The following is a 57,671-nucleotide window of genomic DNA, read 5'->3' on the forward strand; positions in this document are numbered from 1 at the left end:
GTAACTTCGGGAATGACGAAGGGGTAACTTCGGAAATAACGAGGTGTAACTTCAGAAATAACGAGGGTGTAACTTCGTAAATGACGGAGAGTGTAACTTCGGGAATGACGGAGGGTGTAACTTCGTAAATGACGGAGGGTGTAACTTCTGAAATGACGAAGGGTGTAACTTCTGAAATGACGAGGGTGTAACTTCTGAAATGACGAAGGGTGTAACTTCGGGAATGACGGAGGGGTAACTTCGGGAATGACTGCGGCGAAACTACGAGGATGGATTATGGTTATGACGGCGTATGTAATACGTGGGAAAGGGAGTTTTATCGCTTTAGATACTGGTCCCCCTTAATCCCTTAGAATTTGTGGTTCATACTTAAAATATCGTCTTTAAACATAGTTTCCGCAACGATAAGCTCTAAATCTGTCGAGTGATTTTTATGCCAATACCAAAATTTAGGGGCTGGCTCTCCATTGGGTTTGGAATGATAGCAAACAACTTTATGTTTCCCGTGCTTATCTATCCCATACACTATCAGATCAGATAGCAATCCTCCTTTTAGTGATGTCAGGTCTTTCATCGCCTGATACACAGCTTCCTCAACGGATAGGCCAATCTTCATATATTGTACAACAGCAAAGGCAGTGTTTGCTCTTAAAGCCATTTCCCCTGTATTTGTACATGCGGCAGCACCCCACTGATTATCCGCATAGAAGCCTGCACCACATATAGGGGAATCCCCCACGCGTCCGGGATATTTAAGTGGCCAACCGGATGTACTCGTTCCAACTGCAATATTTTCTTTGTGGTCTTTTGCCATATATATTGTTGTATCTTTAAACAGATGTCCATGCGCCCCTAATATCGCCTTTTTACACCACTGAGCTAATGCGACTTTGTCTGATAAAACTGAGGGATCTTCATTAACATAGGATTTAAAAAGTTCGCGCCATTGATCTTCTGATTTTCTTAATCGTGGTGAGCGCTGAGGAATATTTTTTTCTCTGGCATATCGCTCGGCTCCTTCAGCAACTAACATACAATGTGGTGAATCGTGCAATATAGCAGCCGCAATTTTTATGGCATTAACATATTTTTTAATGCCAGCAACCGCACCAAAATCAATGTTTTCACCATCCATAATTGCTGCATCAAGTGTCACATCGCCGCCAATATCCGCTAGGCCTCCCAGTCCGACAATTTTGGAATGAGGGTCTTCCTCAACCATAGATATTCCTGCAACGATTGAGTTTATAGCTGTATTGTTATTGTTTAGCAATTCGACTGCTTGGTCGACTCCCGCCTTTCCATCTTCGTTGGCTAATAAAAACATATTACCTCCACTTTTATTCTAGAGACTCGTATAGATGTTTATATCTTATTTTATAATTGTATTCATTTATTCAGTAGAATATAGCTGAATATAGCAGACACCCACTCAAATCTTATTTCTATTTGAGTGGGTGTCTGCAGTTTTTTCATTAATCAGATAAACAGTGTGATGGGGAAATAGCTGACGAAATGACTCAATATTCGCGGCAACTCCCTCTCCGATTTACTACCCAAAATAAAAATGCTTGACCATTCTCGCAGTGTATAGTTTGATCTACCTTCATACTCAGGTAATACCATGTGTATTAATAAATATCTATTTGAAAAGAGTAATTAACACTATAGATAGTAGCGCTAAACCTGAATATAAAGATCGTAGTCACAGCTCGTAATCAGTTTTCTAATTAATTAGGTAATATATGTTTTTCGTAAAATTTCTAGAGAGTATTTTTGCCAACAGCCTTAAAGATAAGCCGGGGCCATCTTTCGCTTACGCTTATCTTTTGTCTTGGATTGTTGTTAATTACGAATACCCACTAATGCTTTTATCAACAAAAGGTGAACTGGCAGTTAAAATTACTGCACTAAAAACCATAGAAGCGGCCCCAAGTTATTGGATACCCATTATTTTAGCCTTAGCTGTTGTTATTTTTAAGCCCTTACTAAACAATATAGGGTTACTTTCACGCGAAGGTTTTGACAAATTAACTCAAATCATATTAACAAAACTAAATATAAAATCTTACCGAACGGAAGAAGAGTTTCAAGCCATTGTTACAGCCAAAGAGGTTATAGTAACTGAAAACAGCAAACTCAGAGGCGAGTTATCAATAACCACGCAGGCAAAAGAAGACTTAGTTAAAGAGGTAAGATATTCAAAAGCAGAGTTTGATAATCTCACATCTGAAAACTCCAATACAAAAACAGAATTTGACTTACTAGCGATCAAGTATAAGGAAATTGGCGCGGAACTTGCCATCCTAAAAGAAGAACACAATAAGGTTACTGAAAAATTCAGAAGCGTAACTGTTCATATTGCGAAAATCACAAAGCAAAAGGAGCAACTCGAAATTGAAATCAAAGAGTACAGTAAAAAGATTATCCAATTATCAGGAGACCTGAATGATAAAGAGCAGCAATTAGATTTTCTATCGGAAGATGTCGATAAATACACCAGCCTCACAAATACTACCAATAAAGAAAACTCTAAACTTCACAGCTCTCTTATAGATAACAGGCAACGGATTGCTTCCCTCAAAGCTGACTTGCAGAGACTAAATCAAGAGAAAGCAGCTTTTAAAATAAGTCCTAAGAAAACATTAAGTAAAGCTAATGTAGTACGAATACAGCAATTATTGAATGCCAATCCCCGTATGGAAGATATAGAGTTAATTCAGCTATTAAATGATGAAACATTTGCCTTAAGCGCGTGATTTAACCAAACGGATTATTTTAATAAAGGGAGTCATAATAAAATTAAATACTCATCACGCCCTGAGCCGGCGCCAATATCTAAAATACGTGCATTAGGATTATTGATAATGGCAGGTAATAATTGATGTCAACTTTGATGTACCTGATCAAATGATGTTGATAGGTATTGCTGGGCTAGTGCTTCTGCATTTTCATTATAAAATTTGGCTGTCACTTACATCATGCTAAATGTACTTACGTTCACAAAATCATTCATCCATGTGAATAAGATAACAGTGCCAAATTAAAGAGTTGTTGTCAAAACATAACCAATGAAAACTTATTTAATATCAATTGATTATTTGCAATAATATTTATAAATTCTTTGTTCTCGGCTATTAAGTGATTTAAAAATGCTATTTTGCCAAGAAGGCAGCCTTGGTATCATTATTTGTCTGACAACTTGCTACACAATTAATAACAATTTTTAGCTGTTCTTAATTTAGGTTGCGTCTAGCTAATCTTTCCTTTCGCATTATGATTAGTTCCTTATTTTTTAGTTTTTCTTTCATTTCCACAAGCCAAGCCAAATAGATTAACGGCCCTCCTCCTATGATCATAAATATGACTGTTGCTGTTATACCCATAGCACCGGAGTAGACACCAACGAAAATAAAAAGTAGTAATATGCTTGTCGTTTCTTTCATTATATATTCTCTTGTGAGTTTGATAACCAAGACAAAGCATCATTATGATTGTCAAAGAAGTTAGATTGAGTATTACTAAATGTTATATGTGAAACTTCAAGAAGGTGTTCTTGAACAGAGTTTTTTACAATTACCGCTTCAAATTTTTGATTGTTTTTTTCTGACCATATATTTAATTTTTTCATTCCATTTAGCATTTCTGGCGGCCCTAACTCCCAATGTGTTAAATCGATTATGGATGACCAACTTTTATGTTTCAGTTTTTCAGCTTGAACTTTAAATTCTTTCAAACATGAAATAGCCGTTTCTATATTCCATGCATCATAGGCCTTTACGGTGAGAACTTGATTATGAATGGTTATTGAATAGCTACCATGTTGAGATAAAGCCTTTCTATTATCCGTAGCTTCGATTGTGTTTGTTAGTAAAATGCTCATCGCTAAATTGCAGAACTATATCATTCGATTAAATAGGATAAGTATTGTAGATTGTATTAATCTGGGAATATGTTCCTTGCCGAACACTTTAGGGAAAATCATGACAAGTACACGTTCTTCAAATACTTTGTTACAGGATATACCACCGCAGTTGCTTAATTATTTTGAAGAGGAAGATTTCAAAACAACAACACTGAAAAAAGTTAAACTAACGACCGGCTTTTTTAATTTTTCAGGGCTTATTTACCTAAAAAAAGGTCGATTTTCTTTTTCTCTGCCCCAGCGGAATTTGGATACTTTATATAGTTTTATTATTGAACAGAACGGTTGGTTTGGTGGCTTAACATTGATGCAATTACCTCACCCGTTTTTATTGATAAATGAAATTGAGCCTGTTGAATTATTGTATATACCTAAAGACCGATTAACAAAAATTGCTGATGCACATCCCTTAATATATAAATGGTTGCTTAATATTGCGGCTCACAATATCCCTCAATGGCTGCAAGTACCCATAATTGCCTTATCGAATAAAAATATTAGAGTACTTTATTGTTTGGCAACTTTACTGCCTTTGAATAAACGTGATTTTAGCCTTATTGAAATTGATGCAAGCCAGCAAAAAATTAGCGATATCTGCGGCTTGTCTAGACCAAGAGTTAATCAAGTATTGAAAAAACTTGAGCAGCAAGAGTTGATTAAAGTGCAACATAAAAAAATCATAATTCAAAGCACTACGGCTTTATTTAAACTGTTAGATGAAGCTAACTTGTGTTTTTATGATCCTCGTGAATAACCTATTTTGTAAACAAGAGACGTTATTAATCGCATAGAGAACGTGATCCTTTCGCGACGGTATTTTGAGTCTGCTATTACTTCCATTCTGACAAAAAGAAAGTACACAATAATTGTAATTTATCAATAACTTGAATTAAAACCCAAACCATAAATACCCTATAAGTTAAAGTTTAGTGGTTTTAAGAGAATGGATTCCCGATCAGTAACTTCGGGAATGACGGAAGGCGTAACTTCGGAAATGACGAAGGATGTAACTTCGGGAATGACGAAGGGGTAACTACGAGAATGACGAAGCTAGTTATGATGCTATGAGTTTATCAGAGCAGCCATTGATGCCGAGGATAATACCTCAAGCCGGCCACAACATTTCGCTGGTTGGGGACCGTTAACTTAGCCCTCGGCAGTTATTTTGGCGACGATGACATGATGATGATCAGTCTTGAAGCGACTAATACCAATTCCATTAAATTATTGCCCACTTGTGCTGGTTAAAATACGTCATGTCAGTGTTGCTCTCAATCCCAATAGCCAGCTATTGCTCAATCGAGCGCCTTGCCCTGATTTATTTTTCCTATGCACAACAAGATCACAAACTTAATGAAAATGGTATAATCTAGGTGATAAAACCTAGACCCCAGCGTCACAATCACTGATTGCGACAGGTCGCAGTAACCAAATGAAGTTTACTACTTTGCGGTGGTGTTATTTACTTATCACAAAAAGTTTAAGGACATTAAGCGGTTAGGATACGATCTAACGCTAAATAACGTCTTAAACGGAGTGATATGCTATTGACCAACATATTAAGTGCGGCGGTCACTAAAATTAAGATCAAGGCGACATCAAAAAATAGTGCTTCAAAGGCTGAATCAATATAAAAACCGATCGTGGTGACCCCAAGCATCCCTAAAATGGCACTTTCACGCAATATGACTTCAAAGCGATAGAAAATCAGGCTGATAAAGCTTGGATATATCTGTGGCTGGAGCTCATAAGCCCACAAATTTAAACCGTTAGGTCGATCGACTCGCAGCGGGACTGTATCGGCACGATGTGCCAACAAATAACCAATAATTGCGCCATTATGCAGGGCCAATGCCAATATTGCCGGGAGCATTGACGGGCCAATGATTAGCATAATCACAAAAGCCAGGATAATTTCTGGCGTCGAACGCATGACGATTAATAAACCGTGCCCCAAGATATAACCACGACCAATAATTGCTCTAGAGGCCAGCGGCCAAGTTAACAGCGCTATCACGCCGCAACACAGCAACGCACTAACACTAAGTAATAAGCTAGCCCCAATCCCTGGTAGAATTTGACCTGATACTAAATCGCCAAACCACTGACTTAAGTGACTTAGATTAAGCGTAGGCTCAAGCAATGGCTGTGGCACAATATCTTGAGTGATAAAACGCACTAGGTATTTAAACTCAAGCTGTGACTGCCAAGGTAAATAGACGATGGCCGCAATGAGGTAGAGCAATACTAGGCGGATATTAAGCCACCATTTTAACGTCGCTATCATGGCAAAGAACAACAATAACAACCCCGCTGCTTCGTTATATTGTCCTTGCGAAAATGCAGTTTCAAGATAATAACCCAAGGTTGGCAGCCCGATGAATCCTAATATCGCGGCACTGCGCAGTCCACATTCGAAACGGTAGCGAGTATATTGTGCAATCGCAGCCCAACAGGGAATAATACCGGTATAAAGCCAAACACTGAGGCTAGTGTCATTAATCCAATGGCGACGATCCAGTGGGCTTTGCTCCAGAATATCGCTATAAACTCGGGCAAATATTCCCGTGTAGGGTATGGCAATCGCCAAGACACCGGTAATAGAAGATAATCCGAACATTTGTAAAAATATCAACGCCCAAAATAACTCGTGAATTGAGCGAATAAAGGCACAAAAATGGCTAATCAATGGCAGATGATGTAACGGTGCCAGAAAAATCCCAAGCGTCGCGGCGATGCTAATTCCGACCACCGCAAAAAAAACCGTGGTTAGTAGTGCTTCGGCTAAATAGTCGATTTGACTAAGATCTGGACTAATAAACCCGGCTAAAATTGCTAACAACTCATCCATTGGATCCGTTGCACTGATTTCAATGTCCGCCATCAATAACGTGATAATACCCAAGCTTGCGATAAACAAGCTGATGAGTCGATACTTTCGTGCAGTGGTGTCAACAGTGATCATAACGTGGTTATTCACTGTGTTCTATGCGGTGATATATCAGTTCCAATTGCTCGGAACTTACCTCAGTAGCCGGTGTATCAAAGGCGATAGCCCCGTCCTTTATGCCAATAATCCGATCAAACTGATTGAGGGCCATTTCTTTATTATGCAGCGCAACAACAACTGTTTGATGTTGCTCCTTAATCGCCTTTAATAGTTCAACGCTTTGTTTTGGGTCTAAGCCTGAGAATGGTTCATCACCGATAAATATTGGCAGTCGCTGATAGAGTGCCCTGCCGATGGCACATCGTTGCTGCTGCCCTCCCGATAACTTATCAATTGATTTAAAAAGTAATCCAGTGAGTCCTAACCGTCGGGTTAGCTGTTCAACTCGGGTTTTATGCTCCGGAAATGGTCGGATCAAATTAATGACATTATAAAAAAAACCATGTTGGTTGAGTATTCCCATGTAAATATTATGGTAAACACTCAGCGTGTCGACCAGCATCGATTTTTGCGGGCAATAGGCAACATCGACACTGCGGCACTGATACAGGTAATTTAGCAGGGTTGACTTACCACTGCCACTGGTCCCGACAATGGCGACCTTCTCACCCTGTTTAATCATTAAACTGAGATTAGAAAATATTGGCTGATTTTTAAATCCAATGGCTTGATTGGATAGTTTAAACACTGTCGGACAATCTTGTGTCATAGCAACTTAATGGCTTTTGCAATAACCTTAATCGGTTCGTAATCATCATTAGTAGCTGGGACAAATTTTTGCCGTGGAAAACTTGCTAGTAATGATGGCTCCGACATATCGAGTAACGCCTTTTGCACTCGCTGACTAAAATCTGGTGAAAACTGTTGGTCGACATCGCCACGGATAGTCCATTGATAATCAGGATAAGTTGGGGTGGTCCAAATTACCTTGATTTTTGAGAGATCGATTTTTCCCGCGTTAAGCTCGTTATGCCAAACCTTGTAATTAACAGCCCCTATTTGCCATGCACCCGACTGAACTTGCGCAATAGTTCGGCTGTGATCACCACTAAAGCCTACCCGTTTAAACACTTTATTGGGTGATTTGCCAAACGTTTGTCGGATGAAATGCTCTGGCATTAAGCGACCAGAGGTCGAGCCTTTCGATCCAAAGGTAAAAGTAAATTTCGCGATATCTTTATTGAGTTGTGCTTGCTCGGTCAGCCCCGTTGAATGATGGGCGATAAAATAGGTTTTAAAGAATTGATCTTCAGAACCTTGAGCAATAGCTCGAGAACCTTCAACCAGATATCGCGCTTTGACTCCTGACAAGCCACCAAACCAAGCGAGCTGAACCTGATTGTTGCGAAAAGCACTAATCGCAGCACTGTAAGACTTAACGGGGACGTATTTAACATCGACTCCTAATTGCTCAGTCAGGTACAACGCCACTTTGTCAAAGCGACTGCGCAGACGGCTTTCATCTTCATCGGGGATCGCAGTAAACGTAAAGGTTTGAGCATTAATTGAACTAACGAATAACAGACAGCACAGTAATAAATATTTCATAATAAACGACGGAGAATGCGGGGCTGGTGATTATAGCTGAACTGGTTAGACGATGGTAACAAAAAGCCTCCAGGTTCGAGGCTTTTTGTTAGATATATACCCGTTACCATTAACAATGATCGACGGAACTCCGTTTAATTTGTTGCTTTGCATTTCTGCAATATTGGTTTCAATGCGTTGCTTGATCTGTAAAAACAAATATCTAGGACACTCGCTTATAAAGCAACCCAAAAGAAAACAATAACACCAGCTAACTATTCACTCAAAATAACCTCAAATTTTTCTAGTGAATATTAATCGGTACTAAACCTCTAAAAAAATACGAGGATTAGTGCTTTTAGACATGACAAAACAATCAGGCTTGATGTGTTGGTATAAAAGAAGGGGTCTGCTGAGCGTTGAGTTATTAAGCCAATAGTTTATCACAGCAAGTGAAATTGGTTCGTCGCTTTAACCCTTGGTGTTCACAGTACTCGGTCAATACATCGCTATGTCCCACCGCGCCATGAAAGAGTTTTCTAAAACCTTTGCTTAGTGTCAGCCAGTTTTCAGGGCTTATATTAAGCCGAGTTAGCAAGGTAGGTTGATTTTCTTTAATGTAACCTGCTTTATCTTCACGAAGACAACGCCCTGTCAGTTCAATTAGTTCAAGATAGTCTTTTAATTCAAACGGTATACCTGTTGGCATTTCTTTTCTAGGGTTGCCCACAAAGGGAAGTAGCCTTGTGGGTTGTTTCCCTTTTTTTGCTGATATTACCCGTTGTTTTACGCTAGTGTACTCTGATGTTTCAGGGGTTTTAGCTATCTTGGCTCTTACTGGGTTTAAATCAACATACGCCATACAAGCAGCAAGAGCAGCTTCGTCTAATAAGGCTTGTGATTTAAAGCGCCCTTCCCAAAAATGACCTGTGCAGTTATCTTCAAGGTTGGCTTGTATAGCAATACTTTGGTTTAGTAGACGCATAAACCAGCTAATATCCATTAAGCGATTGCGATACACGGCAACCGTTTCCAGTAAAGAAGTCATAAGGTAATCGGGGATTTCTTCTCCACGACAATACTGCTGTGTTATTAATGTGCCTTTGAATAATTGATGCCAACGTTGAAGTACCTCACTTGTTGTCCACGATTTTGCAGTTGCTTCATCAACAAAAAGTACTATATGCGTGTGATTACTCATAACAGCGTAAGCGCATACATCAATTGAAAAAATTTGACTTAGGCTGAGTAATTTATCTTCTACCCACCCTCGCCTATGGTCAAAATTCTGCCCGGTATTTTTATCTTCACCACATAAAAAGGCGCGGCGAACACAACGAGAAATACAATGATAATAAGGTGTATCAGCTAAGCTAATTAATTGCTTTCTTGCAGTAGTCATAACAAAACCTCTCGAAAAATGCTTATTTACTAACTTTAGTTGAGAGGTTTATATTATTCAAATTTGAGCGACTGTCCTTGTTGATTTGACGAAGGTATAACTTCAGAAATAACGAAGGTATAACTTCAGAAATAACGAGAGTGTAACTTCGAAAATGACGAAGGTGTAACTCCGGAAATGACGAAGGTGTAACTTCGGAAATAACGGAGGGCGTAACTCCGGAAATGATGAATATATTAAGAGGGCTGTCTGCTATTTTACTAATTAAAATAACATTCTAATCAAAAAAACCAAATTAATGATGAGATTAGCATTGTTATTCTCATCATTTTTTCATTGCATAAACTCTGCGAGCGCCAGCTGGTAAGCTGAAAACTCGGCGATGTTATTATGACCTGCGCCAATAATAACATTCACTTCAGGCTTGGTGGCAAAGTAAGTAACTAAGTTATGACCGTATTTAGGCGCAATCACCTCATCTTGCTCAGCAATAATAACTAGACTATCGGCGTTAATATCTTCGACCTTACGCCATGATTCAAATTTGTCTTTGAGCAAAAAGGATAAGGGGAACATCCAGTAAATGTCTTGGGCAACATTGAGAATACTGTCAAAAGGGGTGACTAAAATCATCTTTTTAATCGCTCTAACTGCGCTTAGATTAACCGCAACACCAGAGCCTAAACTACGCCCTATAACGCTGATTGTTTGATAATCACTGGTTAGTTGGTCGTATATTGCCAGCGCATCTTGAGTAAGTGCTTGCTCACTCGGCGATCCGGTACTGGCGCCATAACCGCGATAATTAATCAGATAAACCGTGTGATGAGGAAATAGCTGAAGAAATGGCTCAATATTCGCGCTAACGTCTTCAGCATTACCGCCAAAATATAATAAAGCATGGCTTGTCTCTGGGTTTAGTTGCCACGCTTGTATTGTTTGTTCATTCACATGAAAAACAATTTCGTCTTGCTGTGCTGTCGGACTATTTAACGTAGAACTATTTACCGTAGGACTATTTACCGGTGGGAAATACAACATCTTGCGCTGAGCAAAATATAAAAACGTTACTGTTATCAAATAAAGTACCAGTAAAAACTTGCCAAAATCTAACATTAACGCCTGCCTATGTTGAAGGTAAAAGTGTGCAGCTAAAGCTAGCAGCTAATTATTATATGTTTAACTTGAGCGTTAAAGCTACAAGCAGTTTAGCGCACGCCATGCATACCACGCTTTAACAGTGGCGATATCAATAAAACCACCACGCCGCTACCAAGACCAATCCACATTAAAAATTCAAATAGCTGGCTATAGATAACAACAGCCTCACTAACACTAGCAACCTCTCCGCCTTGGGTATCAATGGCAGCCATTTTTCCTAAGCGCATCGCAAGGGTTTCAGACAGCGCCGTTGCTAAAAACCACACGCCCATGGAGAGCCCTACGACACGATGTATGGCCAGCTTAGTTACCGCTGAAAGCCCTACCGGCGAAATACACAGTTCACCGGTAGTATGAATGAGATACGCCAGCACTAACCACCATAAGCTGATTTTTCCTGCCTCATTAGGAAATTTTGCGCCTAACACTAAGACAGCAAAACCTATGCCTGCCAGCATAATGCCTAGACCAAATTTAACGGCAATATTGGGGTTTAGCTGAAACTTTTCTAACCATACCCATAAGGCCGCAAAAGGTAAGGCTAACACTATGATAAAACCTGCATTGAGCGAGCCAAACTGACCGGCTGATATTTCAATACCGGCGATAGTTCTATCAACTACCCTATCAGCATATAAGGTCATAGAGCCAGCGGCTTGCTCAAACAGCGCCCAAAAGACAATGGTAGAAGCAATTAACACCATGAGTACCAGCATTTGTTGAAACTCTGCTCTGCTGCCTTTTAACAGCGCAAACGTGATTAGCCCGCCCCCGGCAACAATCAGTAAAACCTGCTGGGCAGCAAACACCACCGGCTCATGTTGGATCATTAACCAAAACACCGACAAACTTAATATCGCTGTTAAATATATTAGGTATTCACGGCTGATCAAGCCCCACACTTTCTCGGCTAAAAGTTCCGGGTGTGGCGGCTCAGCCAAGCCACGTAAATATTTCAGTCCCTTAGTGAAAGTAACTAAGCCAAACAGCATGCCAATGCCTGCGGCGCCAAAGCCATAGCCCCAGCCGAAAGTTTCTCCTAAGTACACACAGATAATTGTCGCGGCAAAAGCGCCAAGGTTGATGCCCATATAAAAAATAGTAAAGCCAGAGTCACGACGGGGATCATCCTTACTATATAATTGACCCACGATAGTGGAGATATTGGGCTTTAAAAAACCAACGCCAACGACAATAAACGATAGCGCCAGATAAAAAACATTCAGCGCCGCTAGGTCTTGTACTTTAATCGTTTGGGTTAATTGCGTACCCGCACTGAGTACAACGCCAGTATTAAGGGTAAGATCTGCAGTTAAAATAGTTCCGGCCACATATTGCACCGCTTGGTGACCTTCTACTGCCATAAGGAGATGGCCGATGCTGAGTAAAATACCCCCGAAGATCACCGATTTTTTCATGCCTAGGTAGCGATCGGCTAACATGCCACCGATAACAGGTAAGGTGTAAACTAAACCCGCATAGGCGCCTAATACTGCCAAGCCTTCTCCGTCTGAAAATAAATGGTATTTGGTCAAATATAATAGCAGCAAATACTTCATACCATAGAATGAAAATCGCTCCCATAATTCAGTGGCGAAACAAACATACAAGCCTTTTGGGTGACCAAATAATTCATCAGTATTTATCTGTTTATCCGTATCAGCGATGTCTGTTTTATTCATATATAGCCTGTATTTCGACAAAGAAAACCATAGAAGAAGTATAGGGTGAGTATTACCGTTACGCTAAGCAGGCTGGTTATTTGTTTAATAAGTTTAATGGCTATTAGACAATGGATTTCCGATCAGTAACCTCGGAAATGACGGAGGGGGTAACCTCGGAAATGACGGTGGAGGTAACATCGGAAATGACGGAGGGGGTAACCTCAAAAATAACGAGGGGGTAACTTCGAAATTGATGAGGACGTAACTCCAGAAATGACTGCCGCTAAACCACGGGTATGACTAGGATGGGAATAAGTGGCTGACAAGTTAGGGTGAAATCGTGGACATCAATACTTTAACAACAAAACTAGAGCCAATGTTTGCAGATGTATTATTAGAGCCGACTAAACTGCCTTATGGTGCTTTGTAAAATATTATAGATAATTGTAAAATAATTGTTAATTATTTAAATGTAATTTAAGATACGATGATTTTTTTCTTTGGCTTAAGTTATAGGACATGACTTTATCCAAAGACGACTGAAATGGATTCATATAAAAAGGAAATAGTGTAGATGACAGTTGTTATTGACAAAAGTGAACAAAGTACCCTAAGTGAAAAAAGTAAAAAACCGCTATTATTGTTAACCATAGCACTGCCGTTAGTTATGCTCACTGCTTGTGGTGGTGGCTCTGGCGGAACAACTAAGGTTACTGAAGTGCCCGTGACTAAAACAGTCACTGAGCCTACTTGGCAGCAAGATCAATTTCAACCGTCAAGTAACTTTGTTGCGCAATGTAAGGATCCCCGCAGTGGCAGCAGCCCTATTACTCATATCACTTATCCAGATAGACCAGGCAGTGAGCTACTGGAAAAACAGTGGCAACGTGCCTTTACTAATGAGACTTACCTTTGGTACAAAGAAGTTATTGATAAAGATCCAAAAAACTTTAATTTAATCGATTATTTCGACCAACTTAAAACAACAGCGGTAACAGATTCTGGCGCTCCGAAAGATAAGTTTCATTGGATGGAACCGACCAGTGGTGTAGAAGAGAGCACACAATTAGGCGTCAGCTATGGTTACGGTATTGACTATGATAGACAAAGCAGTATTGCTCCACCGAGAAGTTGGCAGGTAAAATATGTCACGCCGAATACGCAAGCAATGATTGCGGGGGTTTCTCGTGGTTCGAAGCTGCTGGAAATTGATGGTGTAGATTTTGTTAATACCACAGTGCAAAGTGACATTGATATTATTAATGATGCCATATTTAGTCGCAACGAAGGCGAAAGTCATACCTTTAAGTTTATTGATCTTAATAATGAAGAATATCAAGTAACGTTGCAAACTGCCGCCATTACAGCAGTACCGTTACAGTTAGCTAAAACAATAGCTACTCCACAAGGAAAAGTCGGTTATTTGTTGTTGAATTCTTTTAATAACGCCAAGGTAGAAAAAGATCTCTTTGATCAATTTACACTTTTTTCGGAAAATCAAATTACTGATTTAGTAGTTGATTTACGTTATAACGGTGGTGGTTTTTTAGCGCTGTCGTCACAACTTGCTTATATGGTTGCCGGTAAAGATGTTACTGAGGGTAAGCTATACGAAAAAATTGTTTACAACGATAAAATAGCCAGTACCGAGACGCCGTTTCTTGATGTGACCATTGATTTAAGACGTTTAATTGGTGGTGACTCAATTATTCAAGCAGATCAACCACTGCCAACCTTAGATTTAGCTCGGGTTTATGTGCTTACCACTGGCTCTTCCTGCTCAGCGAGTGAATCATTTATCAATTCATTAATTGGTGTAGGCATAGAAGTTATTCAAATTGGTGAAACAACCTGCGGAAAACCATACGGATTTTTTAGTCAAGATAATTGTGGCTCTACGTATTTCACGGTGCAGTTTAAAGGAGAAAACGATGCAGGTTTTGGTGATTATACTGATGGTTTAGTACCCGCTAAGTTGCCTGAAGCAGGTAAGCTCTATCAAGTACAAGGTTGTCCTATTGAGGAGGATTATTTGCACTCCTTGGGTGATGAACAAGAAATATTACTCGCTAGTGCGCTTTATTATCAAACACATAATACTTGTCCTGTGATGGTCGAACAACCTGTTAAGTTAAGCGGTAAATTGATTAGTAGTTTTAGTTCGCCGAAATCAGTGTTATCTCAACCAAGCAATTCGGTTGAATATTTTGGCGCTAAGCTTAATACTCGCACGCCACTACAAGATGCTATTATTGATGATATTTATTTTGATAAATTCCGCCATGTCAGAGCAGGTAAAACGCAATGATCATTAAACATCTTACTTTGGTCGCCCTGTCTTTAAGTCTTCTGTCAGCTTGTGCTCTGCAGGCTCATGAATCAGTTGCGGCATTACTGCCTAATAACAGTAGTGAAGCCCGCGCTGAAATTGTTGCTGTCGTTAGCAATGCTTTGGCGGGAAAAAAGGTACCAATAGCGCAGGATGTCTTTCAGCAATCGAGCCGATTATTATTGACGACTCCGCCGGTGACCTCACCTAAAGGTGTAAAAGTTTATCGTAAGGAAATAACACCTGCTTTAGTGTTTGAATTAAGAAAAAAAGCCGATACTTGTTTGCTTAAACGACTTGATACAGGTCAAGAATGGCCATTAAAGACAAGGTCTTGCTTTAAACGATAACGTTTAATAGCAGCATTTACATAGAGAGAAAAAGGTCGATGATTTCGACCTTTTTTAATTGTTCGGGTGAAATCGAGGACAAGCACACTTTCTCTGGCCAATTTAAGTTAAAGCCTTATCGCTTTATAGCTTTGTCGCTTTATTTATGGCTTCAGCTATTTATTCACTAGCTTTAGACGCTTTTCTGCGCTTTTCTAACCATTGGTTCAGTAATAACGACAGTACAATGAGTGAGCCACCAAAGACTAGTCGAGCAATATCTGCATCACGATTCCAAATCACTAAATTAACGATAATGCCAGCAGGTATCAGCAAGTTATTCATAATAGCCAGTGCACCGACATTAACCAAGGTAGCGCCTTTGTTCCAAGCAAAAAAACCCACACCTGAGGCGATAATGCCTAAATACACTAATATGCCCCATTGCAACTCAGTGGTCGGTAGTTTATTGGCATCACCAAACATTAAATAACAAATGGCCGCCACACAAAATGCACCAATAAAAAACCAGGCAAATATTGATTTTTGATTGATAGACTGTTGTAGCTGCTGATCAGCCATTAAGCGTTTATAACAGACCTGCCCGGTAGCAAAACATAAATTAGCCGCTTGTACTAAGACCAAACCAATAATAAAGTTAGCATCTATGGTGTTAAAACGAATGGCAATAGCACCCGAGGTTGCCAGTAATGCGGTTAACATAAAATTGAGGTGAAATTTTCGCTCAAACGCATCATTTAATAAGGTGATATAAATAGGGGTCATCACGGTAAATAATAAAACTTCAGGCACAGACAAATACAAGAAAGACTGATAATAAAAAACGTACATTAAGCCTAATTGAATTGCCCCTATGGCCATTAATTTAACGGCGGTTTGCCAGCTGATTTCATTTAATCGTAAAAAGGGTAAAAATAGCAACATAGCCAAACCAATACGCATTAATACCGAGAACCAAGCATCAACCTGCCCCGCTAAATACTCGCCAATTAAACTAAATGAAAAAGCCCACAAGAGGGTAACCGAAATAAGATATGACATTAAAACCTAACTAGATGATTTTTTTTACCATTGTAAACAACAATCAATCTCAAACGTAGTTATTTATGAAATCGTGGGGGCGTAACCACGGGGATGACGGGAATAAAAATATGGGGATAAATACTGTGGTTGCGGATATGACGGCGACTATGATGCGAGAGCGATAGAGTTTTATCGCTTTAGCTACTGGCCCCTCTTATCGTTTATTCATTTTTTTATATTCACATAAGCTAACAACATTATTGGCTAAAGGTTTTGTTTGCTCAGACACTTTTTTGCTTGTTTGCTCGCGAGTTTGTTGGTTAAGCTTTTGCACATAAGCCAATAGCCGCTCTACCGGTATAAACTTTTCTTTGCCTTTGGTATTTTTATTGGTGGTGCGTTTAGTTTTAGTATTCAAGTAAATAACTAAATCTAATGCTAGTTGTGGCGGCAATTGCTCTAAGTGACGGTCTCGCAAGGTGTCAGTAACCATCAACCTTGCATTGGTGATATTGCCACTAATGCTTAAGTCGGTGTTTCTCACCCAACTTACCTGAAAATCAATACCGCCAAGGTCTGATAATAGGTAGGCAATGTCACTATGAGCTATTATTTGATAGCTCTCTAACGTTTCGGCCAATACCCGTTGCCATTCCATCAGTAACCGCTGTGTTAATTCGGCTAAGGTTAACCGAGCATTAATCGGAATAAATAAACTAAAGCGGCTATGAGCTTCTGTGGCGATTATGGTTTTTTCCAACGATTTATACTGGTTATCAATAATATGTACTTGCCAGCTAAACTGCTGTTCATCACTTATTAGGGTGTTAACACCCGCTTGTTTACCTAACTCGGTCGGTAAACGGGCTAAGTCGGCCTTAAGCCATTTGTTTAACGCATTCGTTGCAGCAAATTGAAGTTTCATCACTTGACTCTATGATACCAATTCCAATAAGTTTCTTCCCACTCAGCGAGAGTTAAAAGTCTTAGAGGCAAGGCATTGATTGAAGATAATGGTTATTCCCTTATCAAAATCAATAACGTAGCATGTAAACCTTTTAAACTCGCCCTTTGGGAGCTTTCCAGCGATTCGATAACCGCACAGAATTTCTTTCATATAGAGTGACTATATGCAAAAAATTCTATTTGTTCTCAAACCGCTAGCAAGCTCTGAGTGGGAACTAACTTAATGGACTTGGTATTAGGTTGGTTAACTTTTATCTATCTCTTTACTAGTCTGTTTATTTCACTTCATCAAACACTAATGTGTTAACTATGTCTAGTTTAATGGTATTAATTGCAATCAAATAGGGTAATCGGCCAGAAGTTACCAACAAAATATCGCTGCCCACCTTATGAAAAATAAGCGGTTATGGTATTATTTGGCTAGAATAATACCTAACACGCTATTTGCGTTATCCCCTGAGCTAACCTTGGGGGTATGATATTTATCATCTTGTTGAGAGCAGTAAACTGTATAAACTATTTTAGCTACTCAACCTATGCAACCTATTTGAATGCTTACTAATTAAAAACTTATGGCCAAAAATACTTTCACTCCGGCATTACTTGAACAACACTTTACCAAAAATGAATGGAAAAAAGGCGCGAGAATTTATCAAGCTGATGGTATTAAAACCTGTGCCCTTGATGAAGACATAATTCGCGGTGTCGTTTTTAGTGAGCGATCTAAACAATCGAGTTATTTAACCCGTTTAGTGTTGAATATTAAGCATGATGGTATTGCCAGTTATTGTGATTGTTATGTCGGCCGTGACTGTAAACATGGTGCCGCCTTGGCGCAGTGTTTCATTCATGAACATTTTGATAGAAATAGTATTGCCACCTCGGACAGAGTCATTGATAAATGGCTTAGCCACTTTCAAGCTCAGCCCAGTAGATACCAACCAAATCCGCAGAAAAAATCGTTATTGTACTTTTTAACACCCAACAGTTATAACGATGACGATTATTTTAATTTGGTGATAAAATCAACACGCGCCAAAAAAAGTGGCGGCTGGAGTAGTTCTCTGGGCAGTGAATATTCTACCAGTACCTTAATTAATAGTGCCTATGCGACTAACGAGGATGTGGCGGTAGTTACCGAGCTTATACGTACTAACCAATTTGGCGATAACGTTAAGTATTTTGATTTATTTGCACAGATTATAAAAACAAATCGCTGTTTTTGGCATACACACTTCGACTTAGACCAAGCCATTACCTTAAGTGAGCCCATAGAAGCAGAGTGGCAGTGGTTAGCACTGGGTAACAATTTACATACTTTACAGCTGGTATTGAATGAGCCCTCCAGCAGTATTCAAATTATTAAAGCACAACCGCTTTGTTTTTATGATGAAGATAAAAATTGCTTCGGTAAGATTAATACCAATACTCGATGTGATTTTGAAGCCGACTTACTCAATTCACCCATTTTTGAAGAAGATAAATTACCCTGGGTAATAAATAAGCTGTCGATGTCATTAGGTGATGCGGTGCAACGCTTGCCTAAACCCAAAACTCAGTTCTCACAAGACTTAAGCAAACCCGAGGTGCATTTATACTTTTCTACGCCGCTAGAAAAAAAGCCTCAAACGGGTAATGTGAAGGTTAATTTTTCTTATCAAGGCAATTTAGTTAATCCGCATAATGAGAGTGCGACGATTACCGTAGCAAGGCTAACGGATAGTGATAGTGATAGTGATAGCGAGGGTGAAAACGAGAGTTCAAGCGAGATAAAGATTTATCGCGATTTAGCCTTTGAGCAAACGGTTATTAACAAATTAACCACATTAAAATTTAGCCTTGAGCCTATCCCTAAACGTTACGCCTTTATTAATGCCGAGTATTTAAATAAAGACGCTTCACTTACCGATAAAACGCCTAAATATTCCATGATATTGCAAGGCCGCTATGCTTGGCATCAGTTTTTAGATCAAGAAATACCCTTACTTAAAGACCTAGGCTGGCATATTAGCTTTGCCGATGCTTTTTATTATAAATCACTGGCCACCGATAGCATATTTGATGCCGAAGTGATTGAAACTGATGATCATGATTTTTTCTCATTAGGGTTAAACTTAACCATTGATGGTAAAAAAATGCCAGCGTTTCCTATTTTGCTGGGCGCTATTGAACAATTACCACGTTCGGTACTTTTTGGTCCAGAAAATGTTGATGTTGATGATAGTGAACAAGGTGCTAGCGCAGAGGGTGCTGACAAAAAAACAGCGCTTATTGCGCCCGATACCCCTATTTATGTTGATCTAGACAATGGTGATTTTGTTGCCTTGCGTTATAAAAGTGTCCAACCCATTTTAAAACAGTTTATTGAACTGTTTATGCCTAATGCGTTAAATAAAGATGGCACCATGAAGCTATCGCGCTTTCAAGGCCATCAAACCTTATCGATGTTAGATGACCAAGGCATGATAGCCACAGGCACAAGTAAGTTAAGAGCGCTGGCTACTAAACTGCAGAACTTTCAAAAAGTCACCACAGTGCCTGTGCCGAAAGGTTTAAACGCGACCTTAAGAACGTATCAGCATCAAGGTCTTAACTGGCTACAATTTTTGCGGGAGTATCAATTAAACGGTATTTTGGCTGATGACATGGGTTTAGGTAAAACCATTCAAACCTTAGCGCACTTATTAATTGAAAAACAACAAGGCCGACTGACAAAACCGGTTTTAATTGTTGCGCCCACCAGTGTTATTTTTAACTGGGCCAATGAAATTGACAAATTTACCCCACAACTTTCTTATCAAGTATTACACGGTAGTAAACGTCATCAGCACTTCGGCTGCCTGAAGAGAAGTGAAGGTGATGCAAACGACGAAAATAAGGTTGATCTAATTATTACCAGTTATGCCTTGATCACCAAAGATTTAGATCTTTATTGTCGGCAAAAATTTTATTACCTTATTCTTGATGAAGCCCACTATATAAAAAATCCAAAAACCAAATTATACCAAGCGTTTATGTCACTTAAGGCACAGCATAAATTGTGCTTAACCGGCACGCCGATGGAGAATCATTTAGGCGAATTCTGGGCGCAATTTAATTTTTTACTGCCCGGATTTTTAGGCGGACAAAGGCAATTTACCAAACTGTTTAGAACGCCGATAGAAAAACATGGTGAGCTAGAACGTAAGCAGATATTAAATCAGCGTATTAAACCGTTTATTTTACGTAGAACCAAAGACAAAATAGCCACTGAGCTACCGTCGAAAACGATAATAATTCAAACCCTGCGTATTGAAGGTAAACAAGCTGAGCTGTATGAGTCAGTGCGTTTAGCCATGGATAGTCGTTTAAAAGATATTATTGCTGAAAAAGGTTTAAAGCGTAGTCAGATAGAAGTGTTGGATGCGTTATTAAAGTTACGACAGGTCTGTAATCACCCTAAGCTATTATCACTTAAAGGTGCTAAAAAAATAAACAAATCCGCTAAGCTTGATTACTTAATGGAAACCCTGCCGGAGCAAATTGATGAAGGCCGCAGAATATTAATCTTTTCACAGTTTACCAGCATGCTGGCTTTAATTGAGATTGAGCTGGTGGCTGCGAATATTGGTTTTGTTAAATTAACCGGCGCTACCACTAAGCGCCAAGAAGTGGTTGATAAGTTTCAACGCGGTGACGTGCCGGTATTTTTAATTAGCTTGCGCGCTGGTGGTGTCGGTTTGAACTTAACGGCAGCCGACACCGTTATTCATTTTGACCCTTGGTGGAACCCTGCGGTAGAAAACCAAGCGACAGATAGAGCTTATCGTATTGGCCAAGACAAACCTGTTTTTGTGTACAAATATATTATTGAAAATTCAATAGAAGAAAAGATTCTAAAAATACAACAAAACAAAGCCGACCTAGCCAATGCCTTGTTATCTGAAGAAGTGAGTGATACCAAACTGAGTTTAACGGATGATATTTTAGACTCGCTGTTGGCACCGTTAAGTTAGAAATTCGCTAACTCATCTGTGGCTATAAACCAGTGTAACCCTACCGTTTAAATACTAATATGCTTTTAATTTAACGCAATAAAGGCTAATGAGTTAAATTTAAGGCGCCGTATACATATTGATCTTTATGCGTTATATTTAATGCATAATAGATTAATGACTTAAAAAACATGCAAAAAAATGCTGATTATTTGCTAAAATCAATTGGACAACTTATCAAAAATGTTAGGTCCGAAACAATGGATCAAACAGAACTAGGCAAAAGAGTGGGAGTAAGTCGCACCACCATTTCATCTATTGAACGTGGTATCGGCGTCAATTCCAAAGCACTTATTAATGTACTGTCCTTTTTAGAATTAACCGATCTACTGCAAGTAGCAATTGATGAACGCTCTGGGTTAGTTGCAGCTAACCGTTCACGTAAGGCAAGAAAGATACCTAGGGAACTCTCTGATGATTTCTAAAGCCTTTGTATTTATTGACGGTCTAGAAGACAAGCCGATTGTTTGTGGCGTAGTTACGCTTGATACTAAAAAGCAATACGGTGAATTTCGCTACGGACAAAGCTACCTTGGCAGAAAAGATGCCTTTGCACTTGACCCACTTAACTTGCCTCTTAATAACAGCATCTTTAACACAACGAATCAAAAAGGTGTATTTGGCGTGCTCTTAGATGCTGGAGCTGATTCTTGGGGAAAGAAAGTTATACTTTCGTTACATAATACTAAACCTAAAAACTCGCTAGAATTTCTATTAGCGGGTGCTGGCATGGGGGTTGGTTCATTAGTTTTTAGTCTATCGAGTAAAGCATCTAAATTTAAAGTAAATAAAAACACATTGGGCGATATCCCTATGTTATTAAAAGCTAAAGATAGCATATTAAAGGATGATACAATCCCAAAAGAAGCTAAAAAAGCCTTTGAATATGGTTCAAGCATGGGCGGAGCCAGACCCAAAACGACCGTATCTGATGGCGACATAAGTTACCTAGCAAAATTTAACCGTTCAGATGATTTATTTAATCACGCAAAAGTTGAACATGCGGCAATGAATATGTTGAACGAATTAACGGCGTGTCGAGTGGCAACAACTAAAGTATTAGCAACAGATAATGGCGACGTATTACTTGTGGAACGGTTTGACTTATTAGCAGATCGCCCTACTCACCATTTTATTAGTGCAAATTCACTAATAAATGTGAAATCAATAAACCCTTCATCACTAGCTGATCGGTATAGCTACGGTTTTTTGGCTGAATTTATTTTGAAGAATAGCAGCGTTCCAGAAGATGCTTACGAATTATTTCAACGAATGGTCTTTAACGTATTAATAGGTAATACCGATGATCATACCCGTAATCACGCTTTTTTATATTCATTTGAAAGCAAAGACTGGCGTTTATCACCTGCCTACGATGTTTTACCCATTAACTCAAATAGCCAACACAGTTTAGGTATTGGGCTAGACGGTCGAAATGGCACCATTGAAAATTTATTGTCACAAACAGAACGATTTGGTTTAAAACGCTTTAAAGCAGAGCAGATAATAAAAGAGAGTTTAGCCTTAGTTTCACAATGGCCAACTTACTTTAAGCAACATGGTGTTGGCGATGGCGATATAGAACGTTTAAAAGCGGTTATGCCTTTGCATTTATACACTTAAGGTAAAAGTAAACTTTTTGAGTATAAAATTTACCTTTACTCAGAAGTAAACCGATAAATAGCAGCTATTCCGACTGCTGTTAACTAAAGCCAATGGATGTATAGTGTATATTCACTCCACTATACATCATCAATTGACTATCAACTATGAAAAATAAAGGCTACAGGATTAGCGACTACTTACTCTGGTTTAGAATATCCAGCCCAGATATCGGCATTGACTGACGCTTTCTTTTTACGCTTTTTCTTGCCAGTGCCTTCAGGTGCTGCCATCGGTTTAATTGCCTCTAAAAGCTCTGCAGTGATCTCTTCATCAACTTCAAAACCTGCTACTTGTTCACGTTCAAGGCGAATCTTGTTCTTCTTTTCGATGACTTTAAAATGATGATAATCTTCATAATCAATAAGCGATATTGCTAAGCCTACTTCACCAGCACGGCCACTTCGGCCAATTCGATGCATGTAGTCGGCTGGACTTCTGGGTAAGTTAAAATTGATGACCACAGGTAGTTTTTCAATGTCTAGACCACGGGCAGCAATATCCGTGGCAATTAACACCTCAATATCACCGGCTTTAAACCCTTCAAGCACACGAGTTCGTTCGGCCTGACCTTTATCACCATGAAACACTTCGGCGCTAATACCACGCTTAGCGAGCTTTTCAGCTAGGTGCTCACAATGGTTTCTGGCATTAACAAAAACCAGCGTTTGTCGCCATTTATGTTGCTTGATTAAATGCTCTAACAGAGCTGTTTTTTCGCCTTTATTGACGGTGAAAACGCGCTGTACTAAGGTACTAGCATCGGCACTTTGTAATTGTATTTCAACGGGGTTGTTGAGTAATTCTTTGGTTAAGGTCTGTACTTGCTCAGGAAAGGTTGCTGAAAAGAGTAAGGTTTGTTTTTTCTTTGGCAATAATGCTAACAGCGCCGCTAACTCTTCAGTAAAGCCTAGGCTTAACATTCTGTCGGCTTCATCAAGCACTAAGGTTGCAACCCTGTCGAGCTTAATGGCATTAGATGAAATCAAGTCGAGTAATCGACCTGGGGTTGCCACCAAAATATCGGTACCGCCGCGTAATGCCAGCATTTGTGTATTCGCAGATACACCACCAAAAACAGCAAGTGTTTTGATCTCGCCGTTAAAGTGCACCGCGTAAGATTTAATGCTGTCAGCCACTTGCTTGGCCAATTCACGGGTAGGCACCAAAATCAGTCCAGATACATAGTTACCTTTGCGGCCTTTACTAGCCGACGGTTTTACCCCATGTAGCTGTTGCAACATGGGCAAGGCAAAGGCGGCTGTTTTGCCCGAGCCGGTATTTGCCCCACCAATTAAATCACGTCCCGCTAAGATACTTGGGATAGCCTGCGCTTGAATAGGCGTTGGCTGCTTATATTCCAGCTCAGTCAATCGAGCTAATAAGGGTGGAATAAGGCCAAGTTCTTTAAAATTTCTTGGTGTTGTGGCTGTAGTATTGGCAGCGTTTTTGGCAGAGGTCATTAATATAGAGGCTCAAAGCTAAGGTAATAGTCCTTATTTTAGCGTATTTATGCCTGGTTAAGTTAGTGAATTCGATCAGGCCTGCGACTTTAACTCGAGTGTATTGATAAATAACCTTGGGTACTCAATTTTATCAAGCATTGAACTATCCGGCAAACAATCGTCATCGACATAGTCAGCAAAATCACCGGTCGTATCAAACACTAAAATATCTAACGCTAACCGGTCCATGCCATATAAACCACGGTGGATCATATCTGCCGAAAAAACTAACAAGTCGCCCGCGGCTAACTTAATTTGCTTACCGGTAGACAGGCTTTCGTTACTCAACCTGCCCTGCTCTTCTTGGCGGACATTAAACTCTTCTTCACTATCCCAGCGCTTATGTGTACCTGGGACTAGCTCCATACCAAGTTCATCAAATAAAGGCACCCGCAGATGTAATACCTGGGTCTCATGAATAACAATTTTTTGCACGTCAACGTCATGGTCATATTGACAGTCTCGGTGCCAGAAATCTTTTAGCTCTGGGTTAATGGGGTTGAAAAATAATTGTGTATTCATAAAAGCGGCCTTATCGGTTATAACCGAATCGACCACAGCCATCATTTTTTTTGAGCTGATAAAATTAAAAAGCTTTACTCTATCATCGGTCCCTAAGTACTGACTGCCGGTAATTAAAGAAGAATTAAAGGCGATTTCTTTATAGAATTCTGCGTTGTCTTGTTGCCATAACTGGTGAAATTTTAACACCACTTCTCTCAATGCTGCAATTTCCGCAGCATTAAAATAAGCTCTAATGACGAAGTAACCCTGTTCTTGGTAATCACTATTTAATTGGCTTGAATTTAACTGACTGCTATTTGCTGCGCTATTATTTACTTGGCTTGGATTATCTACCATTTACACCTATTACCTTCATGTTAACTTTCACTTTCTTATACCAATTTCACTAAATTATTGCCCACTTGCGCGGGTTAAAATAGTATTATATAAAAAAAAACATGAAAAAAAACAATTTTTACCCACTATCAATAATGAGCAAGTAAACGCAAATAGGCCGATATATTACATATCGGCCTTTTAACTATTAATTTAAATCTAGTGGTGCGATGGGGGGGGGACTTGAACCCCCACGACCTAAGTCACCAGCCCTTCAAGAATGTTCACCTAAACCCAATAAACAACATAAATATAACAACTTACACGTTAATTCTTGTTCTGTTCGTTTAAAGATAGTTGCAGTACCAGTCATTTGAGAACAATAGCTTACAACTAAATTTGCAACCAAGAAAGTCAATAACTTTTCTCACCATTAAATTATTTTCATTTGTTTATTTTATGAAGTCGCACCCTTTAGAATAAAAACCCTAAGGCATTTCGCCCCTTAACGAGATAGTCATCACAGCCACTATTACCACTAACCAGTTCGTTTGCAAGGTCAGCTTTCTTATCCCAAAAATTATTTATTACTGGTTAATAAAAATACAATTAAATAATCAGATAGGATGTTATTTATCAGAGTTTGACTGAAATCAGTTAGAACAGTATTTTCACTAATTGGTACGTGGAAAATGGTATAATCTGTTAAATTATTCAACACAATAGCGAACAATAATAATGAGAATAAAATTAACCCAAGACCTAGTATGTGGTAATGAAACTTGTTTAACTGGTGAGGAGTATGAAGCAGTATTAATATTACCTCGTTCAACAACTGTAGAGTTTGTTGCTGATTCAGGTAAAAAAATCAGAGCATTTAACTATGAATACGTGACTGTTTCCTCGGCAACTGACACCTAACCAAATTATTTAGATTCAAAGGACTGTAGTTGCTACAGTAATTATAACTAAACACTCTAGTGCTAGTGTTGTTTTATAATCAAATATGAAAGCCAAGGAAGCATCTAATGTCATACCAACCACCATTTCAAATCACTAATGACATTTTAAATATTGTTGCTGATATTAGCCGGTTACTTGGGCATTGGTCAGCAAATGATAAAAATCTGCTTTCTCCTGTGCTTAGACGCGGTAATCGAATTAAAACTATTCAAGCTTCGCTCGCAATAGAAAATAACACTTTATCTATAGAGCAAGTTACTGCTGTGATATCAGGTAAAAAAGTATTAGGTTTACCTCATGAAATTCAAGAAGTGAGGAATGCCTTTAAAACTTATGAAAACCTTACTTCGTGGCAGGCAACAAATTCGAGTGATTTATTATCAGCACATCAATCACTTATGTATGGCTTAGTTGATGATGCTGGCAAATACCGTGATGCAGGCGTTGGCGTTTATCGAGAAAAACAGTTAATCCACATGGCACCACCAGCCAATAGAGTTTCGTTATTGATAGATGATTTACTTAACTGGTTGAAAAATACGGATTGTCATCCCTTGATTGCAAGTTGTATTTTTCATTATGAATTTGAATTCATCCATCCATTCTCAGATGGTAATGGCAGAATGGGTCGATTATGGCAAACATTATACCTTAGCCAATGGCAACCAATATTTGCATACCTGCCAGTAGAAACTGTCATTAAAGATCAACAAAATGAATATTACCGAGCGTTGTCAGCTTCAGATAAAGCAAGCGATGCAACCGCATTTATATTTTTTATGCTCAAAGCATTACATTCAGCAATGATTGAAGTTACCTCAGATCAAAGCGATCAAGTAACAGTGCAAGTAAGCGATCAAGTAAAATCTCTATTGAGTTGGCTCAATAATAAAGAACCGCAAAAACTTGCAATTATAATGGAAGCGTTAGCGTTAAAGCATCGACCTACATTTAAGAATAACTATATCGCACCGGCTCTAGAAGCTGGATTAATAGCAATGACAGAACCTGATTCACCAAGAAGTCCAAGGCAAAAATATTATATAACCAAGGTTGGTAACAATCTATTTCATTCACTTTAGCTAACTTTATAAATTATTAGATAACGAGTGTTTTAGAATATATACCCTAACTCGTTTTCGCCCCCAAAGCGTGATAGAAGACTTAAATTTACATGCCTATGCAGATAACTCAGGATTGAACTCTACTGTATATATAAACACACTGTATAGGTAGACATAATCATTAACATGCCAGAAGCAAGCTTTTTAGTTTGGCAAAAAAAGTTTAGTACCGAAGATGATTGCTTAAAATATTTACAAGAAATGAAATGACCAAATGGCTTTATTTGCCCGAGTTGCGGCAATGATCATAACTATAAAATTGCCAGTCGCCACTTATACGAATGCACGCAATGTAAAAAGCAAACATCAGTCACCGCAGGAACACTTTTTCATGGTAGTAAAATCAGCTTAATCCAGTGGTTTTGGGCTATCTATTTTCTTGGCTCTGATAAGGGCAGCAGATCAGCACTGAGACTAAGTAAATTAATAGAAGTTAATTAGCGAACTGCGAGACTGATTTTAAAGAAACGTCGAAGAGCTATGGGTCACAGAGATAGTTTGTATCAATTGAGTGGCACAATAGAGCTAGATGATGCACTTGTTGGTGGTAGACAAAAAGGCAAACGAAGACGTGGTGCAGCAGGAAAAAAGAATGTATTAATCGCCGGTGAAAGCAAAGAGAAAAAGGAGGATTTATCGCCATGGAAGTGGTCGATAGTATTTGCCATTTTAGCGTTAATAAGTTTGTTAAAAGCATTTAAAATCAGGTCAAAAAGTTCGGTCTGATGCATTACCTGCTCTGAATATAATTGACCAAACACAAAACTATGAAGCAAGGGTAACACCAAGCAATTTGGTTGATGAATGGCTACCGTGGATACATATCGCCATCGGCGATTTAAAAACATTTTTGTTGGGTACATTTCATGGTGTATCGGGTAAATACCTACAAGAATACCAAAATGAGTTCTGTTATCGGTTCAACCGTCGATTTATTGAAAAACAGCTCCCTAACCGATTGTTAAATTTGGCGATAGTTCATGTGCGTGTAAAATCGTCCTGAGCCAAGTGCATAGGCATGTAAATTATGTCCGCTGTATGATCGGGAAGTTGACGTTTGAGATTTTGACGGGTCTTATTCTGCTAAGCGCACAAAGTTATCATTTATAAAAATACAAACAGCTAACTTAGCCCCCCTTCAGAACACTCTTAACTACGATTATTAGATACTTTCCCTAATATCATGCTAGATTGCATTATTCAACTAAAGCGCATAAATTTGATGGTTTGGTGGATATTTGAAAGATCGAGCAATCCAGGGTCATCTCAGATTAAAGATATAAATTTCACCTGATTTCAATACAAACATAAGATCAATATCAGGAAAAATTCTGCCGAGATTGGCAATCCTATCAGGAATAATTAGCAACCAATTACATACCAATTAGCAACCAAACAAAAAAAGACTTAACGCGTAATGCATTAAGCCTTGGATATCATATATAAATCTAGTGGTGCGGTTGGGGGGACTTGAACCCCCACGACCTAAATCACCAGCCCCTCAAGCTGGCGCGTCTACCAATTCCGCCACAACCGCGCAATACTAGATTTTTAAAATTTTTACTTTTAACTAAGTTGAGGTTTAGCTATAAGTTAATCTGGGACGTTGCTATTTTCTTCTTTCCCAGCAGTATCGTCAGATGCAGGCACATCATTATTTTGTGCAGCAGGAAAAGCATCAGCTTCAAGGCTTTCACCCGGAATGGCATCAATAGCTTGCTCAGTTGGAACGCTTAGGTTATTCCACTCATCAACCGCTTTATTTTTATTAGCCGTTATGTTACCTAAGATTAAACTGATAGCGAAGAACGCAACGGCTAGATAAGTTGTCGACTTCGTTAGGAAGTTACCAGAGCCACCTGAACCAAAAACAGTGGCAGAAGAGCCAGCACCAAAAGATGCGCCCATGTCTGCGCCTTTACCTTGTTGAATTAATACTAATCCAATAAGAGCTAAAGCAATAAGTACGTAAACGATAATTAATACTTGATACAACATTTCTATTTTCCTTTCGCTGCGGAACAAATAATTTTAAATTGTTCTGCTTTTAAACTAGCACCACCAATAAGACCACCGTCTATATCCGCTTGTGCAAATAATTCTTCACAGTTAGCTGCATTAACGCTGCCACCGTAGAGTAAAGGTATTTTAGCCGCCACTTGCTCGTTTTGCTGAGCTAAAAATTGACGAATAAACTGATGTGTTTCTTGTGCCATGGCACTTGATGCTGTTTTACCTGTTCCTATGGCCCAAACTGGCTCATACGCAATAACAACATCATTAAATTTCTCTATACCAATTTCATCGATAACTGGCTGAAGCTGTGCTGATAACACAGTTTCTGTTGCTCCGCTTGCTCGTTCTGTTTCGCTTTCACCAATACATAAGATGGGTGTTAAGCCGGCATTTAATGCCGCATGAACTTTTTTTGCAACCTGGGTAGACGTTTCTTTATAAATACTTCTACGCTCAGAGTGACCAACTATTACATAGCTAATCGCTAAGTTTTGCAACATAGCAGTGGATATTTCACCGGTGTAAGCACCACTTTCATGTTCACTAACATTTTGCGAGCCAACATGGATTGCTTCATTTAAGTTAGCTGCTTTTATTTTCTGAGCAAGCTCAGATAAATAGGGGAAGCTAGGACAGATAACTACATCAACGTGTGAAGAAAGTTTAATATCTGCTAACCCTGAAACCATAGTATCAACTAGGGCTGAGTCACCGTTCATTTTCCAATTTGCGGCTACAATTGCTTGTCTAGTCATTTATACCTCTTAGCCTAGGTTATTATCTTATCACTCCAATAACGTTCAAATGAAGTGCTTGCTAAAATGAAGCCGCGAGATAGTAACTAACCTGCGCAAAAGATACAAGTATTTAACACAATATCTTTTACTGGTTGCAGGTTTTTTATACTCATTTACCCATATGCACAGAAATCACTCATTTCTCTATGCACAATGGTATAACACGCTTTTAGCATAATAGTGTTTGAAATCACCCTTTACTCTCGCAACGCTAGCTTTAGAGCTGATTTAGTCGATCTTTATCCGCCTGTTGAGAGTAAACGTTTATTAGCAAAACTATTTAACCAGTTTGACAAAATCGGCAATTTTATTGGCTAATAAGGTTACTTCATCCATATCAGGACCTTCAACCATAACGCGAATTAAGGGTTCAGTACCTGATTTACGCAAGAGCACCCGACCACGACCCGTTAGTGTTTCATTGACTTCATCTACCGCAGCAAGCACTTTGGCATCTTCTAATGGGTTGTTTTCACCAGCAAAGCGCACGTTAACCAGCAATTGTGGCAACATGGTAATACCTTGGCGTAATTCATGTAGCGATTTTTTCTGTTTCATTATCGCGGTAAGTACATTCAGCGCAGCAATAATTCCATCACCGGTAGAGGTATGATTAAGGTTGATAATATGGCCTGAGTTTTCCGCGCCAAGTTGCCAGCCTTTCTCTTTTAACATTGCCATGACATAACGATCACCAACCTTACTGCGGGCAAATTCGATATCTAATTCTTTTAAGGCTAATTCTAAGCCCATGTTGCTCATTAAGGTGCCAACAACACCACCGCCTTTACGGCCCGTTTTTATATCATTACAGGCGATGATATAAATAATCACATCACCATCAAGAACATAACCGGTATGATCAACCATCATCAAACGGTCGCCATCACCATCAAGGGCAATACCGAGGTCAGCTTTATGCTCAACTACCGCTTTGCTAATGGCCGCCATTGATGTTGCACCACAACCATCATTAATATTAGTGCCATTAGGCGCTGTGCCTATTTCGATAACTGTAGCGCCTAATTCACGAAATACATTGGGCGCTATGTGATAGGTTGCGCCGTGAGCACAATCAACCACTATGGTTAAACCTTGCAATGACATTCGCGTTGGAAAATTACTTTTACAAAATTCAATGTAACGCCCTGCCGCATCATTAATGCGGGTAGCTTTACCTAACTTAGCTGATTCAACACAGCCCATGGGTTTATCAAGCTCTGCTTCAATGGCTAATTCAATATCATCAGGCAATTTTTCGCCTGATTGTGAAAAGAATTTAATGCCATTATCATAAAAAGGGTTATGCGAGGCACTAATAACAATGCCAGCTTCGGCTCTAAATGTTTTGGTTAAATAAGCAATAGCAGGCGTTGGCATAGGACCAAGCAAACCGATATCGACACCGGCAGCAGAAAAGCCAGCTTCGAGGGCTGATTCCAGCATATATCCCGAAATACGGGTATCTTTACCGATTAAAACTTTTTTCGTTCCTTGCGCCGCTAAAACCTTGCCGGCGGCGTAACCTAATTTCATCACAAATTCAGGCGTTATTGGGGCTTTGCCAACTAAACCACGAATACCATCGGTGCCAAAATATTTACGATCAGACATAGTTCTTCCTTATATATTTCACTCTATAGCAGCATCGTTTCGCTGCTAAGTTTGTTAGTTTTGCTAACAAAAATTATGTTTATACTGACAGTAGCACTTACTGGTATTTCACTGTCATGGCTAATACTTTTAGGGCATCTACTGTTTCTTTAACATCATGCACCCGAATAATACTCGCATTTTGCTGTGCGGCTATTATAGCGGTAGTTAAACTACCTGCAAGACGTTCATCAACATTACGCGCTAATAAATCACCTATCATTGATTTCCTCGAGGTGCCTGAGAGCAAAGGTAGGCCTAAGTCATTAAATTTGTGCAGTTGTGCCAGTAACTGATAGTTTTGCTCTAGGGTTTTACCAAAGCCAAAGCCGGGGTCTAAAATCAACCGTTCACGCTTAATACCCGCCTGCTCACAGACGCTGATACGGTCGATAAAAAACTGTTTGATATCACCAATAACATCGTTATAGTGCGGATTTTTTTGCATTGAGCGCGGCAAACCCTGCATATGCATTAAACACACTGGCACATCACTTGCTGCCAATACCGCTAAACAGCCGTCGTTTTGCAATGCCCGCACATCATTAATAATATCAGCGCCATGAGTGATTGCTTGTGCCATCACTGCGGCTTTACTGGTATCGATTGATACCTTGATAGTAAACGTTGCTTTAATCGCTTTAAGTAAGGGGATAACACGTTTTAACTCATCCGCGGCACTGACCTCAACTGCGCCTGGACGGGTTGATTCACCGCCAATATCGATAATATCGACGCCGTCGCTAATCATTTGTGCAACATGTGCTAAGGCTTTATCAAAGCTGGCAAACTTACCACCATCTGAGAATGAATCAGGGGTAACATTTAATATGCCCATCACTTGTGGCCGGGAAATTTCTTGCTGCTGAGGCATTTGTTTGGCTAAAAATTGATCTGCTGTCATAGGGTTTTAATCATTTTTTGTATCTATAGCTGCTACGGATATATACATATGAAAAAGCCTCGGTATTTAAAGTAAATATCGAGGCTTTGTTAATTATTATGCAGTGCTAACTCGCGGCAGTATCATCACTTGGTTTGCTGGTATCCGCTTTAACTGGGCTAGCTTTTTCATCATCTTTAACTTGCTCTGGTTCGTCACTACTTGCTTCTTGCTCAGTAGTAGAATCACCATTGCTTTTATTTGATTTTGAATCAGAGCTATCTTTATCATCCCAACCTGCTGGTGGGCGGACGGTAGTTCTCGCCATCAAATCATCAATTTGTAAAGCATCAATAGTTTCATACTTCATCAAACAATCTTTCATGGCATGAAGAATATCAATGTTCTCTTTCATTAATTCTTCCGCACGTTGATAGTTACGATTAATCACCGCTTTAATTTCTTCATCAATTAATTTAGCGGTTTCTTCTGACAAATGGAACGATTTGGACGAAGAACCACCTAAGAAAATTTCACCTTCTTCTTGAGCAAACAACATTGGCCCTAACTTTTCAGATAAGCCCCATTGTGTCACCATTTTACGGGCAATGTCCGTCGCACGTTCGATATCATTTGATGCACCAGTAGACACTTTATCACTACCGTAAATCAATTGTTCCGCAATACGACCACCGTACAATGAAGAAATATTACTTTCTAAGTGCTGTTTAGAATGACTAAACCTGTCTTGCTCTGGTAAGTACATAGTCACACCAAGAGCACGGCCACGAGGAATAATACTCACCTTATAAACTGGGTCATGATCAGGTACTAAACGACCAATTAAGGCATGTCCGGCTTCATGGTAGGCGGTCATTTCTTTTTCTGACTCACTTATCACCATAGACTTACGTTCTGAGCCCATCATGATTTTGTCTTTGGCTGCATCAAATTCTTTCATACCAACAACACGGAGTGCTTTACGTGCAGCACCTAAAGCGGCTTCATTGACAAGGTTGGCCAAATCCGCACCCGAGAAACCAGGGGTACCGCGGGCGATTACTGAGGCTTTTACATCATCATTTAACGGCACTTTACGCATATGTACTTTAAGAATTTGTGCACGACCACGAATATCAGGTAAACCAACCGTTACTTGACGGTCAAAACGACCTGGACGAAGTAATGCTGGGTCCAATACGTCTGGACGGTTAGTCGCGGCAATAACAATAACGCCTTCGTTACCTTCAAAGCCATCCATTTCAACTAGCATTTGGTTTAATGTTTGTTCACGTTCATCATGACCACCACCTATACCAGAACCACGTTTTCTACCTACTGCATCAATTTCATCAATAAAGATAATACATGGAGCGGCTTTTTTGGCCTGTTCGAACATGTCACGGACACGAGAGGCACCAACACCAACAAACATTTCAACAAAATCAGAGCCGGAAATAGTAAAGAATGGGACTTTAGCTTCACCGGCAATGGCTTTTGCCAGTAAGGTTTTACCCGTACCCGGCTGACCAACTAATAAGATACCAGAAGGAATACGACCACCTAATTTTTGGAAACGCTCAGGCTCTCTTAAGTACTCAACCAACTCTTCAACTTCTGCTTTCGCTTCATCACAACCAGCAACATCAGCGAAAGTGGTTTTGATTTGCTCTTCACTTAATTGACGCGCTTTAGATTTACCAAATGACATAGCGCCTTTGCCACCGCCACCTTGCATTTGACGCATAAAGAAAATCCACACTCCAATAAGTAGGATCATGGGGAACCAAGAAACAAAAATAGTCGTTAGGAAACTTGTTTCTTCAGGTAATTTACCTTGGGCACGTACACCTTGTTTAACTAAGTCATTAATTAAATCACGGTCATAGCCACCTGGTATAACGGTTATATACTCTTCACCGCTACGTTTTTCACCAGTAATTACGCCATTTCGGTCAACATTCGCATCACGAATTTGTCCTTGACGTACATCCTGAATAAATCGGGTGTAATCCATTTGTTGCTCTTCTGTGGTACTCGGAGAAAAACTCTGAAATACACTCATCAAAACAACTGCAATAACTAACCATAAAATTAGATTTTTCGCCATATCGCTCAACTTAATGACCTCTTGTGGTATTTAATATATTTATTAAAATAAAACTATACTAGTTTATTGTGCCTAATTTACTACAATTCAAGCCTTGTCGCTATTTACTTTAGTAGTAGGTAACAACTAGTTACATTAAACAGATAAAACATTTAATTTTCTAAAGGCTAGCTTAAAGCCTAATCGGTAAAAATGAAGGGCTTAGCCTGAGTAATAACACTCAAGATGTTCTTCTCCCTTATATTACACCCTACGGCAATAAATAGCCTGCTAACCTTATATCAGCGCGTTAGCCCTTGTAACCCGTGCCAACAAGGTACACTTCCCTTGAACGTGCTCGTGATGAATGCGGTTTACGGGCTTTAACCGTTTTAAAAACTGCCCGTATCGCTTTCATGTAATCTTCAAAACCTGCACCTTGGAAGACTTTCACCACGAAGGCACCATTGGTTTTTAATACCTGACTACACATATCTAACGCCAATTCGACTAAGTACATGCTACGAGCAGAATCAGCACTTTCATTACCGGTCATATTAGCGGCCATGTCAGACATAACCACATCAATATTCTTGCCATTGATACGTGCTAATAAGGTTTCAAGAACATCGTCTTCTCTAAAGTCACCTTCAAGAAAATCAACACCGGCGATGGCATCCATAGGCAAAATATCACAGGCAATAACCTGGCCTTTAGCACCAACCGCCTTGACTGCATATTCTGACCAGCTACCTGGAGCCGCACCCAAATCAACTACTTTCATACCGGGTTTAATCAATCTATCTTTGATATTGATTTCTTCCAATTTAAAAACTGCCCGTGAGCGTAAGCCTAAACGTTGCGCCTTTTTTACATATTCATCATCAAAGTGCTCATCTAACCAACGTTGACTGCTCGCTTTGTGTTTTTTATTTGCCATGTTTTTCTTGCTTCCAATACATTTAAACGCGTTAAGTTATATCACTATGAGTATTATATCATTCTGATAAGGCCGCTGCATGGATACAGCCTATTTAAAAATAACGAGGGTATAGCAAGTGTCTCATTCAATATATCTTGAGCTATTATCCCGACCCTATCCGGCTAACTAAACATTCACTTCAAGCAATGCCTTGCCTTTAAGCCTTTTAATTCTTCCTCCGTAGGAAATAACTTAATAGACTTGGTATTACTCAGTAGATAAGGGTAAAATGGCGATAATTCAAGGCAACAGATAACGAAATTTAGTAATGAGCTTAAACAAAAAACAAATCCAACACCTTAGAGGGGTAGCACACTCTTTAAAACCAGTAGTTTTATTGGGTAATAATGGCTTAACAGAAGCGGTTGTCGCTGAAATAGATTATGCACTTAATCACCATGAATTGATTAAAGTAAAAATCCCGACCGAGGATAAAGAAAATAAGGCCTTAATCGTCGATGCTATTTGTCGTGAAACAAACTCGACTCAAGTCCAAGTGATCGGTAAGACCCTAGTTATTTATCGCCAGAGTGATGAGCAAAAAATTAGAATCCCTAAAATTTAATTTTCTCTTACTCAGCAATAGATACATAAAAAATGACAGCAATTGCTGTCATTTTTATTTATAGCAAGTAACTTAGCTTGCTTTAGATAATTTTATTTTGACTCACCTCCCCCCTCATCAAGGCTATTTTCAAGAGAGGTTACCACTTTCTGAATGAGTTTTACTCGACCGGAATCAACCAAAGCTTTTCTTAATACATATTCAATTTGAGCATTAACACTGCGCAACTCATCATCCGACCAACGTTGCATTGCCGCCAAAACCTCTGGATTAATCCTAAGTGGGAAGCTTTTTTTAGCGACCATTATCTTTCCTATTTTCCCTAAGGTTTAATACAAACTACCCGTATTCACCACTGGCTGCGTGCTTTTATCACTACATAAGACCACCAGTAAATTACTGACCATAGCCGCTTTTCGCTCTTCATCGAGCTCTACTATTTTCTTTTCTGATAATTGTGTCAGCGCCATCTCAACCATGCCTACAGCACCATCAACGATCAAACGTCTAGCGGCAATAATTGCCGAGGCTTGTTGTCTTTGTAACATGGCATTGGCAATTTCTGGGGCATAGGCTAAATGGGTTATACGGGCTTCATGAACCTTAACACCCGCTTTACCTAAGCGCTGCTGTATCTCTATTTTTAAGGCTGCTGAAACTTCTTGTGGATGGCTACGTAGGGCAACGTCATCACCTTCGTGTTGCTCATAAGGATAACTCGTCGCCATATTACGCAGTGCTGATTCACTTTGAATATTTACAAAGCTGATGTAATCATCCACTTCAAATACCGCTTCAGCGGTATCATCTACCGACCAAACCACCACGGTGGCTATTTCAATCGGGTTACCCTGACTATCATTAACCTTCATTTGTTTTGATTCGAAGTTACGTATGCGTAAGGAGATATTTACCCGTTTAAAGAGAGGTATTGTCCAACGTAAACCATTGGTTTTAACCGAGCCCACATAACTACCAAAAAAAGTCATCACTTTCGCTTGATTTGGTTGCACCATAAAAAAACCTGGGCTTGCTGCCACCATAAGTATAAAGACGACTACGGTCAGCATTTCTATATTACCTGCTGCGGCTTGGCTAACAATAAAAGCTGCTGCTGCTAATAAAACAACAAAAACGCCATAACCACTGATCGAAAAACCTATTTTCTCGTTCATACAAACTCCCGTTGATATGTAAAAGTGATATCATTTTGATATCATTTTGATATCAAAAAGACTACACCGACATTAAAAGATTTGCAAGGTGATTTATCAATAATCAAATAACGCTGACAAAAAAGCCGCAAACATTACGTTTACGGCTTTTTATTTCAATCACTATGACAGCAGCACTGCGACAATAGTAATTTGTCATTGTATTTAACAGAGCGTGTTGCTAGATATATTCAACCGCAATAATTTCATACTCTACTACGCCACCAGGAATAGTAATTTCAATTTCACTATCCACTTCTTTGCCAATTAAACCACGAGCAATCGGTGAGTTTAATGAAATACGGCCAGTTTTAAAGTCAGCCTCATCATCACCAACAATTTGGTAAGTCACTTCAACTTCCGTCTCAATATTCAATAAGGTCACTGTCGTACCAAAAACAACCTTGCCATGGTTAGGTATTGACGTTACATCAATAACTTGGGCATTACATAATCGACCTTCAATATCTTGTATACGACCTTCACAAAAACCCTGCTCTTCTTTAGCTGCATGGTATTCTGCATTTTCTTTTAAGTCGCCATGTGCACGGGCAGTAGCAATGTCTTTTACAATACGTGGGCGTTTTTCTGTTTTTAAAATTTTAAGCTCTGTTTGTAATTGCTCAGCACCACGAAGGGTCATTGGATATTTAATCATTATTATCTTCTCATTCTAATAATAAAGGTGGTTAACCCATAAATAGGGGATAACCACCTTTAAAAAAGTTTTAGATAAGCGTTAGCTTATTTCGGGAAAAACTATTTAGAGCCTTTTGTGTAACTCTTGAATAGAGGTAACTTTACTTCTGTCATCAGCCGAATGTGCCATACAGGTAGCAAAAGCCGCGTTTAAGGTGGTGGTATAAGCCACTTTATAACGTAAGGCGCCACGACGCAATACTTTGGAATCTTCAATGGCTTTACGGCCTTCCGTAGTATTGATGATGTAACTGTATTCGCTGTTTTTAATTCTATCTAGAATATGCGGACGTCCTTCATGCACTTTATTAACACGACGAACAGGAATACCTGCTTCACGTATAATAATTTCAGTGCCATGGGTTGCATCAATATCATAACCTAAATCGACCATAATTCTAGCTAACTCTACTACGCGTTTTTTATCACTATCACGGACAGAAATTAACGCACGACCTGACTTAGGTACACTAACACCCGCGCCTAAACTGGCTTTAGCGTAGGCTTCTTCAAACGTATCACCAACACCCATCACTTCACCGGTTGAGCGCATTTCAGGGCCAACGAGAGGATCGCTGCCATGGAACTTATCAAAAGGAATGACCACTTCTTTCACCGAGAAATACGGTGGAATAACTTCTTTGGTAATCCCTAGCTCTTTTAAGGTTTTACCCGCCATTACCCGTGCGCCAATTTTAGCGAGTGGTACAGCAGTTGCTTTAGAAACAAAAGGTACGGTACGAGCCGCACGTGGGTTAACTTCAATTAAGTAAACCTTACCGTCTTTAACCGCCATTTGCGTATTCATTAAACCAACTACGCCTAATTCAAAGGCTAAAGCCGTTACTTGCTCACGCATGACATCTTGAATTTCTTGGCTTAAACTGTACGCTGGTAATGAACAAGCACTATCGCCTGAGTGTACACCCGCTTGTTCAATATGTTGCATGATACCGCCAATGACTACGTCAGTGCCGTCACAAATCAGGTCAATATCAACTTCAATCGCATCATCAAGGAAGCGATCAAGTAATATTGGCGCATCATTAGAAACACTTACCGCTTCCGTCATATAACGACGTAAATCTTCTAGGTCATAGACGATTTCCATGGCGCGACCACCGAGTACATACGATGGACGTACTACTAATGGGAAACCGATACCTTCAGCTTTTGCCATGGCTTCCTCTACTGAGGTAACCGTGGCATTGTCAGGTTGTAATAAACCTAAACGCTCAACCGCTTGTTGAAAACGTTCTCTGTCTTCTGCTCGGTCAATAGCATCTGGTGAAGTACCAATAATAGGTACACCTGCCTCTTCAAGTGCTCGTGCCAATTTAAGCGGTGTTTGACCACCATATTGCACGATAACACCTACGGGTTTTTCAATACGGACAATTTCAAGTACATCTTCAAAGGTGATTGACTCGAAATATAGTCTATCTGAGGTATCGTAATCGGTAGAGACAGTTTCAGGGTTACAGTTAACCATAATGGTTTCATAACCGTCTTCACGAAGTGCTAATGCCGCGTGAACACAACAATAATCAAACTCAATACCTTGGCCAATACGGTTAGGTCCGCCACCTAGGATCATGATTTTTTTATTATTCGTTGGATTGGCTTCACATTCTTCATCATAGGTTGAATACATGTAAGCGGTATCAGAGCTAAACTCAGCCGCACAAGTATCCACACGCTTGTATACTGGGTAAATATTCGCCGCGTGACGTTTTTTACGCACTTCGGCTTCAGAGACACCAATCAAGTCAGCTAAACGAGAATCGGCAAAACCTTTACGCTTAAGTTTACGTATGTATTCTGGGGTTAAATTAGTTAAACCACCCTCAGCGACTTTGGCTTCATCTAGAATAATGTCTTCAATTTGTACTAAGAACCAACGGTCAACCTTAGTTAAATTATAAACTTCATCTACCGTTAAACCTAAACGGAAAGCATCACCTATATACCAAATTCGGTCAGCGCCCGCTTCTTGCAATTCATGCATGATTTTAGTTTTGGCGCCTGGCTGAGTCACATCAACAATCGAATCAAAGCCATTGACGCCAACTTCTAAACCGCGTAATGCTTTTTGCATTGATTCTTGCATGTTACGGCCAATCGCCATCACTTCACCAACCGATTTCATTTGTGTGGTTAGACGGTCTTCACAACCGGCAAATTTTTCAAAGTTAAAACGTGGGATCTTAGTTACCACGTAATCGATAGTCGGTTCAAATGATGCTGGTGTTTTACCACCGGTAATATCATTGCTTAGTTCATCTAAGGTGTAACCTACCGCTAGCTTAGCTGCGATTTTAGCAATAGGGAAACCTGTTGCTTTAGAAGCTAATGCCGATGAACGAGAAACGCGTGGGTTCATTTCAATAATAACCATACGACCGGTATCTGGACAGATACCAAATTGTACGTTTGAGCCACCTGTTTCCACACCAATTTCACGCAATACTGCCAAAGAGGCATTACGCATGATTTGGTATTCTTTATCGGTTAAGGTTTGCGCAGGCGCAACTGTGATTGAATCACCGGTATGAATGCCCATAGGGTCGAAGTTTTCAATCGAACAAACAATGATACAGTTATCATTTTTGTCACGAACCACTTCCATTTCATATTCTTTCCAACCAATCAAAGATTCATCAATCAATAATTCAGTGGTAGGTGATAAATCTAAACCTCGGGTACAGATTTCCTCAAATTCTTCAGTGTTATACGCGATTCCGCCACCTGAACCACCCATGGTGAATGACGGACGTATGATACAAGGAAAACCTAAATGCTTAACCGCTGCATGCGCTTCTTCAATGGTATGGACAATTTCAGCACGCGGGGTATCTAAACCAATGGCTTTCATCGCTTTATCAAAACGACTTCTGTTTTCTGCTTTATCAATGGCATCGGCAGATGCGCCGATCATTTCAACATTAAACTCTTTTAATACACCTTTGGCTTCAAGCTCTAAAGCACAGTTTAATGCAGTTTGACCACCCATAGTCGGTAAAAGCGCACATGGACGTTCTTTTTCAATAATTTTACGCACTACTTCCCAGTGAATGGGTTCGATGTAAGTCGCATCCGCCATATCTGGGTCGGTCATAATTGTTGCTGGGTTAGAGTTAACTAAAATAACTCGGTAACCTTCTTCACGAAGTGCTTTACATGCTTGTGCACCAGAATAATCAAATTCACAGGCCTGGCCAATAACAATTGGACCAGCACCTAAGATCAAGATACTTTTTATATCTGTACGTTTTCCCATTTCTTTCTCTCTTATCTTATCTTATCTGTAGGGGCTTAAGCTTGGCTTGCTTTATAGGTTTTAATTAAATCAATAAAATGGTCAAACAACGGTGCGGCATCTGTTGGGCCTGGGCTTGCTTCTGGGTGACCTTGGAAGCTAAACGCCGGTTTGTCGGTGCGATGCATACCTTGTAAAGAATCATCAAATAATGATTTATGAGTAATTCTTAAGTTACTTGGTAAACTTTCTTCATCAACGGCAAAACCATGGTTTTGTGAAGTGATCATGACCACGTCACGAGCGAAATCTTTCACCGGGTGGTTAGCACCATGATGACCGAACTTCATTTTGATAGTCTTTGCGCCACTTGCTAAGCCAAGTAATTGATGACCTAAACAAATACCAAATAATGGAATTTCTGTTTCTAAGAAGGTTTTAATTGCCGTGATAGCATAGTCACATGGCTCGGGGTCACCTGGACCATTAGATAAGAAGATACCATCTGGATTCATGGCAAGTACTTCACTTGCTGGTGTTTGTGCTGGTACCACAGTTAATTTACATCCACGGTCAACTAACATACGTAAGATATTTCTTTTCGCGCCAAAATCGTAAGCGACAACATGAAACTCAACTTTTTCTGGTTTAGTGAAGCCAGTGCCGCCGTCTTTACCACCGGTAAGTGACCAACTACCTTCCGTCCACTGGTATTGTTCTTTCGTTGAAACCACTTTAGCTAAATCCATACCTTTAAGGCCTGGAAATGCTTTTGCTTGGGAAAGTGCCGCGGTATATTGGCTATCATCGTTAACATCATCAAGTGTTAAAACACAGCCATTTTGAGCACCTTTCTCCCGTAAAATGCGCGTTAATTTACGGGTATCAATCTCGGCGATACCTAAGATGTTATGAGCAATTAAATAATCACTTAAACTCTGTTCATTTCGAAAGTTACTAGCCATTAGAGGCAAGTCGCGGATAACCAGGCCTTTAGCAACAATGCTATCAGACTCTTTATCTTCGCTATTAGTACCGGTATTCCCAATATGTGGGTAAGTCAGGGTAATAATTTGCTCTGCATATGATGGGTCGGTAAGAATTTCCTGATAACCTGTCATTGCGGTGTTAAAAACCACCTCACCAACAGCCGACCCTTGTGCACCAATTGCGATGCCTTTAAAAACAGTGCCGTCTTCAAGCACTAAAATAGCAGATGTAGCCAATGTAACCTCCAAAGAAGAAATAAACGTAAACGCGCATATAACAGCAAGTGCTCCGTGCCTTTGCCCAGTACTTCCTGTATAAAAAAGGGTGTCAAAAGCAGATTTTTCGCTAAACTTTTGACAAAATCCACTTATTTTACGCTTGTGTTCTAGTTTCGTCTAGTAATAAATTATAAAAAGTCAGCCTTTTCTAGGTTTTCCTAGCTTTTAATAGCCAAAGGGCTAAAAAGACATCTTATCTCTGATAATACCTTGCTGATACTTAACGAATAGTTCGTTAGCAGTATTAGTCTTTTAAACCCAGTACGTCTTGCATATCATAAAAACCAACATTGGCATCGTGTAACCAAAACGCCGCACGCATAGCCCCTAGCGCAAAGGTCATCCGAGAGCTCGCTTTATGGGTAATTTCAAGACGCTCACCAAGATCGGCAAAAATAACGGTATGTTCACCAACGATGTCGCCGGCTCTAATGGTGGCAAAACCAATGGTTTCTCTATCTCGTTCACCGGTAATACCTTCACGACCATAAACAGCAACTTTATTTAAATCACGCCCTAGCGTATCGGCAATAACTTGCCCCATTTTTATCGCAGTGCCCGATGGTGCATCTTTCTTGAATCTATGATGCGCCTCAAAAATTTCAATATCAGTATAGTCGCCGATTGCTTTAGCGGTAATTTGTAACAATTTCAACATTAAATTAACGCCAACTGATGTATTAGGCGCTAAAATCACTGGCATGGTTTTACCCGCAAGTTCAATAACTTGTACTTGCTCAGTAGAAAACCCTGTAGTACCGATAACTAAAGACTTTTTATTTTCGTTACACCAAGTAAGGTTTTCTAGGCTGGTTTCGATCGAGGTAAAATCAATGAAAACATCGGCAGCAGCCAGTTGCGATAATTGTGTTGAAGTTTTAATACCGATTGCGCCAATTCCCGCCAATTCGCCTAAATCAAAATCGACAAAAGATGAACTAGTACGGACGCTGCCACCAACCAATTCAATACTTGCATGCTCATGAGCTGCCTGAATTAAATTACGGCCCATACGACCACTACAACCTAAAATAGCTACTTTTACTTTCATATTTTTCTCTATTGTTATTAAGGTAATCGCGGAAAACCGCCGATAAATATTAATTAAAGTGTGACTAGCTACTTAGTTAAACGCACTATTCACTGCGCAGCGATATCACCAAGAAAGTGGCTCCGCTAAGGTTAACGAGCTGTCAAGTTCATGAGAAACAACATTCACTATTTTTAATGTCCCCTCATGATCTAACACATGATAAATAGCGGTAAAGTCGGCAAAGACTTGCCCCTGGCCATCGATAAAATCCCAATCTATGCACACTAAATATAACTGTTTACTCACTTGCATAAAAGAAGCTTGCTTGGCAATAATATTACTGGTGCAAGCGTCTTTAAGCTGAGTAAAAATAGTAGAAAATTCTTGCTGACAATCGGCTTGACTGGCGAGCAGTACTATTTTATCAGGTGTATTTAGTGTGCATGGTAAGTGATAACAACCGCTCACCCCTTCAATATCACAGTGTAAAAATGCATTTTGATAGCGTTTAAAAAGCTGCTGTAATCTGATAGAAATCTGCATAAAACCCTCACTCTTGCTGGTTGAAATGAACCAAATTGTGTTGCTGCAACTTGTTTTAGCTTAAAAAAAAGCCCTCAATTGAGGGCTTTCATTATAATACGATATTTACTTGATGCTTAATAATTCAACTTCAAATACTAACGTAGCATAAGCAGGAATACTACCTTGTGAACCGCGTTCACCGTAAGCTAAATCATAAGGAATAGTTAATTTCCACTTGCTACCTTCAGTCATTAACTGTAATGCTTCAGTCCAACCAGCAATAACGCCTTTTACAGGGAACTCAGCCGGTTGGCCACGGTCAACTGAACTATCAAAGACATCACCGTTAGTAAATGTACCGTGATAATGCACAGATACAGTGCTATCTGCTGATGGCTTTTCGCCTTCACCTGTTACTAATACTTCGTATTGTAAACCAGACTCAGTAACCGTCACTTCATCACGTTTAGCATTTTCGGCTAAGAATTTTTCGCCTTCAGCTGAAGCTTCTTTAGCAACTGCTTGTTCTTGCTCTTCTATTTTTTTAGAAACCACAGAAAAAGCTTCGTTTAGGTCTTCATCTGAAACTTGGCTAGTAGCATCAGCTAATGCATCAGAGATACCCGCTTGTACCGCAGTGATATCAAAATCTTTAAAAGGGTTGTTGCGAAGTTGGTCACCTAATTGACGACCTACGCCATAGCTAACACGTTGTTCAGTAGTATCAAAATTCATCGGTATATAAACTCCAGACTATCAGTAGTCTTTAAAATGATTAATTTGTTTTAAACGCTTAATTAAAACTTATGATTAAAGTAAGCAAAATTAATCGAAGGTTTAAAAATTAGCGCGATTCTAGCATAAAAGCTCTAATGCGAACAACTTGAAATTAGCGCGTAACAAGAGTAACGCCCTCTATTTTTGAGCTCTAGATATGAAGCTAATCATCGCAGTTGAAAATAAAAAGCTAGTAACTTGATGTTACTAGCTTTTCAAATTACATGGGTTCTTAAAAAAGGGGTAACTTATTTATGATGCGTTAACATTTCATCAAAGGTAATCGTTATTTGCTCTTCCACCTTAGGGGAGAGTTTACTGACCAGATAAATAGCCAATGAACAAACCACAAAACCTGGCACTATTTCATACATAAGTGCACTAAGTGTTTGGCCATTGATGGTAATAGGTGCATAAATCCAGATAAGCACGGTTACCGCACCACTGACTATGCCGGCTAATGCGCCATTTCGCGTCATACCTTTCCAATATAAACAGCCAATAACAACAGGACCAAACGCGGCACCAAAACCGGCCCAAGCATTACTGACTAAACTGAGAATACTACTATCACGGTCATAAGCTAAATAAATAGCCACTAATGCCACCAGAAAAACTGAAATCCTACCCACTAATACCAGTTGTTTTTCACTGGCATCTTGATGTAAAAAGGCTTGATAAAAGTCGCCGGTAAGCGAGCTAGAAGTCACCAGTAACTGTGAAGAGATAGTACTCATTATTGCCGCTAGTATTGCAGCCAATAAAAAACCTGCAATGAGTGGGCTAAAGAGTAACTGTGATAAAACAATAAAAATGGTTTCGGGATCATCTAGCTTTATCCCTGTTTTAGCCACATAAGCAATACCGGCGAAACCTGTTGCCATCGCGCCAATAATCGCAACTATCATCCAAGTCATACCAATACGACGCGCGGTTGGCATATCTTTAACACTACGAATAGCCATAAAACGCACAATAATATGCGGCTGGCCAAAATAACCTAAGCCCCAAGCCATAGCGGAAATAATACCAAGAGCACTAACGCCGCTAAAAACATTTAATAGCTCAGGGTTTATCGCGGCAATAGTGTTTTGCATTTCGGCTATGCCGCCAACTGCATTTATCGTAACAATAGGCACTAATACTAAGGCGACAAACATAATACAGCCCTGAACAAAGTCGGTTAAACTTACCGCTAAAAAACCGCCAAATAAGGTATAAGCAACCACCACACCAGCGGTAACATATAAACCGACTTCGTAATTTAAACCAAAAGAGCTTTCAAATAATTTACCGCCAGCAACAAGACCGCTAGAGGTATATAAGGTAAAAAATACCACGATGACCAGAGAGGATACTATGCGTAATAAGCGGGATTTGTCATTGAAACGATTTTCAAAAAAATCAGGTAAGGTAATTGAGTCATTCGCTATTTCGGTATAGGTTCTTAAGCGTGGCGCGACCACTACGTAATTAAGAAACGCACCGATAACTAAGCCAATAGCAATCCAAATACTACTCAGGCCACTAATATACATAGCGCCGGGTAAACCCATCAACATCCAACCACTCATATCAGAAGCGCCCGCCGACAATGCTGCAACACTTGGCGATAAACTGCGGCCACCTAACATATAACCGGCAACATCACTGGTTGATTTTTTGTAAGCGTATAACCCAATTAAGATCATGACGACAAAATAAAGTGCTAACGAAATTAAAGTACCTAGAGCCAAAGTAATTACCTGTAATATGTAAAGTTGTTAATCAGTAAGCTCGCTAACCTAGCAAAAATGACGGCATAAATAAACCTTAGTCAAGTAAGTGAATCTAGTCCTAAACTATCGCGAATGTAAACTGCTAACGTTAATGACAGGTAAATAAGAAGAAAAATACCGCTAAAAACGTAAACTAATTCAAAAAACTAATGCAAAAAAAACCGCTATACCATATATTTAATAGTAATTAACCTATAGAGCCTGAGCTAGTTAACGACATTTATGAATTTTTATGCTGCAAGACAACCAATATTAGATAAAAGTAAAAAACTGTTTGCTTATGAATTGCTTTTCAGAGATAGCATAGACAATGTATTTCCTGATATAGATGGTGATGAAGCGACTAGCAAAATAATTGAAGCTACCCAATTTAATATGGGCATCAGTGAGTTTACCGGTAATAAAGCGGCCTTTATCAACTTTACTCTTGAAACCATGGAGAAAGGTTACCCTGAAATGCTTCGCCCCGACGAGGTAGTGGTTGAAATTCTTGAAACAGTGAAGCCAGGAAAAAAACTGCTGGCGCTCTGTAAAGCATTACACCAAAAAGGCTACACTATCGCGTTAGATGATTATGAGCACAAAAAGGTTTGGGCACATTTCTACCCTTATATAAAAATAATCAAAATTGATATTCAGCAAAGCAGTATTGATGACATTATAGAAGTCCTTGCTGCCATTAAAGATCACCCTCATATTAAAATGTTGGCTGAAAAAGTAGAAACCTATGAAGAATACAATGAAATGCTGCAACTCGGCTTTGATTACTTTCAAGGGTATTTCTTTGCCAAGCCTGAAATGATAAAAACTAAAAGTTTATCGCCATCACAAATAGCGATGGCCGAGTTACTTTATGAAACGTCTAAAACTGAACTTGATTTAAACAGTATCACCCGGGTGTTTGAACGCGATGTTTCGCTGTCTTATAAATTATTGCGTTATGCTAACTCCGCTATTTTCAAACGCCGCAACGAAATATCTACCATTAAACAAGCGTTAGTCATTTTAGGCTCTAGCGAATTAAAGCGATTTATTGGTTTAATGTTTGCTGTTACAGCAAATCCAGATAAACCTTCCGAATTAATTAACATGGCCATGACCAGAGCAAAATTTTGTGAATTGGTAGCCAAGGACATTCGCTCACAACTTAATGAATCAATAGCCTTTTTAATAGGGCTATTATCAATGATTGACGCTATATTAGATGAAGATATGGCTACCGTATTAGAAAAGCTACCGCTATCAGCAGAAATTAAAGAGCCGCTACTAACAAAAAAAGGCCTTATGGCGGCCATTATTAAATTAGTTGAATTTATCGAGCATGCCCAGTGGGATAAAACCACTTTGGTCATGGAGAAATTAAAGCTCGATAAAGATAAAGTGATCGAGCATTACAACCAAGCCCTTGCTTGGGCCGATGAACAAACAAAAACTACGCTTGAGCATTAACTCGCTTAAAGCACTATTTACTAGCAGAAAGCAATGCACTTTACCTCGCTGATAAGGTCAACTATTGAATAGTTTACCTTTTTTATCGCCGGTCTTTTTCTAAAAACATTTAGCCATCTAAACATCCACATTGACAGGGCCGATTTTACTTTTATAATGCTGTCATCAACTTATTTTATGCAGCTCTGTTATGACCAATAAAGATAGCCCGCAAGAAAACTTATTTGCCCTACTGCCATTTGCCATTTTTTTAGGGCTTTTTCTCGGTACCGGTATTATTTTAACGCTACAAGGGGTAGATTTTGCTTTTTATCAACTGCCGGCAAGCATTGCTATTATTCCCGCCATTATAGTGTCAATGGCCCTAGGCAAAATTTTATTTAAAAGCTCTATCGATAAACAAGTGACACAATTTATCAGTGGTGCTGGTCATGCCAATATAACCACCATGTGCATTATCTATCTACTTGCCGGTGCCTTTGCCGTGGTAGCTAAATCAACAGGCAGTGTTGATGCCAGTGTGCAACTCGGTTTAGCGGTATTCCCGGATTATTTACTACTACCTGGTTTATTCCTGGTGGCCGCTTTTTTATCTACCGCCATGGGCACATCAATGGGTACCATTGCCGCTATTGCCCCTGTTGCTCTTGGTTTTATTGAATCGGCAAATTTAGATGCCGCCTTAGTTGCCGGCTGTTTAGTTTCCGGCGCCATATTTGGTGATAATTTGTCAATTATTTCGGATACCACCATTGCCTCTACGCGCAGTCAAGGCGCGCACATGAAAGATAAATTTCGGGTTAACTTTAAATTTGCCATTCCTGCGGCCTTGATCTGCTTGATAATATTTTCAGTATTAGGTGGTGAGGTGAACCATGAATTGAACAGCGAGGCGGCAGTTGCTGGTTTAATTCCTTACGTGGTCATTCTGGTATTAGCCTTGATGGGGGTAAATGTTTTTGTGGTCTTAATCTTAGGTATTATTTTAGCCGCGGCCATAGGTATGGTCAGCAATGGTTATCAATTATCGGCTTGGCTAAAAGATATCACTGCCGGCTTCGCCAGCATGCAAGACATCTTTATATTATCTTTATTTATCGGTGGTTTGAGTGAGCTTGTACGTCAACAAGGTGGCTTATCCGCTTTAACGCGAGTGATAAAAAACCTCGCCAGAAAACTAACACCTAATAATAACAAACGGGCTGCCGCTCTTGGTATTGCTGGACTGGCCTTCGTTTGTAATTTTTTTACTGCCAACAATACAGTATCCATTATAGTCACCGGGGATACCGCTAAAAACCTTGCTACTGATGGTGGCTTATCCCCAGCTGAATCCGCCAGTTTACTTGATGTGTTCGCTTGTATTAACCAAGGTATATTACCTTATGGCGCGCAGGCGCTATTACTTGGCGCAACGTTACAGATATCACCACTGTCGGTAGCAAGTCATGCCTTTTACCCTATGGTACTGTTTTTTGTCGCCGGTTTTGCTTTTTGGCGATTAACGCGTAAAGCTATATAGTCACACCATGCTCGCTAAGTAATGCCACCAAGGCATCCTCAGTAAGTATCGAGATACCTAAGTCTTGCGCTTTAGTTAGTTTTGAGCCGGCCTTATCACCGGCAACAACAAAGTGGGTTTTCTTCGAAACACTGCCAGACACTTTCGCGCCTAATGATTGCAACGCTGTTTTTGCCTCTGCTCTGCCCATTTGCGTTAACGTGCCCGTTAAGACAAAAATCTGCTCGTTAAGAGGTAACTGCTCAGCCGATTTCATTTCGATAGTAGGCCAATTCATCACCGCGCTTAGCCCAGCAACCACAGCTAAGTTATGCTCTTCTTTAAAGAAGTTAATGATATTTCTCGCGACAATTTCGCCGACATCGCTGACATCTTGTAATGCTTCAAGGGATGCACTTTCAATGGCCGTTAAGGTATAGAAATGATTCGCCAAGTTAGCTGCCGTTGCTTCACCTACTTCCCGTATACCTAAGCCATAAATAAATTTCGCTAAGCTGGTACTTTTTGCTTTTTCAAGGCCAGCGATTAAATTAGTCGCTGACTTCTTACCCATGCGCGCCATCATACTGACCTGAATTTCGGTCAGTTTAAATAAATCAGCCGGGGTATTAATCAAATTTTCATCAACAAGCTGCTCAACAAGTTTATCGCCTAATCCGTCGACATCATGGGCTTTTCGAGAAGCAAAGTGTTTAATCGCTTCTTTTCGTTGCGCCGCACAAAAGAGCCCCGCCGTACACCTAAGTACCGCTTCACCATCTGGTTTAGCCACCGCAGAGTCACACACGGGACACGTGGTCGGAAAGACAATATCTAGGGCATTATCCGGTCGTTTATCCACTACCACACTAACAATTTGCGGAATAACATCACCCGCTCGGCGAATAACGACGGTGTCATTTATTTTCAACCCTAAGCGAGTAATTTCATCTTGGTTATGTAGGGTCGCATTAGAAACCGTCACGCCACCGACAAAAATAGGTTTTAACCGAGCCACTGGGGTAATGGCGCCGGTACGTCCAACTTGAAACTCAACATCTTCGACACAGGTTAACTCTTCTTCAGCTGGGAATTTATAAGCAATGGCCCAACGAGGCGCACGTGCGACAAAACCCAAGCGTTGTTGTAAAGATATATCATCAACCTTGAATACGGTACCGTCAATTTCATAACTTAAGGCGCTACGTTTAGCCAAGATATCCTGATAAAAACCATCAGCTGCTTGTTCATTGGCCAGTAAACGTACTTCTGGACACATAGGTAAACCGAGTGTTTTAAGCTGGCACAGCCTTTGGTGATGTGAGTCGGCAAAGAATTCATGGGTTAAGTCTTTGCTTTCGCCATTAGCAGCGGTGAAATCACCAACAAATCCTAAACTATAGGCGTAAAAGGCTAAATTACGCTTAGCGGTGATTTTGGAATCAAGTTGTCGTAGGCTGCCCGCAGCGGCATTACGGGGATTAGCAAAACCTTTGTCACCACGTTTGTTAGCCAGTTCATTTAAGGCATTAAAGCTGGCTTTAGGCATAAAAACTTCGCCACGTACTTCAACAATACTCGGAAAATCTTTACCTGCTATGCCCCTTAATTTCAGTGGAATGGATTTAATGGTACGTATGTTGGTGGTAATATTTTCACCGACACGGCCATCACCACGTGTAGCTGCCTGTACTAAAATGCCTTGCTCATACCGTAAACTTACCGCTAAGCCATCTAATTTAGGCTCAGCACAAAAAGCCAAGGACTGATCGCTATTCAACCTATCTTTGACACGCTTAACAAAAGCATGAAAATCATCTAGAGAAAAGACATTATCAAGGGAAAGCATTGGCTGTTGGTGAGTGACTTGAGTAAAGGATTTTAAGGCTTGCCCACCAACTTTTTGGCTAGGTGAATCAATGGTCTTTAGCTCAGGGTTTTCAGTTTCTAAAGCAATTAATGCGTTCATTAAGCGATCATATTCAGCATCAGGTACGCTAGGTTGATCTAATAGATAATATTCATGATTGTATTGATTAAGCTGCTGTTGCAATTGGCTAATTTTATCTTCGGCATTTGACATAAAAATAATTCACTAAGGTTGATAGTTTACATTATGGCAACTCGGTTAGATTGAATAAGAAGCTGACACAAATAGATGAAAGGTTATAAAGAAAATAAAAACGGGCCAAAGGCCCGCTAGAATAGTTAGATGACTAACCCTACTTAGGATTAGCCTACTAGGGCAATACGATTTTTACGATCAAATTCTCTTATTTTACTTAAGTAGTGTTGCTCAGTTTGTTTAGTCATGACATTGCGTTTGTCATCGATAACCTGGCCATTAAACTCTTGCGCTAACTGCTTAGCGGCATTGAGCATTTGTGCAAAAACATAAAAAGGGTCACCGGCATTAGGTAAGGTCATAAATAAACTGACACCCCGGGTGGCGAAGCTTTCCATGGTATCTAAGTCGAAGGCCCCTGGGTTCATGATGTTAGCTAAACTAAAGGTCACTTTACCGTTACCGGCATTATCTTCGTGGCGATGAAAAATATTCATTTCACCATATTTAAGGCCTAGGGTCAGTAAACTTGGTAGTAATGCGGCACCAAACATTTGCTGATTAGCCGGCATGACCACAGATAAAATAATGACTTGTGGCTCTATTTGAGTTTTAACCTTGTTAGCTTCAATAGCACGTTCATTTAGCTGATTATCAAAATCTTTTTCAATTTGCTCACGTTTTAATGACGCTTTTGGTATCACTTTATTAACTTTCTTAATGGGTGTACGTGTCGGCTTAGCTTGTGTAACCGGTTGATCATATAAAGGTTCAAAATGGATCGTTGGCTCTATCGGCTCTTGCACCACACTAGCATTGGCTGACTTACTTGCAGGTGTTAACTCATCACCTAATTCACCTTTAGAAAATTGACTGCTCTTATCTTCTATAGAGCCTTCTTGAGAATTTTCTTGAGCATCGTCTTTAAACCAGTCATCTTCAAGGCAGTTATCTAATGGTTGAACTACGCTATTCGCAACTTTTTCATCTTGGCCTTCAGTAACCTGGCCAGCAAGTTCACTTAACACATCCTTTTTTATTAATATTTGGCTTTTAGACAGGTCCTCGGGTAACTGCACACCTGTGGTCAAAACATGCTCAGCTACAGCCTCATCGTCAAGGTTTAGTGGGTCATTTACTACACTAGAGGTAACTTTTATCTGCCCTACTCCATCTTGATCAAAACCTTTACCATCAAAGTCGCGGGTAATTGGCTCAACCTTATTTTTAGATGTTTGTAGTTTATAGGGATTTTTTTGTTTTCTTATTGTCCATAAGCCATGAATAAATATTGCGGTAATAACAATGGCGCTAAGTATAATTAAGACGTTTCTGAAGTTATCTTCCATTTCCAGCCTGCTTACTCTCTTGATTGCTGTTTTTTATGCGAATATTATCGCTATATATTAAAGGAAACTTTAGCAGAAATTTAGGCGGTTTGTAACAAGTTAATCGGGTAATAGTATGAAAGAATGTATTATGCCCGTTACCAATCAAGCTGCATTTTGCATGGTAAAGAGTATATACTCACACGAAGAATAACAGTCAGTTAGGATCAGTTTAACCCCCATGTCTCATTCATCTAAACAAGCACCTATTACACACAGTGGCGCCAGTTACTTTTTACAAGGCTTTAGTCTGATAAGGCAAAAAGGTGTCCGTCGTTTTGTACTTATCCCTCTAGTAATCAATACACTACTGTTTAGTATTGCTTTTTATTTTGTCTATCTAGAGTTTGCTAGCTATATGACCAGCATTATGGCTTGGTTACCTAGTTGGCTGGATTGGTTAACTGTCATACTGTGGCCTTTAGCGGTACTTACTATCCTGGTGATTTTTTCATTTGTCTTTAGTACTGTTGCCAATTGGCTGGCAGCACCCTTTAATGGCTTATTGTCCGAAAAAATGGAGGCGATTTTACGCGGACAGCAAGCGCCCAAGGGCGAGATGCTCGACATAGTTAAAGATATTCCAAGAACATTGACTCGAGAATGGCAAAAATTGAGTTATTATTTACCTCGTGCTCTTGGATTTTTCATTATGTTGTGGATTTTACCCATTTTAGGCCAAATTATATGGTTTTTATTTATTGCCTGGATGATGGCAATACAATATAAAGATTACCCCTTTGATAATCACAAAGTGCCTTTTGCCAAAATGAAGGAAATATTAAAACAAAACCAAGGACTGAGTTATAGCTTTGGTATCACAGTTGCGGTATTTTCAATGATCCCCATAGTAAACCTTATCGTTATGCCTGTGGCCATTTGTGGCGCTACCGCTTTATGGGTGGATTACTACCAAGACAAGGTGTAAACCCTATAACAATCAAAGCCATTGCGCTAGGTACTGCGCTTTATGGCTTTTTTTATGCTATTTTTTTATGCTGATATCGCGTTAGTGCTAAAAATCGTATATATTTAAATGATATAAAAACAAATATGAACGGAAGTGACTTAAATGAAAGTAAAACAAGCTGTTAAGCATTTTACCTTACTAACTATGACGCTAGTTGCTGTTAGTGCTTGCTCTTCAACACCAGATATTGAAGAGCAACCTACGCAAGCCGCAGTTGTGGTCGAGCCTATTATTGAAGAGTTTTTCATTGAAGAGCAAGAAGACGTTATCAGTGCGGTGATTAATAACGGGGTTATTGCTATCCCAGTGTTAGCAGATGCGCAAATTTTTGCTGAGTTTAGTGACGCCCTACCAGCCGTAATGAACTATTTCACCAATGCCAGCGAAGCACAAGTTATCGAATTTTATCAACAAGCCTTCGGCGCTTCATATTCACAAGAGCGTAAACGCGACCGATTGACGCTGAAATATCAAGAGGGGGAAGAAACCATGCGTGTGGTTATTTCACAACAAAATAAAAAGCGCCAAGTCGATGTGATTATTGAAAGTAAGATGTAATATCACTGCTAGCTAACGTGACTAAATAATAATGACGCAACTAAAATAAAAAAAGGGCTCAATGTTTTCACATTAAGCCCTTTTTTATCGCGTATTTTTCATCTAGCTTTTATTGAGCAAGATTTCCCTCAACTATTTCAATACACTATCAACACTGCCTTGTGCTAAGCCGTGGTAGCCTGGGCGCGCTTGTTGATAAACTTCAATAGCCCATGCCTTATTTTCTGCTTGCTTCGCTAGTTCTTTGTACAAAGGCACAATCAGTTTACGACGACCTATACCCTTCAGGTATTTAGCCATTTCGGGGTAAACCTCCTTATAACCAACGCGAATTGATAATAAGTACCAAGCATGAGCAATTTCAGCATTTTTACTTGTGGTTAAGTTAAAGGCTTTATCTAAGCTGACCATGCGCTCTTGATTAACATCAAGCGGTAAGTTGTTGATGAAGTGCAACCATTCATGCAAAGTCCATTGAGCGGTAGGTAATTCTGCCAAAGTTAACTCATCAGCAATGAGTTGTGTAATTTGCTTATCAATAACGGTAAAAGCATCAGATATAGGCTGTGGCGCATAACTTGGCAATCCGGCCTTGAAAATCCACTCATTGATTTCGCTATCGCTAACAATATTAGGGTACTTATCGGTTAAGTTAGCTTTTAAGTATTTAATAAAGTTTTTGGTACCTATGCTTTGGAAAGCATGGCTCTCAAAATACTCGAGGACAAAGGCATCAAAACGTTCACGACCAAACTGCTGTTCTAGGTACATTAAGAATAACTGACCTTTAACATAAGGCACACCCGAGAAGGCATCATCCGGATCACGGCCTTTTAAATCGATATAAAGCTTAGTATCACCTGGGGCAAGTTCTAATAATTCAGCATTTAAATCTTGCACACCAAGCGCTTGTTCCATTACCGCACGCTCAGTACCAAAGACGGCTTCCATAATGCGATTTTCAACATAACTGGTAAAACCTTCGTTTAACCAAAGATCACGCCAGCTTTCGTTAGTAACCAAGTTACCTGACCAAGAATGAGCAAGTTCATGAGCAATTAAGTTAACTAAGCTTTTATCACCGGCAACCACGGTTGGTGTGATAAACGAAAGACGTGGATTTTCCATACCACCAAAAGGAAAGCTTGGTGGTAACATCAACAAGTCGTAACGACCCCAACGATATTTACCATACATTTCTTCGGCTTTATCAATCATCGCTTGAGTATCATCAAATTCTGCAACGGCCGCATCTAAAATATAAGACTCGGCATAAATACCTGTTTGATGGCTCATCGCTTTAAACTGCAGATCACCGACAGCAAGGGCAATTAAATAAGGAGGAATTGCTTGTGGCATTGAGAAAAAATAGTCGCCATCTCGCTCAGTACCTGGTTCATTATTAGCACTCATTACCGCTAATAAATCTTTATCGGTAGTAATACGTGCAGTGTAAGTTACTCGAACACTCGGGGTATCTTGAATAGGAATCCAAGAGCGGGCATGAATGGCTTGGTTTTGACTAAATAAAAATGGTTTTTCTTTACCCGCCGTTTGCTCAGCCGATAACCATTGTAAGCCTGAAGCTTTTTCAGTTGAGTGATAGTAGATACGCACTTTTTCAGCGTTAAACTGGGTATCTATGGTTAGTTTGCTACCTAAAACGTCATCACGCTTGGCAAGTTTATAATTAACCTTTAGCCACTGACCTTGCCTATTTTTTGCCATAATGCGGTGGATAACAAGATCGCGAGTATCCAAAATCAATGGCGTTTTGTTATCGCTCATCCAATCGAGTGAAAGTTCCGCAAAACCCGACAAAGATTTTTTATCAAAATCGACATTAAGATCAAGATATACATGAGTCGCTTTAACTTGGTCATAATTAGCGTAAGTATATGTATCCGTTAGTTTAGACACTTTAGCGTGTTGAGGTTCTACTCCTTCATGCGCCCACGTAATTGGCGCAACTGACACTGATAAAGTGCCGAGTAACAAGCAAAGTTTTGAAAAATGTTTCATGACATTTAACCCTTTAAAATAAAAAATTGTACTTTTACCATTTTACATAAAAAACATGCACACTAAGCATGACAGGGTCGACATTAGAATAAACAAAGCCTTGCCTATTCGCCGTTAAACTCTCGCTAAGTGAGCTATTTTTATACTCATTGGTATTAAATAGAGCACAAACAAAAACAGGCCTGTAGATTACTGTGAATCTACAGGCCTGTTCAATACTTTACTTTAGATTTTATTAACTTTATATGGCGTTAGTAGCAAGTATTATTTACAGCAGTTAAATAAAACAGGGTAAATAAGTTAAGGCTTTTGCATTTGAATAACCACTCGGCGGTTTTTTCCTCGACCTAGTGTGGTGTCATTAGAAGCAATATGACGTTTTTCTCCGTAACCTTTCGCGGCAATTCGACTAATATCAATACCATTTTGCACAAAATAATCTCTTATTTTTTCGGCGCGGCGTTCCGATAACTTTAAGTTTGACCAACGGCCACCATAGCTATCAGAATAAGCACCAATCAATACCAGTTCTAAGTCGGGATCTAGGCTCAAATACTCACGAATCATATCGATACGCCTTTGTGATGCCTTAGTAAATTTATCACTACTCGATTGATAGTTCAGTACGGTATAAGCGATATCTTCAAAGCTGTAGTTAAGCAGATTACCTACACAGCCAACAAAATCTTTATAAGCTTTTTTAAAGCGCGCTGTTGATAGCCCAACCGATATTTTATCTTGTTCGCTATACCAGT

46 protein-coding genes, 1 tRNA gene and 1 pseudogene (1 of these 48 running past the window's edge) are annotated in these 57,671 nt (G+C 39.6%); 15 read left to right on the forward strand and 33 right to left on the reverse strand.

What is annotated here, in order from left to right:
* Window positions 1-349: 349 nt before the first annotated feature.
* On the reverse strand, window positions 350-1,327 hold the full coding sequence (locus tag MTCD1_RS07815; protein ID WP_057181463.1) for an isoaspartyl peptidase/L-asparaginase: 978 nt from the start codon (window positions 1,325-1,327) through the stop codon (window positions 350-352).
* Window positions 1,328-1,745: 418 nt separating this feature from the next.
* On the opposite strand from MTCD1_RS07815, the gene MTCD1_RS07820 reads away from it, so the two are divergent.
* Entirely contained in the window at window positions 1,746-2,759 is a 1,014-nt protein-coding gene (locus tag MTCD1_RS07820; RefSeq protein WP_057181464.1) for a hypothetical protein, read from the forward strand.
* 477 nt (window positions 2,760-3,236) lie between these two features.
* Here the strand turns inward: MTCD1_RS07820 and MTCD1_RS07830 are convergent, their stop codons facing one another.
* Window positions 3,237-3,446, reverse strand: coding sequence for a hypothetical protein (locus MTCD1_RS07830; protein WP_057181465.1), 210 nt, complete (start codon window positions 3,444-3,446; stop codon window positions 3,237-3,239).
* Complete coding sequence (locus MTCD1_RS07835; RefSeq protein WP_057181466.1) at window positions 3,446-3,883, reverse strand: hypothetical protein; 438 nt, start codon at window positions 3,881-3,883, stop codon at window positions 3,446-3,448. Before MTCD1_RS07835 ends, MTCD1_RS07830 begins: the two co-directional genes overlap by 1 nt.
* A 100-nt stretch (window positions 3,884-3,983) precedes the next feature.
* Between MTCD1_RS07835 and MTCD1_RS07840 the strand changes: the two genes are divergently transcribed.
* Window positions 3,984-4,679 (forward strand): Crp/Fnr family transcriptional regulator, encoded by a 696-nt coding sequence (locus MTCD1_RS07840; protein WP_057181467.1) that lies wholly within the window; start codon window positions 3,984-3,986, stop codon window positions 4,677-4,679.
* 735 nt (window positions 4,680-5,414) lie between these two features.
* On the opposite strand, the gene MTCD1_RS07845 is transcribed toward MTCD1_RS07840, so the two are convergent.
* From MTCD1_RS07845 to MTCD1_RS07870, 6 genes are all read right to left on the reverse strand, one after another.
* Window positions 5,415-6,905 carry a PhnE/PtxC family ABC transporter permease gene (locus tag MTCD1_RS07845; protein WP_057181468.1) on the reverse strand — a complete coding sequence of 497 codons (1,491 nt, stop codon included), beginning with the start codon at window positions 6,903-6,905 and terminating at the stop codon, window positions 5,415-5,417.
* The gene (locus MTCD1_RS07850) at window positions 6,898-7,584 is read right to left on the reverse strand and encodes an ATP-binding cassette domain-containing protein (RefSeq protein ID WP_057181469.1); all 687 of its coding nucleotides are present in this window, start codon (window positions 7,582-7,584) and stop codon (window positions 6,898-6,900) included. Before MTCD1_RS07850 ends, MTCD1_RS07845 begins: the two co-directional genes overlap by 8 nt.
* Entirely contained in the window at window positions 7,581-8,423 is an 843-nt protein-coding gene (locus MTCD1_RS07855; RefSeq protein ID WP_057181470.1) for a putative selenate ABC transporter substrate-binding protein, read from the reverse strand. Before MTCD1_RS07855 ends, MTCD1_RS07850 begins: the two co-directional genes overlap by 4 nt.
* Before the next feature lie 406 nt (window positions 8,424-8,829).
* The gene (locus tag MTCD1_RS07860) at window positions 8,830-9,804 is read right to left on the reverse strand and encodes a transposase (RefSeq protein ID WP_057181471.1); all 975 of its coding nucleotides are present in this window, start codon (window positions 9,802-9,804) and stop codon (window positions 8,830-8,832) included.
* A gap of 333 nt (window positions 9,805-10,137) precedes the next feature.
* Window positions 10,138-10,920, reverse strand: coding sequence for an alpha/beta hydrolase (locus tag MTCD1_RS07865; RefSeq protein WP_057181472.1), 783 nt, complete (start codon window positions 10,918-10,920; stop codon window positions 10,138-10,140).
* A 92-nt stretch (window positions 10,921-11,012) separates the two neighbouring features.
* A complete protein-coding gene (locus tag MTCD1_RS07870) occupies window positions 11,013-12,647 on the reverse strand; it encodes a peptide MFS transporter (RefSeq protein WP_057181473.1) in 1,635 nt (544 codons plus the stop codon).
* 556 nt (window positions 12,648-13,203) lie between these two features.
* Between MTCD1_RS07870 and MTCD1_RS07875 the strand changes: the two genes are divergently transcribed.
* Window positions 13,204-14,937: a S41 family peptidase gene (locus tag MTCD1_RS07875; protein WP_057181474.1), complete on the forward strand. Its 1,734-nt coding sequence runs from the start codon at window positions 13,204-13,206 to the stop codon at window positions 14,935-14,937.
* A complete protein-coding gene (locus tag MTCD1_RS07880) occupies window positions 14,934-15,308 on the forward strand; it encodes a hypothetical protein (protein WP_057181475.1) in 375 nt (124 codons plus the stop codon). Before MTCD1_RS07875 ends, MTCD1_RS07880 begins: the two co-directional genes overlap by 4 nt.
* A 159-nt stretch (window positions 15,309-15,467) precedes the next feature.
* On the opposite strand, the gene MTCD1_RS07885 is transcribed toward MTCD1_RS07880, so the two are convergent.
* Complete coding sequence (locus MTCD1_RS07885) at window positions 15,468-16,349, reverse strand: DMT family transporter (protein WP_057181476.1); 882 nt, start codon at window positions 16,347-16,349, stop codon at window positions 15,468-15,470.
* A gap of 196 nt (window positions 16,350-16,545) precedes the next feature.
* Window positions 16,546-17,256, reverse strand: coding sequence for a hypothetical protein (locus MTCD1_RS07890; protein ID WP_057181477.1), 711 nt, complete (start codon window positions 17,254-17,256; stop codon window positions 16,546-16,548).
* 613 nt (window positions 17,257-17,869) lie between these two features.
* On the opposite strand from MTCD1_RS07890, the gene MTCD1_RS07895 reads away from it, so the two are divergent.
* The 3 genes from MTCD1_RS07895 (at window position 17,870) to MTCD1_RS07905 (ending at window position 22,954) form a co-directional block, all read left to right on the forward strand.
* Window positions 17,870-21,292, forward strand: a complete 3,423-nt coding sequence (locus tag MTCD1_RS07895) for a DEAD/DEAH box helicase (protein WP_057181478.1) — start codon at window positions 17,870-17,872, stop codon at window positions 21,290-21,292.
* A gap of 239 nt (window positions 21,293-21,531) precedes the next feature.
* Window positions 21,532-21,756, forward strand: coding sequence for a helix-turn-helix domain-containing protein (locus tag MTCD1_RS07900; RefSeq protein ID WP_057181479.1), 225 nt, complete (start codon window positions 21,532-21,534; stop codon window positions 21,754-21,756).
* Window positions 21,746-22,954 carry a type II toxin-antitoxin system HipA family toxin gene (locus MTCD1_RS07905; protein WP_057181480.1) on the forward strand — a complete coding sequence of 403 codons (1,209 nt, stop codon included), beginning with the start codon at window positions 21,746-21,748 and terminating at the stop codon, window positions 22,952-22,954. The genes MTCD1_RS07900 and MTCD1_RS07905 overlap by 11 nt, the downstream gene beginning before the upstream one ends.
* A 179-nt stretch (window positions 22,955-23,133) precedes the next feature.
* On the opposite strand, the gene MTCD1_RS07910 is transcribed toward MTCD1_RS07905, so the two are convergent.
* Both MTCD1_RS07910 and MTCD1_RS07915 read right to left on the reverse strand, forming a co-directional pair.
* Window positions 23,134-24,456 carry a DEAD/DEAH box helicase gene (locus MTCD1_RS07910; RefSeq protein WP_057181481.1) on the reverse strand — a complete coding sequence of 441 codons (1,323 nt, stop codon included), beginning with the start codon at window positions 24,454-24,456 and terminating at the stop codon, window positions 23,134-23,136.
* Window positions 24,457-24,531: 75 nt separating this feature from the next.
* On the reverse strand, window positions 24,532-25,359 hold the full coding sequence (locus tag MTCD1_RS07915) for a phytanoyl-CoA dioxygenase family protein (RefSeq protein ID WP_057181482.1): 828 nt from the start codon (window positions 25,357-25,359) through the stop codon (window positions 24,532-24,534).
* Between the two features lie 717 nt (window positions 25,360-26,076).
* Between MTCD1_RS07915 and MTCD1_RS07920 the strand changes: the two genes are divergently transcribed.
* The 3 genes and pseudogenes from MTCD1_RS07920 (at window position 26,077) to MTCD1_RS07930 (ending at window position 28,428) form a co-directional block, all read left to right on the forward strand.
* Window positions 26,077-26,259 (forward strand): hypothetical protein, encoded by a 183-nt coding sequence (locus tag MTCD1_RS07920; RefSeq protein ID WP_057181483.1) that lies wholly within the window; start codon window positions 26,077-26,079, stop codon window positions 26,257-26,259.
* Window positions 26,260-26,366: 107 nt separating this feature from the next.
* Window positions 26,367-27,383, forward strand: coding sequence for a Fic family protein (locus tag MTCD1_RS07925; RefSeq protein ID WP_057181484.1), 1,017 nt, complete (start codon window positions 26,367-26,369; stop codon window positions 27,381-27,383).
* 162 nt (window positions 27,384-27,545) lie between these two features.
* Window positions 27,546-28,428: pseudogene (locus MTCD1_RS07930) on the forward strand (IS1595 family transposase).
* 449 nt (window positions 28,429-28,877) lie between these two features.
* Here MTCD1_RS07930 and MTCD1_RS07935 read toward each other — a convergent pair.
* The 7 genes from MTCD1_RS07935 to rlmE all read right to left on the reverse strand — a co-directional run bounded on the left by MTCD1_RS07935 (window position 28,878) and on the right by rlmE (window position 35,803).
* A tRNA-Leu gene (locus MTCD1_RS07935) sits at window positions 28,878-28,962 on the reverse strand.
* 56 nt (window positions 28,963-29,018) lie between these two features.
* Window positions 29,019-29,423, reverse strand: coding sequence for a preprotein translocase subunit SecG (gene secG / locus MTCD1_RS07940; RefSeq protein WP_057181485.1), 405 nt, complete (start codon window positions 29,421-29,423; stop codon window positions 29,019-29,021).
* Between the two features lie 2 nt (window positions 29,424-29,425).
* On the reverse strand, window positions 29,426-30,196 hold the full coding sequence (gene tpiA, locus MTCD1_RS07945; protein WP_057181486.1) for a triose-phosphate isomerase: 771 nt from the start codon (window positions 30,194-30,196) through the stop codon (window positions 29,426-29,428).
* Between the two features lie 318 nt (window positions 30,197-30,514).
* A complete protein-coding gene (gene glmM, locus MTCD1_RS07950) occupies window positions 30,515-31,852 on the reverse strand; it encodes a phosphoglucosamine mutase (RefSeq protein ID WP_057181487.1) in 1,338 nt (445 codons plus the stop codon).
* 97 nt (window positions 31,853-31,949) lie between these two features.
* Complete coding sequence (folP, locus tag MTCD1_RS07955; RefSeq protein WP_057181488.1) at window positions 31,950-32,795, reverse strand: dihydropteroate synthase; 846 nt, start codon at window positions 32,793-32,795, stop codon at window positions 31,950-31,952.
* Window positions 32,796-32,901: 106 nt separating this feature from the next.
* Window positions 32,902-34,893 carry an ATP-dependent zinc metalloprotease FtsH gene (ftsH, locus tag MTCD1_RS07960; RefSeq protein WP_057181489.1) on the reverse strand — a complete coding sequence of 664 codons (1,992 nt, stop codon included), beginning with the start codon at window positions 34,891-34,893 and terminating at the stop codon, window positions 32,902-32,904.
* 280 nt (window positions 34,894-35,173) lie between these two features.
* The gene (rlmE, locus tag MTCD1_RS07965) at window positions 35,174-35,803 is read right to left on the reverse strand and encodes a 23S rRNA (uridine(2552)-2'-O)-methyltransferase RlmE (RefSeq protein WP_057181490.1); all 630 of its coding nucleotides are present in this window, start codon (window positions 35,801-35,803) and stop codon (window positions 35,174-35,176) included.
* A 310-nt stretch (window positions 35,804-36,113) separates the two neighbouring features.
* Here rlmE and yhbY point away from each other — a divergent pair, with 310 nt between their 5' ends.
* Window positions 36,114-36,410 (forward strand): ribosome assembly RNA-binding protein YhbY, encoded by a 297-nt coding sequence (yhbY, locus tag MTCD1_RS07970; protein ID WP_057181491.1) that lies wholly within the window; start codon window positions 36,114-36,116, stop codon window positions 36,408-36,410.
* A gap of 92 nt (window positions 36,411-36,502) precedes the next feature.
* Here the strand turns inward: yhbY and MTCD1_RS07975 are convergent, their stop codons facing one another.
* From MTCD1_RS07975 to putP, 9 genes are all read right to left on the reverse strand, one after another.
* Window positions 36,503-36,715, reverse strand: a complete 213-nt coding sequence (locus MTCD1_RS07975) for a type II toxin-antitoxin system antitoxin (protein WP_057181492.1) — start codon at window positions 36,713-36,715, stop codon at window positions 36,503-36,505.
* 24 nt (window positions 36,716-36,739) lie between these two features.
* Window positions 36,740-37,585, reverse strand: coding sequence for an SPFH domain-containing protein (locus MTCD1_RS07980; protein WP_057181493.1), 846 nt, complete (start codon window positions 37,583-37,585; stop codon window positions 36,740-36,742).
* 220 nt (window positions 37,586-37,805) lie between these two features.
* Window positions 37,806-38,282: a transcription elongation factor GreA gene (greA, locus tag MTCD1_RS07985; protein ID WP_057181494.1), complete on the reverse strand. Its 477-nt coding sequence runs from the start codon at window positions 38,280-38,282 to the stop codon at window positions 37,806-37,808.
* Between the two features lie 105 nt (window positions 38,283-38,387).
* Complete coding sequence (carB, locus tag MTCD1_RS07990; protein ID WP_057181495.1) at window positions 38,388-41,603, reverse strand: carbamoyl-phosphate synthase large subunit; 3,216 nt, start codon at window positions 41,601-41,603, stop codon at window positions 38,388-38,390.
* A 35-nt stretch (window positions 41,604-41,638) separates the two neighbouring features.
* Complete coding sequence (gene carA / locus MTCD1_RS07995; protein WP_057181496.1) at window positions 41,639-42,808, reverse strand: glutamine-hydrolyzing carbamoyl-phosphate synthase small subunit; 1,170 nt, start codon at window positions 42,806-42,808, stop codon at window positions 41,639-41,641.
* A 286-nt stretch (window positions 42,809-43,094) separates the two neighbouring features.
* Window positions 43,095-43,901, reverse strand: coding sequence for a 4-hydroxy-tetrahydrodipicolinate reductase (gene dapB, locus MTCD1_RS08000; protein WP_057181497.1), 807 nt, complete (start codon window positions 43,899-43,901; stop codon window positions 43,095-43,097).
* A 105-nt stretch (window positions 43,902-44,006) separates the two neighbouring features.
* Complete coding sequence (locus MTCD1_RS08005; RefSeq protein ID WP_057181498.1) at window positions 44,007-44,426, reverse strand: DUF6841 family protein; 420 nt, start codon at window positions 44,424-44,426, stop codon at window positions 44,007-44,009.
* A 105-nt stretch (window positions 44,427-44,531) separates the two neighbouring features.
* Complete coding sequence (bamJ, locus tag MTCD1_RS08010) at window positions 44,532-45,143, reverse strand: BamJ family beta-barrel-assembly machinery protein (protein WP_057181499.1); 612 nt, start codon at window positions 45,141-45,143, stop codon at window positions 44,532-44,534.
* A 290-nt stretch (window positions 45,144-45,433) separates the two neighbouring features.
* Entirely contained in the window at window positions 45,434-46,921 is a 1,488-nt protein-coding gene (putP, locus tag MTCD1_RS08015) for a sodium/proline symporter PutP (RefSeq protein ID WP_058027372.1), read from the reverse strand.
* Window positions 46,922-47,185: 264 nt separating this feature from the next.
* On the opposite strand from putP, the gene MTCD1_RS08020 reads away from it, so the two are divergent.
* Window positions 47,186-48,412, forward strand: coding sequence for an EAL and HDOD domain-containing protein (locus tag MTCD1_RS08020; RefSeq protein WP_057181501.1), 1,227 nt, complete (start codon window positions 47,186-47,188; stop codon window positions 48,410-48,412).
* A 190-nt stretch (window positions 48,413-48,602) separates the two neighbouring features.
* Window positions 48,603-49,934, forward strand: coding sequence for a Na+/H+ antiporter NhaC family protein (locus MTCD1_RS08025; RefSeq protein ID WP_057181502.1), 1,332 nt, complete (start codon window positions 48,603-48,605; stop codon window positions 49,932-49,934).
* Here the strand turns inward: MTCD1_RS08025 and ligA are convergent.
* Both ligA and zipA read right to left on the reverse strand, forming a co-directional pair.
* Entirely contained in the window at window positions 49,927-51,996 is a 2,070-nt protein-coding gene (ligA, locus tag MTCD1_RS08030) for an NAD-dependent DNA ligase LigA (protein ID WP_057181503.1), read from the reverse strand. The genes MTCD1_RS08025 and ligA overlap by 8 nt on opposite strands.
* 149 nt (window positions 51,997-52,145) lie before the next feature.
* Window positions 52,146-53,327, reverse strand: coding sequence for a cell division protein ZipA (zipA, locus tag MTCD1_RS08035; RefSeq protein ID WP_057181504.1), 1,182 nt, complete (start codon window positions 53,325-53,327; stop codon window positions 52,146-52,148).
* 220 nt (window positions 53,328-53,547) lie between these two features.
* Between zipA and cysZ the strand changes: the two genes are divergently transcribed.
* On the forward strand, window positions 53,548-54,294 hold the full coding sequence (cysZ, locus tag MTCD1_RS08040) for a sulfate transporter CysZ (RefSeq protein WP_057181505.1): 747 nt from the start codon (window positions 53,548-53,550) through the stop codon (window positions 54,292-54,294).
* 144 nt (window positions 54,295-54,438) lie between these two features.
* The gene (locus tag MTCD1_RS08045) at window positions 54,439-54,894 is read left to right on the forward strand and encodes a hypothetical protein (RefSeq protein WP_057181506.1); all 456 of its coding nucleotides are present in this window, start codon (window positions 54,439-54,441) and stop codon (window positions 54,892-54,894) included.
* 132 nt (window positions 54,895-55,026) lie between these two features.
* Here the strand turns inward: MTCD1_RS08045 and MTCD1_RS08050 are convergent, their stop codons facing one another.
* Both MTCD1_RS08050 and MTCD1_RS08055 read right to left on the reverse strand, forming a co-directional pair.
* Entirely contained in the window at window positions 55,027-56,916 is a 1,890-nt protein-coding gene (locus tag MTCD1_RS08050) for a M1 family metallopeptidase (RefSeq protein WP_057181507.1), read from the reverse strand.
* A 300-nt stretch (window positions 56,917-57,216) separates the two neighbouring features.
* A protein-coding gene (locus tag MTCD1_RS08055; RefSeq protein WP_231733048.1) for a flagellar protein MotY crosses the window boundary here: on the reverse strand, window positions 57,217-57,671 show its 3' portion. The gene runs 442 nt beyond the window's last position; 455 of the gene's 897 nt are visible here — the last part of the coding sequence; its start codon lies beyond the right edge, outside the window; its stop codon occupies window positions 57,217-57,219.

This window comes from Colwellia marinimaniae, assembly GCF_002207865.1.
Classification (GTDB): Bacteria; Pseudomonadota; Gammaproteobacteria; order Enterobacterales; family Alteromonadaceae; genus Colwellia; species Colwellia marinimaniae.

Coding starts and splice junctions, on each gene's coding strand:
- MTCD1_RS07815 (WP_057181463.1), bottom strand. CDS start 1,327: ATGTTTTTATTAGCCAACGAAGATGGAAAGGCGGGAGTCGACCAAGCA.
- MTCD1_RS07820 (WP_057181464.1), top strand. CDS start 1,746: ATGTTTTTCGTAAAATTTCTAGAGAGTATTTTTGCCAACAGCCTTAAA.
- MTCD1_RS07830 (WP_057181465.1), bottom strand. CDS start 3,446: ATGAAAGAAACGACAAGCATATTACTACTTTTTATTTTCGTTGGTGTC.
- MTCD1_RS07835 (WP_057181466.1), bottom strand. CDS start 3,883: ATGAGCATTTTACTAACAAACACAATCGAAGCTACGGATAATAGAAAG.
- MTCD1_RS07840 (WP_057181467.1), top strand. CDS start 3,984: ATGACAAGTACACGTTCTTCAAATACTTTGTTACAGGATATACCACCG.
- MTCD1_RS07850 (WP_057181469.1), bottom strand. CDS start 7,584: ATGACACAAGATTGTCCGACAGTGTTTAAACTATCCAATCAAGCCATT.
- MTCD1_RS07855 (WP_057181470.1), bottom strand. CDS start 8,423: ATGAAATATTTATTACTGTGCTGTCTGTTATTCGTTAGTTCAATTAAT.
- MTCD1_RS07860 (WP_057181471.1), bottom strand. CDS start 9,804: ATGACTACTGCAAGAAAGCAATTAATTAGCTTAGCTGATACACCTTAT.
- MTCD1_RS07865 (WP_057181472.1), bottom strand. CDS start 10,920: ATGTTAGATTTTGGCAAGTTTTTACTGGTACTTTATTTGATAACAGTA.
- MTCD1_RS07870 (WP_057181473.1), bottom strand. CDS start 12,647: ATGAATAAAACAGACATCGCTGATACGGATAAACAGATAAATACTGAT.
- MTCD1_RS07875 (WP_057181474.1), top strand. CDS start 13,204: ATGACAGTTGTTATTGACAAAAGTGAACAAAGTACCCTAAGTGAAAAA.
- MTCD1_RS07880 (WP_057181475.1), top strand. CDS start 14,934: ATGATCATTAAACATCTTACTTTGGTCGCCCTGTCTTTAAGTCTTCTG.
- MTCD1_RS07885 (WP_057181476.1), bottom strand. CDS start 16,349: ATGTCATATCTTATTTCGGTTACCCTCTTGTGGGCTTTTTCATTTAGT.
- MTCD1_RS07890 (WP_057181477.1), bottom strand. CDS start 17,256: ATGAAACTTCAATTTGCTGCAACGAATGCGTTAAACAAATGGCTTAAG.
- MTCD1_RS07895 (WP_057181478.1), top strand. CDS start 17,870: ATGGCCAAAAATACTTTCACTCCGGCATTACTTGAACAACACTTTACC.
- MTCD1_RS07900 (WP_057181479.1), top strand. CDS start 21,532: ATGGATCAAACAGAACTAGGCAAAAGAGTGGGAGTAAGTCGCACCACC.
- MTCD1_RS07905 (WP_057181480.1), top strand. CDS start 21,746: ATGATTTCTAAAGCCTTTGTATTTATTGACGGTCTAGAAGACAAGCCG.
- MTCD1_RS07910 (WP_057181481.1), bottom strand. CDS start 24,456: ATGACCTCTGCCAAAAACGCTGCCAATACTACAGCCACAACACCAAGA.
- MTCD1_RS07915 (WP_057181482.1), bottom strand. CDS start 25,359: ATGGTAGATAATCCAAGCCAAGTAAATAATAGCGCAGCAAATAGCAGT.
- MTCD1_RS07920 (WP_057181483.1), top strand. CDS start 26,077: ATGAGAATAAAATTAACCCAAGACCTAGTATGTGGTAATGAAACTTGT.
- MTCD1_RS07925 (WP_057181484.1), top strand. CDS start 26,367: ATGTCATACCAACCACCATTTCAAATCACTAATGACATTTTAAATATT.
- secG (WP_057181485.1), bottom strand. CDS start 29,423: ATGTTGTATCAAGTATTAATTATCGTTTACGTACTTATTGCTTTAGCT.
- tpiA (WP_057181486.1), bottom strand. CDS start 30,196: ATGACTAGACAAGCAATTGTAGCCGCAAATTGGAAAATGAACGGTGAC.
- glmM (WP_057181487.1), bottom strand. CDS start 31,852: ATGTCTGATCGTAAATATTTTGGCACCGATGGTATTCGTGGTTTAGTT.
- folP (WP_057181488.1), bottom strand. CDS start 32,795: ATGACAGCAGATCAATTTTTAGCCAAACAAATGCCTCAGCAGCAAGAA.
- rlmE (WP_057181490.1), bottom strand. CDS start 35,803: ATGGCAAATAAAAAACACAAAGCGAGCAGTCAACGTTGGTTAGATGAG.
- yhbY (WP_057181491.1), top strand. CDS start 36,114: ATGAGCTTAAACAAAAAACAAATCCAACACCTTAGAGGGGTAGCACAC.
- MTCD1_RS07975 (WP_057181492.1), bottom strand. CDS start 36,715: ATGGTCGCTAAAAAAAGCTTCCCACTTAGGATTAATCCAGAGGTTTTG.
- MTCD1_RS07980 (WP_057181493.1), bottom strand. CDS start 37,585: ATGAACGAGAAAATAGGTTTTTCGATCAGTGGTTATGGCGTTTTTGTT.
- greA (WP_057181494.1), bottom strand. CDS start 38,282: ATGATTAAATATCCAATGACCCTTCGTGGTGCTGAGCAATTACAAACA.
- carB (WP_057181495.1), bottom strand. CDS start 41,603: ATGGGAAAACGTACAGATATAAAAAGTATCTTGATCTTAGGTGCTGGT.
- dapB (WP_057181497.1), bottom strand. CDS start 43,901: ATGAAAGTAAAAGTAGCTATTTTAGGTTGTAGTGGTCGTATGGGCCGT.
- MTCD1_RS08005 (WP_057181498.1), bottom strand. CDS start 44,426: ATGCAGATTTCTATCAGATTACAGCAGCTTTTTAAACGCTATCAAAAT.
- bamJ (WP_057181499.1), bottom strand. CDS start 45,143: ATGAATTTTGATACTACTGAACAACGTGTTAGCTATGGCGTAGGTCGT.
- MTCD1_RS08020 (WP_057181501.1), top strand. CDS start 47,186: ATGAATTTTTATGCTGCAAGACAACCAATATTAGATAAAAGTAAAAAA.
- MTCD1_RS08025 (WP_057181502.1), top strand. CDS start 48,603: ATGACCAATAAAGATAGCCCGCAAGAAAACTTATTTGCCCTACTGCCA.
- ligA (WP_057181503.1), bottom strand. CDS start 51,996: ATGTCAAATGCCGAAGATAAAATTAGCCAATTGCAACAGCAGCTTAAT.
- zipA (WP_057181504.1), bottom strand. CDS start 53,327: ATGGAAGATAACTTCAGAAACGTCTTAATTATACTTAGCGCCATTGTT.
- cysZ (WP_057181505.1), top strand. CDS start 53,548: ATGTCTCATTCATCTAAACAAGCACCTATTACACACAGTGGCGCCAGT.
- MTCD1_RS08045 (WP_057181506.1), top strand. CDS start 54,439: ATGAAAGTAAAACAAGCTGTTAAGCATTTTACCTTACTAACTATGACG.
- MTCD1_RS08050 (WP_057181507.1), bottom strand. CDS start 56,916: ATGAAACATTTTTCAAAACTTTGCTTGTTACTCGGCACTTTATCAGTG.